Annotated in this window: 35 protein-coding genes, 2 tRNA genes and 1 riboswitch (1 of these 38 cut by a window edge); of the genes, 8 read left to right on the forward strand and 29 right to left on the reverse strand. The window is 65.1% G+C overall.

All coding sequences use genetic code 11. The features are described 5' to 3' along the window. The 10 genes from ACNFCI_RS15545 to ACNFCI_RS15590 form a co-directional block, all read right to left on the reverse strand. On the reverse strand, nucleotides 1–882 hold the 5' portion of the coding sequence (locus tag ACNFCI_RS15545; protein ID WP_368829866.1) for an OmpA family protein. 615 nt of this gene lie to the left of the window's left edge; 882 of the gene's 1,497 nt are visible here — the first part of the coding sequence; the start codon lies at nucleotides 880–882; the stop codon falls past the left edge of the window. A gap of 288 nt (nucleotides 883–1,170) precedes the next feature. Further along, on the reverse strand, nucleotides 1,171–1,539 hold the full coding sequence (locus tag ACNFCI_RS15550; RefSeq protein ID WP_368829867.1) for a hypothetical protein: 369 nt from the start codon (nucleotides 1,537–1,539) through the stop codon (nucleotides 1,171–1,173). Further along, nucleotides 1,536–1,874: a helix-turn-helix domain-containing protein gene (locus ACNFCI_RS15555; RefSeq protein ID WP_084854861.1), complete on the reverse strand. Its 339-nt coding sequence runs from the start codon at nucleotides 1,872–1,874 to the stop codon at nucleotides 1,536–1,538. The genes ACNFCI_RS15550 and ACNFCI_RS15555 overlap by 4 nt, the downstream gene beginning before the upstream one ends. A 98-nt stretch (nucleotides 1,875–1,972) precedes the next feature. Further along, complete coding sequence (locus tag ACNFCI_RS15560) at nucleotides 1,973–2,413, reverse strand: YkvA family protein (RefSeq protein ID WP_084854860.1); 441 nt, start codon at nucleotides 2,411–2,413, stop codon at nucleotides 1,973–1,975. A 346-nt stretch (nucleotides 2,414–2,759) separates the two neighbouring features. Next, a complete protein-coding gene (locus ACNFCI_RS15565) occupies nucleotides 2,760–3,515 on the reverse strand; it encodes an FKBP-type peptidyl-prolyl cis-trans isomerase (protein ID WP_084858656.1) in 756 nt (251 codons plus the stop codon). 177 nt (nucleotides 3,516–3,692) lie between these two features. Next, nucleotides 3,693–4,058 carry a nitrite reductase small subunit NirD gene (gene nirD / locus ACNFCI_RS15570; protein WP_368829868.1) on the reverse strand — a complete coding sequence of 122 codons (366 nt, stop codon included), beginning with the start codon at nucleotides 4,056–4,058 and terminating at the stop codon, nucleotides 3,693–3,695. Continuing rightward, nucleotides 4,058–6,610, reverse strand: coding sequence for a nitrite reductase large subunit NirB (gene nirB, locus ACNFCI_RS15575; protein WP_368829869.1), 2,553 nt, complete (start codon nucleotides 6,608–6,610; stop codon nucleotides 4,058–4,060). Before nirB ends, nirD begins: the two co-directional genes overlap by 1 nt. A gap of 331 nt (nucleotides 6,611–6,941) precedes the next feature. Further along, nucleotides 6,942–10,706: a molybdopterin-dependent oxidoreductase gene (locus tag ACNFCI_RS15580; protein WP_368829870.1), complete on the reverse strand. Its 3,765-nt coding sequence runs from the start codon at nucleotides 10,704–10,706 to the stop codon at nucleotides 6,942–6,944. A gap of 375 nt (nucleotides 10,707–11,081) precedes the next feature. Then, nucleotides 11,082–11,155 (reverse strand) — tRNA-Asp (locus ACNFCI_RS15585). 16 nt (nucleotides 11,156–11,171) lie between these two features. Further along, nucleotides 11,172–11,247 (reverse strand) — tRNA-Val (locus ACNFCI_RS15590). Between the two features lie 206 nt (nucleotides 11,248–11,453). Between ACNFCI_RS15590 and rdgC the strand changes: the two genes are divergently transcribed. After that, nucleotides 11,454–12,374, forward strand: coding sequence for a recombination-associated protein RdgC (gene rdgC / locus ACNFCI_RS15595; RefSeq protein WP_084858652.1), 921 nt, complete (start codon nucleotides 11,454–11,456; stop codon nucleotides 12,372–12,374). Nucleotides 12,375–12,653: 279 nt separating this feature from the next. Continuing rightward, nucleotides 12,654–12,971: a quaternary ammonium compound efflux SMR transporter SugE gene (sugE, locus tag ACNFCI_RS15600; RefSeq protein WP_084858651.1), complete on the forward strand. Its 318-nt coding sequence runs from the start codon at nucleotides 12,654–12,656 to the stop codon at nucleotides 12,969–12,971. An 18-nt stretch (nucleotides 12,972–12,989) separates the two neighbouring features. Here the strand turns inward: sugE and ACNFCI_RS15605 are convergent, their stop codons facing one another. Then, complete coding sequence (locus ACNFCI_RS15605) at nucleotides 12,990–14,864, reverse strand: MFS transporter (protein WP_416768047.1); 1,875 nt, start codon at nucleotides 14,862–14,864, stop codon at nucleotides 12,990–12,992. A gap of 210 nt (nucleotides 14,865–15,074) precedes the next feature. On the opposite strand from ACNFCI_RS15605, the gene ACNFCI_RS15610 reads away from it, so the two are divergent. Next, complete coding sequence (locus tag ACNFCI_RS15610; RefSeq protein ID WP_368829872.1) at nucleotides 15,075–16,253, forward strand: MFS transporter; 1,179 nt, start codon at nucleotides 15,075–15,077, stop codon at nucleotides 16,251–16,253. A 162-nt stretch (nucleotides 16,254–16,415) separates the two neighbouring features. Continuing rightward, nucleotides 16,416–19,892: a PAS domain-containing hybrid sensor histidine kinase/response regulator gene (locus ACNFCI_RS15615; RefSeq protein ID WP_084858648.1), complete on the forward strand. Its 3,477-nt coding sequence runs from the start codon at nucleotides 16,416–16,418 to the stop codon at nucleotides 19,890–19,892. Here the strand turns inward: ACNFCI_RS15615 and rmuC are convergent. Together rmuC and ACNFCI_RS15625 are read right to left on the reverse strand one after the other, a co-directional pair. Next, nucleotides 19,864–21,249 carry a DNA recombination protein RmuC gene (gene rmuC, locus ACNFCI_RS15620; RefSeq protein ID WP_172403061.1) on the reverse strand — a complete coding sequence of 462 codons (1,386 nt, stop codon included), beginning with the start codon at nucleotides 21,247–21,249 and terminating at the stop codon, nucleotides 19,864–19,866. The genes ACNFCI_RS15615 and rmuC overlap by 29 nt on opposite strands. A gap of 249 nt (nucleotides 21,250–21,498) precedes the next feature. Beyond that, a complete protein-coding gene (locus tag ACNFCI_RS15625; protein ID WP_368829873.1) occupies nucleotides 21,499–21,912 on the reverse strand; it encodes a tetratricopeptide repeat protein in 414 nt (137 codons plus the stop codon). A gap of 946 nt (nucleotides 21,913–22,858) precedes the next feature. Here ACNFCI_RS15625 and ACNFCI_RS15630 point away from each other — a divergent pair. The 3 genes from ACNFCI_RS15630 to ACNFCI_RS15640 all read left to right on the forward strand — a co-directional run bounded on the left by ACNFCI_RS15630 (nucleotide 22,859) and on the right by ACNFCI_RS15640 (nucleotide 25,236). Then, nucleotides 22,859–23,083, forward strand: a complete 225-nt coding sequence (locus ACNFCI_RS15630; protein WP_084858645.1) for a hypothetical protein — start codon at nucleotides 22,859–22,861, stop codon at nucleotides 23,081–23,083. Between the two features lie 249 nt (nucleotides 23,084–23,332). Continuing rightward, nucleotides 23,333–23,815, forward strand: coding sequence for a hypothetical protein (locus ACNFCI_RS15635; RefSeq protein ID WP_084858644.1), 483 nt, complete (start codon nucleotides 23,333–23,335; stop codon nucleotides 23,813–23,815). A gap of 146 nt (nucleotides 23,816–23,961) precedes the next feature. Further along, nucleotides 23,962–25,236, forward strand: a complete 1,275-nt coding sequence (locus ACNFCI_RS15640) for an OmpP1/FadL family transporter (protein WP_368829874.1) — start codon at nucleotides 23,962–23,964, stop codon at nucleotides 25,234–25,236. A 64-nt stretch (nucleotides 25,237–25,300) separates the two neighbouring features. Here the strand turns inward: ACNFCI_RS15640 and ACNFCI_RS15645 are convergent, their stop codons facing one another. The 16 genes from ACNFCI_RS15645 to ACNFCI_RS15720 all read right to left on the reverse strand — a co-directional run bounded on the left by ACNFCI_RS15645 (nucleotide 25,301) and on the right by ACNFCI_RS15720 (nucleotide 41,025). Then, nucleotides 25,301–25,852, reverse strand: coding sequence for a glutathione peroxidase (locus ACNFCI_RS15645; protein ID WP_224458244.1), 552 nt, complete (start codon nucleotides 25,850–25,852; stop codon nucleotides 25,301–25,303). 47 nt (nucleotides 25,853–25,899) lie between these two features. Then, nucleotides 25,900–26,022, reverse strand: a complete 123-nt coding sequence (locus tag ACNFCI_RS15650; RefSeq protein WP_263498522.1) for a hypothetical protein — start codon at nucleotides 26,020–26,022, stop codon at nucleotides 25,900–25,902. Then, nucleotides 26,019–27,221 (reverse strand): MFS transporter, encoded by a 1,203-nt coding sequence (locus ACNFCI_RS15655; RefSeq protein ID WP_324814987.1) that lies wholly within the window; start codon nucleotides 27,219–27,221, stop codon nucleotides 26,019–26,021. Before ACNFCI_RS15655 ends, ACNFCI_RS15650 begins: the two co-directional genes overlap by 4 nt. Before the next feature lie 63 nt (nucleotides 27,222–27,284). Then, on the reverse strand, nucleotides 27,285–27,689 hold the full coding sequence (locus ACNFCI_RS15660) for a MarR family winged helix-turn-helix transcriptional regulator (protein ID WP_084858640.1): 405 nt from the start codon (nucleotides 27,687–27,689) through the stop codon (nucleotides 27,285–27,287). Between the two features lie 54 nt (nucleotides 27,690–27,743). After that, complete coding sequence (locus ACNFCI_RS15665) at nucleotides 27,744–28,922, reverse strand: glycoside hydrolase family 5 protein (protein ID WP_084858639.1); 1,179 nt, start codon at nucleotides 28,920–28,922, stop codon at nucleotides 27,744–27,746. Nucleotides 28,923–29,312: 390 nt separating this feature from the next. Continuing rightward, nucleotides 29,313–30,050, reverse strand: coding sequence for an adenosylcobinamide-GDP ribazoletransferase (locus ACNFCI_RS15670; protein ID WP_368829875.1), 738 nt, complete (start codon nucleotides 30,048–30,050; stop codon nucleotides 29,313–29,315). A 1-nt stretch (nucleotide 30,051) separates the two neighbouring features. Further along, a complete protein-coding gene (gene cobC / locus ACNFCI_RS15675) occupies nucleotides 30,052–30,621 on the reverse strand; it encodes an alpha-ribazole phosphatase family protein (protein ID WP_368829876.1) in 570 nt (189 codons plus the stop codon). After that, nucleotides 30,618–31,673, reverse strand: a complete 1,056-nt coding sequence (cobT, locus tag ACNFCI_RS15680) for a nicotinate-nucleotide--dimethylbenzimidazole phosphoribosyltransferase (protein ID WP_324814977.1) — start codon at nucleotides 31,671–31,673, stop codon at nucleotides 30,618–30,620. Before cobT ends, cobC begins: the two co-directional genes overlap by 4 nt. After that, nucleotides 31,670–32,191 carry a bifunctional adenosylcobinamide kinase/adenosylcobinamide-phosphate guanylyltransferase gene (cobU, locus tag ACNFCI_RS15685; protein WP_368829877.1) on the reverse strand — a complete coding sequence of 174 codons (522 nt, stop codon included), beginning with the start codon at nucleotides 32,189–32,191 and terminating at the stop codon, nucleotides 31,670–31,672. Before cobU ends, cobT begins: the two co-directional genes overlap by 4 nt. A 1-nt stretch (nucleotide 32,192) precedes the next feature. Further along, nucleotides 32,193–33,647 (reverse strand): cobyric acid synthase, encoded by a 1,455-nt coding sequence (locus tag ACNFCI_RS15690; RefSeq protein WP_368829878.1) that lies wholly within the window; start codon nucleotides 33,645–33,647, stop codon nucleotides 32,193–32,195. Further along, the gene (gene cobD, locus ACNFCI_RS15695; protein ID WP_084858800.1) at nucleotides 33,644–34,636 is read right to left on the reverse strand and encodes a threonine-phosphate decarboxylase CobD; all 993 of its coding nucleotides are present in this window, start codon (nucleotides 34,634–34,636) and stop codon (nucleotides 33,644–33,646) included. The genes ACNFCI_RS15690 and cobD overlap by 4 nt, the downstream gene beginning before the upstream one ends. Further along, nucleotides 34,629–35,537 (reverse strand): adenosylcobinamide-phosphate synthase CbiB, encoded by a 909-nt coding sequence (gene cbiB, locus ACNFCI_RS15700; RefSeq protein ID WP_084858799.1) that lies wholly within the window; start codon nucleotides 35,535–35,537, stop codon nucleotides 34,629–34,631. Before cbiB ends, cobD begins: the two co-directional genes overlap by 8 nt. Beyond that, entirely contained in the window at nucleotides 35,534–36,184 is a 651-nt protein-coding gene (bluB, locus tag ACNFCI_RS15705; protein WP_368829879.1) for a 5,6-dimethylbenzimidazole synthase, read from the reverse strand. Before bluB ends, cbiB begins: the two co-directional genes overlap by 4 nt. Beyond that, on the reverse strand, nucleotides 36,181–37,476 hold the full coding sequence (locus ACNFCI_RS15710) for a cobyrinate a,c-diamide synthase (RefSeq protein ID WP_368829880.1): 1,296 nt from the start codon (nucleotides 37,474–37,476) through the stop codon (nucleotides 36,181–36,183). The genes bluB and ACNFCI_RS15710 overlap by 4 nt, the downstream gene beginning before the upstream one ends. After that, nucleotides 37,473–38,084: a cob(I)yrinic acid a,c-diamide adenosyltransferase gene (gene cobO, locus ACNFCI_RS15715; protein ID WP_084858796.1), complete on the reverse strand. Its 612-nt coding sequence runs from the start codon at nucleotides 38,082–38,084 to the stop codon at nucleotides 37,473–37,475. Before cobO ends, ACNFCI_RS15710 begins: the two co-directional genes overlap by 4 nt. Nucleotides 38,085–38,204: 120 nt before the next feature. Then, nucleotides 38,205–38,429: riboswitch (cobalamin riboswitch) on the reverse strand. Nucleotides 38,430–38,481: 52 nt separating this feature from the next. Then, complete coding sequence (locus ACNFCI_RS15720; RefSeq protein WP_368829881.1) at nucleotides 38,482–41,025, reverse strand: dermonecrotic toxin domain-containing protein; 2,544 nt, start codon at nucleotides 41,023–41,025, stop codon at nucleotides 38,482–38,484. 156 nt (nucleotides 41,026–41,181) lie between these two features. On the opposite strand from ACNFCI_RS15720, the gene ACNFCI_RS15725 reads away from it, so the two are divergent. Beyond that, on the forward strand, nucleotides 41,182–42,489 hold the full coding sequence (locus tag ACNFCI_RS15725) for a PQQ-dependent sugar dehydrogenase (RefSeq protein WP_416768048.1): 1,308 nt from the start codon (nucleotides 41,182–41,184) through the stop codon (nucleotides 42,487–42,489). The last annotated feature ends 187 nt before the right edge of the window (nucleotides 42,490–42,676 follow it).

Consider the following 42,676-nt stretch of genomic DNA (forward strand, 5'->3'; position numbering starts at 1 on the left):
CTTCGAGGTGGTGCTGGCAATGGTCGGCTTGGCCGTGGTCTGTTTAACAGGCTTGCCAACAACTTGCGGGGTATGCACGGCAGGTGCCTTAGCGACAATCGCCGTGCCATGAGCAAGGTATTTGGGGTTGTTCTGTTCAGCGTTGACCCGCTTGACCAGCGTGGCAGTGTCGTTGACTTCGACGATTTCGACACGACGGTTCTTTCCACGCTGCAGGGGGTCGGCGTTGTCCGCTACGGGCCGGGAGGCACCAGCACCCTGGAAGTACATGCGCTGGGGAGCGATGCCCTGCTCGGCGAGGATGCTGGCCACCGCGCGGGCACGACGCTCGGAAAGCTGCTGGTTGCCGCGGGCACTGCCTGTGGCGTCGGTATGGCCAACCACCAGGATCGCCGTATCACGCTGTCCGACGAAGGCGCTGGCTAGCTTGCGTACCTGCCGCTCGCCGTCGACACTGAGGTGTGCACTGCCGACCGCGAACATGCCCTGGTCCTGTACCTGGGCAACGAAGCCTGCATCCTGAGGGGCGGCGTTCTGAGTATTGCCAGGCGTACTCAGGGGCTCTACCTGAAGCTTGAGGTTCTCTTCCTGAGCCAACTTTTGCAGGCGATCGATACGCTCCTTGTAGGCCAGTGCCGCGCCACAACCTGCGGCAGCCCCTATGATCGCACCACCGATGATCGCCCCATCGCCCTGGTTGCTCAGGGCGCCGGCAGCCGCCCCCGCCAAGGCCCCCACCGTACCGCCAATCAGGCAGTTGGCTGTGCGACTGTGATTACGCGAAAACTCTTCGATACTGGCGCAACCGGTAACCGTCATGGCAATGGCGATAGCCAAGGCGCTGCTGCGCATCTCACGCGGGGAAAGCGATAAAGGCGACAAATCTGGCTCCTGAGAAATTCGCACTCAGGTCGACCACCAGGGAGCATGCGCTGGCTAACGTTCGTCCCTGAACGAGAAGTGTTTAAAAAGCATGGGATAGTGAGAGGATTTCATCACAGCCAGTGATGGCAATTCAACATTATTTATACAAGCGGTTCTATGCGACAGCACACGCCAGCGCACGAGCCTTGCACACCGGTGGCCGGCCAGAGGGGGAGCAGCTCTACAACCTGCCTTGGGCCAGAGGCCAAGGTGACTGGAGAAGCCTGCAACTTGCAAAGAGCGCGCTCAGCGCTCTTCCGAATAGCTGTACTCGAACACCCGCACCACTTCCGAGGCATGCCAGGATGCCGCCTCGAGCCCATCGACCGGCCCCGAGAAGCGCCCCAGGCGCTCGACGCACTCGAAGAAGCCGGTACGCGGCAAGCGGCTGGCACCTTGGCTGATCACCAGCGAGCTGCGCAGCGGCTGCTCGGCCCGGGCGTCGAGCACGGCCAGGTATTCCAGGGCAGCGGTAAGGGTCTGCATCGCCGGGCTGGGCAACTGCAGGCGTTCGATCAACGCGCGGTAGGTCAGCAGGTGGCGTTGGCGACGGGCCAGATCGAGCTCGTTCAACAGGTTGTCCCAATGCTGGCGGCTGATCCTGACCTGGCTCATGACGGCTCGCTCCAGCCAGCGATGCCCAGGTGCCAGGCCAGGCTGCGCAGGATTGCCGCATCCGGCTGGCGCTCCCCGGCCTCGATCATCGCCAGGTAGGCCGGGCTGATGCCGACATTGCGCGCCAATTGCTCGGGCGCCAGGCCCTTGGCCTGGCGCAGTCGTGTCAATTCACTCAATGCCACCAAGGCCGGGGCCTCGGCGGCGACTGCAGGTTCGTTCGTTGGTGCCTCGGCAGGTGCCTGCCCCGCGGCCTTGAGCAGTGCCTGGTACTGTTCCCACGGAACCACGGCATACTCGGGCTGACCGTCCCGGCTGATGACCTGAATACCCATACAACCCCCTTACGTAGGATTACTGCATGTAATCCGTAGGCATAATCCTTATGCCAATTATATGTCCAAGCGCGGGCGTATGCGCGGCCGGGGCGATTTCAGGGCGCTCCGCGCTCCAGGCGCAGGGCTTCGGGGGTGTCCGGCAGGCGTTCGACCACCTGCAGGCGCTCGGGTGCCTGGCTGTCGCGCCAGGCCTTGAAGCGGTTCAATTCATCGCCCACGGCCTTGAGTACCCAGCCCAATACGGCGATGTCATCGAGGAAGCCAACCCCCAGCAGCCAGTCGGGAATGGCATCCAGGGGGCTGACGAAATACAGCAGGCCCGCCACCACCGTGACCAGCGCCTTGGGGCTGATGGCGCGGTATTCGCCCCGCCACCACGCCAGGCACAGGCCTTGGAGCAAACGGACGTCCTCCCGCAGCTGGCCAAGCTTGGGGCCTTTGCGGGCCACGGCGAACAGCAAGGCCGGCAGCCGACCACGGCTGAGCAGGCGCTCGGCCAGGGGCAGGAAGCGGGCGAAATTCCAGGGTGCGCTCATGGGGCCTCCATATCGGCAGGGAAGGTTATCCACATTTATTGTGGATAACCTTGTGAACAGGGAGCAGTTTCCGACGCGAGGTGCCCACAGGGCAAGGGTCTGGCTCAGATCGGGCGTTTTTTACACAGCTGTTTCAGAACCGCAAACGTTTTGCGTCGATGGGCTGCCCTTTCTTCGACACTCCGGGGTTTATGGGGTTCGTTCAGAACTAAAGGGGCCGCTTCGCGCCCCATCGCGGCACAAGGCCGCTCCTACAGGGGACGTGCGGATGGCACGGCTGATGTAGGAGCGGCCTTGTGCCGCGATGGGGCGCGAAGCGGCCCCTTTGTTTGGATCTGACGCGGTATTACTTGGCAGGCTCTTCAGCCGCTGGCGCTTCGGCTTCCGGCGCCTCGCCCTGGGCGTTGGCCGGGTCCTTGATGCCCAGCAGCTCCAGGTCGAAGACCAGTACCGAGTTCGCCGGAATCAGCGGGCTCGGGCTCTGGGCACCGTAGGCCAGGTCAGCCGGGATGTACAGCTTGTACTTCTCGCCGACGTGCATCAGTTGCAGGCCTTCGACCCAACCCGGGATCACGCCGCTGACCGGCAGGTCGATCGGGCTGCCACGTTCGACGGAACTGTCGAACACCTTGCCATCGATCAGCTTGCCTTCGTAGTGGACAGTGACCACGTCGGTCGGCTTGGGCTGCGGGCCGTCGGCCTTCTTGACCACTTCGTACTGCAGGCCCGAGGCGGTGGTGACGACGCCTGGCTTCTTGCCGTTCTCTTCGAGGAATTTCTTGCCGGCGCTGGCCGCTTCCTCGCTGGCCTTGGCCAGACGCTCTTCGGCGCGCTTCTGCAGATCGGTGAAGGCCGCTACCAGGTCTTCGTCCTTGATGCGCTGCTCTTTCTTGGCAACCGCATCCTCGATGCCGAGGGCCACCGCTTTGGAATCTAGGTCTTCCATGCCTTCCTGAGCCAGGCTCTTGCCCATGTTCAGGCCGATACCGTAGGAGGCTTTCTGTGCCGGAGTCTTCAGCTCGACGCTGCTGGTCTGAGCGTCGCAGCCCGCGAGGACCAAACCAACCAGGGCAACCGCAGCCGCCAAACGATGCTGTTTCATGCTAGTTCCTTGTTCATGCGCCATAAGGGCAATCAGGTAAAGCCGCGAGCTTATCAGGCGGCCATGACCAATGGCTACCGGCATGAGAGCCAGGAAAGTCCGATAAGTTCACGGATATTTCCCCGTAGCTGAAGCGAACCGTCCTGCCCGGCCGCTTGCAACTTCACCGCGCACGCTTCAAGCGCACGCCGCAAGCTCCACCGCATCGCCGCAAACGCGCACCGGCCACACGCGCAAGGCCTGCGCCGTATCCTCCAGGCAGTGCCCGTCGTGCAGGCTGAAATGCTGCTTGTACAGTGGTGCCGCGACCACCAGCTGCCCTTTCAGACTGCAGACCAGGCCTCGACCGATGATATTGGCACCGGAGCGCGGGTCACGGTTGTCGAGGGCGTACACGGGCTGGGCCTGGTCGGGCAGGTAGAACAGCGCCACCTGTTCGCCCTCATGCCAGACCACCACGCCGGAGTCGGCGACCAGGTCCTGGAGCCGGCAGACCGTTTGCCAACCGGGTTGCGTTGCCACAGCAGCGTTGGACGTTTTCATCAGATAGCCTCCTGGGTGGTGGGAATCAAATGCAAGGGTGCACCGGGCCGGCGCTGCTCGCGCTCGCGAACGAAGTGCACGTCCGGGTCGGGGCGCTGGTCATTGACGAAGGTGCGAAAACGCTTGAGCTTTTCCGGGTCCTTGAGGGCGTTGGCCCATTCGCATTCGTAGCGCTCGACCACATGCTGCATCTGCGCCTCCAGCTCGCTGGCCAGGCCCAGGCTGTCGTCGATGATCACCTGCTTGAGGTAGTCCAGCCCGCCTTCCAGGCTCTCGCGCCAGACCGAGGTGCGCTGCAGCTTGTCGGCGGTGCGGATGTAGAACATCAGCACCCGGTCGATCAGGCGCACCAGGGTTTCGTCGTCGAGGTCGGTGGCGAACAGCTCGGCATGGCGCGGGCGCATGCCACCGTTGCCGCAGATGTACAGGTTCCAGCCCTTGTCGGTGGCGATCACGCCGATGTCCTTGCTCTGCGCCTCGGCGCATTCACGGGTACAGCCGGAGACCGCGAACTTGAGCTTGTGCGGCGAGCGCAGGCCCTTGTAGCGGTCTTCCAGGCGCAGGGCCATGGCGACGCTGTCCTGCACGCCGTAGCGGCACCAGGTGCTGCCCACACAGGACTTCACCGTGCGGGTCGACTTGCCGTAGGCGTGCCCGGTCTCGAACCCGGCCTCGATCAGCTCGCCCCAGATCAAGGGCAGCTCGTGCAGCTGAGCGCCGAACAGGTCGATGCGCTGGCCGCCGGTGATCTTGGTGTAGAGGTCGTACTTCTTCGCCACCTGGCCGATCACGATCAGCTTGTCGGGGGTGATCTCGCCGCCGGGAATGCGCGGCACCACTGAGTAGGTGCCGTTCTTCTGCATGTTGGCCATGAACGTGTCGTTGGTGTCCTGCAGCGGCACCAGGGAAGGGTCCATGATCGGCTGGTTCCAGCAGGATGCGAGGATCGAGCCCACGGTGGGCTTGCAGATGTCGCAACCGACCTGGCCCTTGCCGTGGCGCGCGAGCAGGTCGGCGAAAGTACGGATGCCTTCGACCCGGACCAATGCGTAGAGCTCCTGGCGGGTATAGGCGAAGTGTTCGCAGAGGCTCTTGTCCACGGCCACGCCACGGGCGCTCAGCGCATGCTCGAAGACCTGCTTGAGCAGCGCCGTGCAGCCACCGCAACCGCTGGCGGCCTTGGTGCAGTCCTTGACTGCGGCGAGGTCGGCGCAGCCGCTGTCGATCGCCGCGCAGACCGCGCCCTTGCTGACGTTGTGGCAGGAGCAGATGGTCGCGCTGTCGGGCAGTGCATCGGCGCCCAGGGCCGGAGCCCCGCTACCTTGCGGCAGGATCAGCGCCGCCGGGTCGGCCGGCAGGGCGATGCCGTTCTGCACGTACTGCAGCAGGGTGTCGTAATAGCTGTTGTCGCCCACCAGAACCGCGCCGAGCACACGCTTGCCGCTGGCATCCACCACCAGCCGGCGATAGGCCGCGTTGGCCTCGTCGATGAAGCGATAGCTGCGCGCGCCGGGGGTGGCACCGTGGGCATCGCCGATGGAGCCGACATCCACACCCAGCAGCTTGAGCTTGGTGGACATGTCGGCACCGGTGAAGGCCTGGGCAGGCTCGCCTGCCAACAGCGCCGCCAGGTTGCGGGCCATGCCGTAGCCTGGCGCCACCAGGCCGAACACGCTGCCGTTCCACGACGCGCATTCGCCGATGGCGAAGATGCGTGGGTCGCTGCTGCGGCAATCGCCGTCGATCACCACGCCACCCCGGGCGGCGACATCCAGGCCGCAGGCGCGGGCCAGGGCATCCTGGGGGCGGATTCCGGCGGAGAATACGATCAGGTCGGTTTCCAGGTGCTCGCCACCGTCGAAGTTCATGCGGTAGCGGTAGGCCTCGCCAGCACTGATCGACTGGGTGGCCCGGGACAGGTGCACGCCCACGCCCAGCGCCTCGATCTGCGCGCACAGGGCAGCACCACCCTCGCCATCGAGCTGCACCGGCATCAGCCGTGGCGCGAACTCCACCACATGGGCTTCCAGGCCCAGGGCCTTCAGGGCATTGGCCGCCTCCAGGCCGAGCAGGCCACCACCGACCACCACGCCACGGCGGGCGTTGCCGGCTGCCGCGCGGATGGCGTCGAGGTCGTCCAGGGTGCGATAGACCAGGCGCGCGGTGCCGCTGGAGCCTTCGATCGGCGGCACGAAGGGGTAGGAACCGGTGGCGAGGATCAACTGGTCGTAGCCGTAGCGCCCTTCGGCCGTGAGTACCTCGCAGCGTTCACGGTCGATGCCCAGCACGGCCTCGCCCAGGTGCAAGTGCACGCCGTGGCGGTCGTAGAAGTCCCGCTCGCACATCGCCAGAGCCTCGGCATCGCTACCACCGAAATAGTCGGAGAGGTGCACGCGGTCGTAGGCGCGCTGGCGTTCCTCGCCGAACACGCGCAGCTCGAAACGCGCCAGGGCGCCGCGTTCGATCAGTTGTTCGACGCAGTGGTGGCCGACCATGCCATTGCCGACGATGACCAGTCGCTCTCGTTGCCCGCTGTTCGCTGTTGCCTTCATAGCCGATCCTCGCGAAAAAAAAGGCGCCTGGAGCCGAAGCTCCAGGCGCCTTTGCCTGTTCTCATCAGTAGTGGGCCCGGGCTGGTCGCCGTTGATCAGCAGGGCAGGTTGTAAGGGTTCAGAAGCAGGGAGTGTGCCAACTCACCATTAGGCGTTGCCCCCTTTCTGTAGGAGCGGGCTTGTCCCGCGATCAAGGGCGAAGCCCTTGCCAGACGACGGTGATATCGGGGCCGGCCTAATCGCGGGACAAGCCCGCTCCTACAAGGATCACGCCAGTTCTCAGGGGTACGCAAAGCTCCAATCCAGTGCACGCCTGCTCATCCTGGGGCACTCAGTACACATCGCGTCGGTAGCGGCCGGCTTTGTTCAAGGCGTCCATGTAGGCCTGGGCAGCCTCGCTATCGAGGCCGCCATGCTCGGCGATGACCTGGTGCAAGGCGGCCTCGACATCCTTGGCCATGCGCAGGGCGTCGCCGCACACGTAGAAGTAGGCGCCCTCCTCCAACCAGCGCCACAGCTGCGCCCCCTGCTCCAGCATGCGCTGCTGGACATAGACCTTGCGCGCCTGGTCGCGGGAGAACGCCGTGCTCAGTTGCAGGTGGCCGCTGGCCTGCCAGGCCAGCAACTGGTCGCGGTAATAGAAATCGCAGGCTTCGTGCTGTTCGCCGAAGAACAGCCAGTTGCGCCCACTCGCCCCCCGCGCCTGGCGCTCTTCGAGAAATGCCCGGAACGGCGCGATGCCCGTGCCGGGGCCGACCATGATCAACGGCGTACAGTCGTCGTCGGGCAAGCGGAAATGGGTCGTCACCTGGGGAAAGATCGCCACCTCGTACCCCTCGGCGCGGTCGGCGAGGAAGGTCGAGCACACGCCCTTGCGCGTGCCGTAGCGCACCGTGGAGACGGTCAGGTGAACCTGGCCGGGATGCACGGTGGGGCTCGAGCTGATCGAGTACAACCGAGGCTGCAAGGGCCTGAGCAGGTCCAGCCACTGTGCCAGTGACAATGCCTGCGGGAACTCGCGCAACACATCGGCCAGTTGCCGCCCCCACAGCCAGCTTCTCAGATCGGCCTTGCGTTCGGGCAGCAGCATGCCACGTAGGTCGCTGCTCGCCTGGCTGAAGACCTCCAGCTGGCGGGACGTGACCCGGGTGATGTCCAGGTGCCGCTCCAGGGCCACGGCCAAGGGCATGGAGGCGTTGCCCTTGAGCTCGACCGAGGCCTGGCCGTCCAGCTTCATCAAGCCGAGCAACTCCTTAACCAGCGTCGGGCAGTTGCGAGGCCAGACACCCAGGGCATCGCCGGCTTGGTAGGCGAAGCCACTGTCGCCCAGTTCGAATACCAGCTGGCGGGTTTCCTTGCTGGCGCCCGGGCCATTGAGCAGGCGATTTTCCACCAGCTTGGCCGGCAATGGACGCTGTTTGTCGAACACGTCGCTGGAAACACTGCCGCGCAATACCGCCGCCGGGGCCGCGCCCAACGCCGGCAGCAGCGCCTCGAGCCAGGCGGTGAAGGCGTCGTCGAAGTCAGGTTCGCAATCGACCCGGGGCAATAACCGATGGGCACCCAACGCGGCCAGACGCGCATCGAGCTTGCGGCCAAAGCCGCAGAACTGGTCGTAGCTCGAATCACCCAAGGCCAGCACCGCATAGGGCAGCTCGGCGCAGTGGCTGCCCTCCTCCCCTAGCAACGCCTGCCAGAAGCCAGCCCCGCTGGCGGGGGCTTCGCCGTCGCCGAAGGTGCTGGCGATCAGCATCACGCTGGCAGCACCTTGCAACTGGCGCGGGCTGACCGCTTCCATGCAGCTTACCTCCACGGCCAACCCCGCCTCGCGCAGGCATTGGCCACAGCGCTCGGCCAGGGCCTGGCCGTTGCCGGTCTGCGAGGCCCAGAGCACGCGGTGGAGAGGAGCACCGGACGGTGTTCCGACAGCGGTCGCCGGGTTCAGCTCGAACACATCGATACGCGCCCCACCGACCCGCTCCACGGCCACGGCGCACTGTTTATAAGCCGGTTGCAACGAAGTCGGGTCGACAGCGTCGCAGGTCAGCGCGTTGATCGCCAACTGCTCACCATACACATCGTTCCAGTGGAACGGGGCGAAGCAGCTGCCTACCTGCACCCGGTCGCTGACCCGCGCCGGCAGCACGGCCTGGCCGCGACGGGAACGGATGGCCACCTGGTCGCGCTCGACGATCCCCAGGCGTGCCGCGTCTGCGGGGTGCAGCTCGACGAAGGGGCCCGGGTCGAGCTTGTTCAGGCTGGGAACCTTGCCGGTCTTGGTCAGGGTATGCCACTGGTGCTGCACACGCCCGGTATTGAGCACCAGCGGAAAGTCGCTATCGGGCTGCTCGGCGGGCGGCAGCCAGGGGCGTGCCAAAAAGCGAGCCTTGCCGCTAGGGGTGGGGAAGACCACTACAGGCCGTGCGGCGGCGGCGCTGGCGTCGACGTAGCGTAACGGGCTGCGGTCATCGGCGCGGCCCGGGGCACAGGGCCATTGGCGCGGGCGCTGGCGCAGCTCGCAGTAGCCAATGCCGCGCAGGTCGTAGCCGGTTCGGGGATTCCAGAAGCGGCGGATCTCATCGAATACGGCTTCGGCGTCGGGGTAGTCGAAGCCTTGCGCATATCCCATGGCACAGGCGATGCGCGCAATGATTTGCCAGTCCGGCAGGCTCTGGCCGGGCGGCTCGACCGCCTTGGGCATCAGCGTCAGGTTGCGCTCACTGTTGACCATCACCCCCTCGCCTTCGGCCCAAAGGGCGGCAGGTAACAGGATGTCGGCGTAGCGGTTGGTCTCGGTATCGAGGAACGCATCCTGGGTGATCACCAACTCCGCCCGGCCCAGGCCGTCGATGACCTGCTGGCGGTTGGCGACGCTGGCCACCGGGTTGCTGCAGATGATCCAGCAGGCCTTTATCCGGCCGGCTTTCATCTGTTCGAACAAGGCCACGGTGCCTGCCTCGCTCTCGTTGCGCAGGCTGCCCGGGGCGAGCCCCCAGTGCTGTTCGACGAAGGCCCGGTCAGCGGCGACCTGAACCGAACGCTGGCCGGGCAACCCGGACCCCATGTAACCCATTTCGCGCCCGCCCATGGCATTGGGTTGGCCGGTCAACGAGAACGGGCCGCTGCCCAGGCGGCAAATGGCGCCGGTGGCCAGGTGCAGGTTGCACAGGGCATTGCTGTGCCAGGTGCCGTGGATGCTCTGGTTCAGGCCCATGGTCCAGCAGCTCATCCAGTTGCCGGCTCGGCCGATCCAGTCCGCGGCCTGGTGAATGTCGGCCTCGGCGAGGCCGGTAATGGCAGCGACCCGCTGCGGGGTGTAAGCCTCGAGGAAAGCGGGCATCGCCTCCCAGCCTTCGGTGTGACGGGCGATGAAGTCGGCGTCGGTATGGCCATTGCGGTGCAACAGGTGCAGCAGGCCGTTGAGCAGGGCCAGGTCGGTACCCGGGCGCACCTGCAGGAACAGGTCGGCCTTATCGGCGGTGGCACTGCGCCGGGGGTCGACGACGATCAGCCTGGCGCCGGCCTTGAGCCGGTCGAGCAGGCGCAGGAAGAGGATCGGATGGCAATCGGCCATGTTCGCGCCGATCACCAGGAACACCTCGGCGTGCTCGAAATCCTGGTAGCTGCCCGGTGGCCCGTCGGCGCCCAGGGACTGCTTGTAGCCGCTGCTGGCGCTGGCCATGCACAGGCGCGAATTGGACTCGATGTGCCGGGTGCGGATGAAGCCCTTGGCCAGCTTGTTGGCCAGGTACTGCGCCTCCAGCGACATCTGCCCGGACACATAGAGCGCCACCGCGTCCGGGCCGTGGGTGTCGATGATCCCACGCAGACGGTCGGCGGCCTGTTCGATGGCGCTGTCCAGAGTGCCCTGCACGGGCTCATGACCGCGCTGCCGGCGCATGAACGCGTGGGTCATGCGCCCGGCGGCGGTCAGTGGCAGATGAGCGGTCAGGCCCTTGGTGCAGAGGCGACCGAAGTTGCTCGGGTGCTGCTTGTCACCGCTGACCTTGGTGACCTTGCCGTCCGTCACGGTCATGACGATGCCGCACCCTACCCCGCAATACGGGCACACACTGCGCACTTCGCTGCTGCTCATCGGTCGATCTCCTGGCCGCATGAACGAAAAAAGGCGCCGGCCGCCCCGCCCTGCAGAAGCAGGAGGAGCAGCACGGCGCCTTTGTCGTGGGGGCCATCGGCATTGATGGCCTGGATGCAGGAGCATCAGCAAGTACTGGGCCAACTGCAGACATCGGCCCCCCACAGGGACTTCAGTGTCCTTGAGGAACAGAAACAGTGTGGGAGCGAACTTGCCCCGAGATTGGGCCGGCACAGAAATGGCACTGAACCATTGGGTTCGCACCAATCGGTGGCACTGACGACCTCAACAAGCAGCAGAAACAAAAAAAGCGACCCTAGGGTCGCGGTTTTTTTTGGTGCGGGGGGGGCGGGGGGGCGGGGTGCGGGGCGTTTGCGCAGCGGACGGGACTCGAACCCGCGACCCCCGGCGTGACAGGCCGGTATTCTAACCGACTGAACTACCGCTGCGCTAAACATCGAGAAGTGGTGGGTGATGACGGGATCGAACCGCCGACCCTCTGCTTGTAAGGCAGATGCTCTCCCGGCTGAGCTAATCACCCAACGTCTCGGTGTGGCGCGCATTCTACGGAGGACCTGCCACCCTGGCAAGCACTTTTTAAAAAAAATTTTTCAGGCCTTTCAAAGACCTAGCGCAACAGCGCTTTTCTCCTGAATTAAGTCACTGGTGGCGCTCTGACAGGGTTGGCCTGCGACCACCCCTCGGAGAATAATGCCCGCCTTATGCATTAAGGAGAGATTCCCCCTCATGTGGTTCAAGAACCTGCTGACCTACCGCCTGACCCAGGACGTCCCGTTCGAGCCCGAGGCACTGGAAGCCGCCCTGGCCAGCAAGCCAGCCCGCCCCTGCGCCAGCCAGGAGCTGACCACCTATGGTTTCGTCGCCCCGTTCGGCAAGGGCGAGGATGCTCCCTTGGTGCACGTCAGCGGTGACTTCCTGCTGATCGCCGCGCGCAAGGAGGAACGCATCCTGCCCAGCAGCGTGGTAAACGACGCCGTCAAGGAAAAGGTCGAGGAAATCGAGACCGAGCAGATGCGCAAGGTCTATAAAAAGGAACGCGACCAGATCAAGGACGAGATCATCCAGGCATTCCTGCCCCGCGCCTTCATCCGCCGTTCGATGATCTTCGCCGCCATCGCCCCGCGCCTGGGCTTGATCCTGGTCAACTCGGCCAGCGCCAAGCGTGCCGAGGACCTGCTGTCGACCCTGCGTGAAGTGATGGGCTCGCTGCCGGTGCGCCCGGTCACGGTCAAGACCGCCCCGAGTGCGACCATGACCGACTGGGTCAAGACCCAGGAGCCGGCTGCCGACTTCTTCGTCCTGGATGAGTGCGAACTGCGCGACACCCATGAAGACGGCGGCATCGTGCGCTGCAAGCGCCAGGACCTGGCCAGCGAAGAGATCCAGCTGCACCTGGGCACCGGCAAGGTGGTCACCCAGCTGGCCCTGGCCTGGCAGGACAAGCTGTCGTTCGTGCTGGATGACAAGACGGTGATCAAGCGCCTGAAGTTCGAAGAGCTGCTGCAGGAGCAGGCCGAGCAGGACGGCGGCGAGGAAGCCCAGCAGCAGTTCGACGCCAGCTTCACCCTGATGATGATGACCTTCACAGAGTTCCTGCCGGCGCTGTTCGAGGCGCTGGGGGGCGAGGAGATTCCGCAGGGGGTCTGAGATACCGGTCGCCTCACCGGCCCTATCGCGGGACAAGTCGGACCGCCGCACCGCCGCTCCCACAGGTATTCCGCTCTACCGAAATGGAAAGAGGCCCTGTGGGAGCGGCGGTGCGGCGGTCCGACTTGCCCCGCGATTGTGTTGGCCCATATAACGACTACACGCTTGCCGACTCACAGCAAAATGTGCAGTATAGTGCGCACTGTGAGGACGGCCTCACGACGCAACGCGTGACCATTCCGGGGACGGCCCCATCCTTAGCAACGATGGAGACTCATCATGTCCTGGATCATCCTGTTCTTCGCCGGCCTGTTCGAAGTGGGCTGGGCCGTAGGCCTCAAGTACACCGACGGTTTCACCCGCCCCCTGCCCACTGCCTTGACTGTCGCCGCCATGGCCGTGAGCCTGGGCCTGCTGGGCCTGGCCATGAAGGAACTGCCACTGGGTACCGCCTACGCGGTCTGGACTGGCGTCGGCGCCGTGGGCACAGTGATCGCCGGGATCATCCTGTTCGGCGAATCGATGGCGTTCATGCGCCTGGCCAGCGTCGCACTGATCGTGGCCGGCCTGGTCGGCCTGAAGGTCAGCACCAGCTGACCTTTCTTCCTTCCCTTCTCAACGCACGTCGCCGCGCAGGGCACAGACTTTCTCGCGCAGCGCCTCGGGCTGCGCCGCGTCCACCGGAACGGCGGCGCCAGCCACCAGGGTCACCCGTGACCACAGACGCTTGAAGAACCCCTTGTTCGGGTCGCGACTGAAGAAACTGCCCCAAAGCCCCTGCAACGCCAGCGGAATCACCGGTACCGGGGTTTCCTGCAGGATGCGGCTCACCCCACCCTTGAACACATCGATTTCTCCATCGGCACTGAGCTTGCCCTCGGGGAAGATGCACACCAGCTCGCCATCGGCCAGGTACTGGGCGATACGGGCGAAAGCGCGTTCGTAGGTGGCTTCGTCCTCGCCACGCCCGGCGATGGGGATGGCCCCGGCGGTGCGGAAGACGAAGTTGAGCACCGGCAGGTTGTAGATCTTGTAGTACATGACGAAGCGTATCGGCCGGCGAATGGCACCACCGATCAGCAGCGCATCGACGAACGACACGTGGTTGCACACCAGCAACGCCGCGCCTTGGTCAGGGATGCGCTCGAGGTCCCGGTGCTCTACGCGGTACATGGAGTGGCTGAGCAGCCAGATCATGAAGCGCATGGTGAACTCGGGCACGATGCGGAAGATGTAGGCGTTGAGCGCGATGTTGAGCAGCGACACCACCAGGAACAGCTGCGGGATGCTCAGTTCGGCCAGGCTCAACAGGACGATGGTGGCGATGGCCGAAACCACCATGAACAAGGCATTGAGGATGTTGTTGGCCGCGATCACCCGGGCCCGCTGGTCTTCAGGGGTGCGCGCCTGGATCAAGGCATACAGCGGCACGATGTAGAAGCCGCCGAACACGCCCAGGCCGACGATCGACAGCAGGATCCACCAGGCCTGGCCCATGCCCAGCAGCGCCAGCCAGCCATGGGGCACGGCGCCCACCGGCACATCGCCGGAGTGCCACCACCAGAGCAGGCCGAACAGCGTCAGGCCGAAGGAGCCGAACGGCACCAGGCCGATTTCCACCTTGCGCCCGCTCAGGCGTTCGCACAACAGCGACCCCAGGGCGATGCCCACCGAGAACAGGGTCAGCACCAGGGTCACCACGGTTTCGTCGCCGTGCAGCCAGTCTTTGGCATAGGCTGGGATCTGGGTCAGGTAGATGGCGCCGACGAACCAGAACCAGGAGTTGCCGACGATCGAGCGGGACACCGCCGGGGTCTGCCCAAGGCCCAGGCGCAGGGTGGCCCAGGATTGCTTGAGGATGTTCCAGTCCAGTTTCATCTGCGGCGCGGCCGCGGCAGCCCGAGGAATCCAGCGGCTGGCCAGGTAGCCGAGCACCGCGGTCGCCACCACACCGGTAGCGACCACCGTGGCGTAGTGCGTGGAGGACATCATCACCCCGGCGCCGATGGTCCCGGCCAGGATCGCCAGGAAGGTGCCCATCTCCACCAGGCCATTGCCGCCGACCAGTTCCTCCTCGTGCAACGCCTGGGGCAGGATCGAGTACTTCACCGGGCCGAACAACGCCGAGTGGGTACCCATGGCGAACAAAGCCAGCAGCATCAGCGGCAGGTGGCCGGTGACGAAGCCCGTGGCGCCGATGGCCATGATGACGATCTCGGCCAGCTTGATCACCCGGATCAACGCATCCTTGGCGAACTTTTCGCCGAACTGCCCGGCCAGCGCCGAGAACAGGAAGAACGGCAGGATGAACAACAGCGCACAGAGGTTGACCCAGATCGAGCGGTCGCCTTCCAGGCTCAGCTTGTAGAGGATCGCCAGGATCAGCGACTGCTTGAACAGGTTATCGTTGAAGGCGCCTAGCGACTGGGTGATGAAGAACGGCAAGAAGCGCCGCTTGCCGAGCAGGGTGAATTGCGAGGGGTGGCTCATCGTCCGTGTACCTGGTTGGGCGTTTTCAATTGGAGGCACGCACAGCGCGGGAAGCCACAAATCTGCATGGGAATGGGCCTGGCTGGCAACCCGTAACTGTTTCGCCATGAGGCAGCCCCGCGCCCATGGGTGCTCAAGGGATACCACGACATTGTTCACGCACGCTCCTATGCTTGGACTCCGGCACCACCCCGACCACAAGGATGTCCGATGCTCGCCGCCCTCAAACGCTACCCCCGCTCCGTGCGCCTGCTGCTGGCGACCGCGGCCGTCCTGACCTTCGCCCGGGCAATCACCCTGCCCTATCTGGTGGTGTACCTGGCAGATACCTTCCAATTGGCGGTCGGCCCCATCGGCCTGCTGGTCGGCAGCGCGGTGATCCTCGCCTCTCTGCTGAGCCTGTACGGCGGCCACCTGGTCGATACCGTGCGCAACCATACCCTGTTGCTAGGCGCCATCTCGGTATTCGCCCTGGCCTTCGTCGGGGCGATCGCCAGCCGCTCGGCCGCGCTGTTCTTCTTCTGCCTGGTGATGATCAACCTGGCCCTGGCGGTGGTCGACATCGCCGTGAAGTCGGGCTTCTGCGCCTTGCTGCCGGTGGCCGAGCGTGCCGAGGTGTTCGCCATCAAGTACACCTTGAACAATATCGCCTACGCGGTCGGCCCCCTGCTTGGGGTGGCCCTGTTCGAACAAGGTGCCTACCTGCCCTTCCTGGTTTCCGCACTGATCGGCCTGGGCATGGGCGGGCTCTATCACGGCTTGGGCGACCGGCGCCTGCAGGTCGGTGAGAACGCCCAGCACAACGCCGGGTTCACCGAGGTCGCCCTGCGTCTGGTAAGTGATCGCCGGTTGATCTGCTTCACCGTGGGCGGGATGCTGAGCGCCGTGGTGTTCGGCCAGTTCGGCGCCTACCTGTCCCAGTACCTGGTGGTGACCACCAACGCCAAGGAGGCGGCGCGGCTGGTGGGCTACCTGATCACCACCAACGCCGTCACGGTGATCGGGCTCCAGTACCTGATCGGCCGACGCATCGACCGCCAACGCCTGATGCCTTGGCTGCTGGCCGGCATGGCGCTGTTCATCCTCGGCTTGCTGGGGTTTTCCATGGCCGGCTCCGCCCTGGCCTGGTGCCTGGCGATGGTGGTGTTCACCCTCGGCGAGATCATCGTGATCCCAGCCGAATACATGTTCATCGACCTGATCGCGCCGGAGCATCTGCGGGGTGTCTATTATGGCGCGCAGAACCTGTCCAACCTGGGGGCGGGATTGGGGCCGGCGATCGTCGGCTTTGCCTTGGGGCAGTGGGTGCCGGCGGCGACCTTCTACCTGCTGGTGATGTCGGTGATACTGGCGGGGGTGTTCTATTGGCTGGGCACACGCAGGCCTTGAGATTGCCGGTGCGGGCCTGCCGCGGCGGGCTTGACCCGCGATCGGGCCGATACGGGCGTGCGACGTCCTGCCACTGCGACCATTGTCGGCGCTGACGAACCTCAGTGGCCGTGCCAGACTGATTGATCGGGACCGCGTTTTCTTTTTTGCTCCGGAGTTTGCATGTCGTTGTCCAGCGGGCTGATCGCCGTGGTCGCCCTGGTCTATATGGCCATCATGTTCGCCATCGCCTTCTACGGCGACCGCCGCAGCACGCCGCTGCCGCCGCGCCTGCGCGCGTGGGTCTACAGCCTGTCGCTGGCCGTGTACTGCACCAGCTGGACCTTCTTCGGCGCGGTCGGCCAGGCCGCCGAACAGCTGTGGGCGTTCCTGCCGATCTACCTGGGGCCGGTGCTGTTGCTGGTCTTCGCACCCTGGGTGGTGCAGAAGATGGTGCTGATCAGCAAGCAGGAGAACATCACCTCGATCGCTGACTTCATCGCCGCCCGCTACGGCAAGTCGCAATCCCTGGCAGTGGTGGTGGCGCTGATCTGCCTGGTCGGGGTTTTGCCGTACATCGCCTTGCAGCTCAAGGGCATCGTACTGGGCGTCAACCTGCTGATCGGCGCCAACGCCGACGCCACAGGCACCCGGGTGCAGGACACCGCGCTGGTCGTCTCGCTGGTGCTGGCCCTGTTCGCCATCGTCTTCGGCACCCGCAGCCTGGACGTCACCGAGCACCACCGTGGCATGGTCCTGGCAATCGCCTTCGAATCATTGGTCAAGCTACTGGCTTTTCTCGCCGTGGGCGCCTTCGTGGTGTTCAACCTGTACGATGGCTTCGACGACCTGTTCAACCAGGCGCGCCACTCGGTGCACCTGGAAAGCTACTGGCAGGAGACGGTCAACTGGCCGTCGATGGTGGTGCAGACCGCCGTGGCGATGATGGCGATCATCTGCCTGCCGCGCCAGTTCCACGTGACTGTGGTAGAGAACATCGAACCCCAGGACATGCGCCTGGCACGCTGGGTATTCCCGCTGTACCTGGCGCTGGCCGCCCTGTTCGTGGTACCGATCGCCCTGGCCGGGCAGATGCTGTTGCCCGGCACGGTGATCTCCGACTCCTTCGTGATCAGCCTGCCCCTGGCCGAGGCCCACCCGAGCCTGGCGTTGCTTGCCTTCATCGGCGGCGCCTCAGCAGCCACCGGCATGGTCATCGTCGAGGCGGTGGCGCTGTCGACCATGGTCTCCAACGACATGCTGCTGCCCTGGCTGCTGCGGCGCAACAACGCCGAGCGCCCGTTCGAGGCGTTCCGTCACTGGATGCTTTCGGTACGACGGGTGACCATCGTGGTCATCCTGCTGCTCGCCTATGTCAGCTATCGCCTGCTTGGCTCCACCGCGAGCCTGGCGACCATCGGCCAGATCGCCTTCGCCGCCGTCACCCAGCTGACCCCGGCGATGCTCGGCGCGCTCTACTGGAAGCAGGCCAACCGCCGCGGCGTGTTCGCGGGCCTGGCAGCGGGGATCTTCCTGTGGTTCTACACCCTGGTGCTGCCCATTGCTGCCCGTAGCCTTGGCTGGTCGTTGCAACTGTTCCCGGGGCTGGCCTGGCTGCATGGCAACCCGCTGGACCTGCCCATCACGCCGCTGACCCAAGGGGTGGTGCTGTCGCTGGCGGGCAACTTCATCCTCTTCGCCTGGGTCTCGATCCTTTCTCGCACGCGGGTATCGGAGCACTGGCAGGCCGGCCGCTTCATCGGCCAGCAGAGCAGCGCCCGGCCCAGCAGCCGCTCGCTGCTGGCCGTGCAGATCGACGACCTGCTCAAGCTGGCCGCGCGCTTCGTCGGTGAAGAGCGCGCTCGGCAGAGCTTCATCCGCTTCGCCTATCGCCAGGGCAAGGGCTTCAACCCCAACCAGAACGCCGACGGCGACTGGATCGAACACACCGAGCGCCTGCTCGCCGGCGTGCTCGGCACCTCCTCGACCCGCGCGGTGGTCAAGGCAGCCATCGAAGGCCGCGAAATGCAGCTCGAAGACGTGGTGCGCATCGCCGACGAAGCCAGCGAGGTGCTGCAGTTCAACCGTGCCTTGCTGCAGGGGGCCATCGAGAACATCAACCAGGGTATCAGCGTGGTGGACCAGAACCTGCACCTGGTGGCCTGGAACCGTCGTTACCTGGAGCTGTTCAACTACCCCGACGGGCTGATCAGCGTCGGCCGACCGATCGCCGACATCATCCGCTACAACGCCGAACGTGGCCTGTGCGGCCCCGGTGAAGCCCAAGTCCATGTGGCCCGGCGCCTGCACTGGATGCGCCAAGGCCGCGCGCACACCTCCGAACGCCTGTTCCCCAATGGCCGGGTCATCGAGCTGATCGGCAACCCCATGCCCGGTGGAGGGTTCGTCATGAGCTTCACCGACATCACCCCGTTCCGCGAGGCCGAACAGGCACTCAAGGATGCCAATGAGGGGCTGGAACAGCGGGTCGCCGAGCGCACCCACGAGTTGTCCCAGCTCAACCAGGCGCTGTCGGAGGCCAAGAGCCAGGCCGAGGCCGTCAGCCAATCCAAGACCCGCTTCCTGGCTGCGGTCAGCCATGATCTGATGCAGCCGCTCAATGCCGCGCGGCTGTTCTCCGCCGCGCTGGCGCAGCAGGACGAGGGCATGACCGACGAGGCCCGACAACTGGTGCAGCATATGGACAGTTCGCTGCGCTCCGCCGAGGAGCTGATCAGCGATCTGCTGGATATCTCGCGCCTGGAGAACGGCAAGGTCACTCCCGACCCGAAGCCGTTCGCCCTCAACGAGCTGTTCGATACCCTGGGCACCGAGTTCAGGGTGCTGGCCGCGGAAAAGGGACTGGAATTCCGCCTGCGCGGCAGCCGGTTGCGGGTCGACAGCGACATGAAGCTGCTACGCCGGGTGCTGCAGAACTTCCTGACCAACGCCCTGCGCTATGGCAAGAGCCCGATCCTGCTGGGCGCACGTCGCCAGGGCGAGCGCCTGTGGCTGGAGGTGTGGGACCGCGGCCCGGGCATCGCCGACGACAAGCTGCAGGTGATCTTCCAGGAGTTCAAGCGCCTGGACAGCCACCAAACCCGTGCCGAGAAAGGCCTGGGCCTGGGCCTGGCCATCGCCGACGGCCTGTGCCGGGTGCTCGGCCACCCGCTGGAGGTGCGGTCCTGGCCCGGCAAGGGCAGCGTGTTTCGCGTCAGCGTGCCGATCGCCCGCAGCGCCGTCGCCCCGGCCAAGGCGCCGGTGGAACAGGCCAGCCAACCACTGGCCGGGCTGCAGGTGCTGTGCGTCGACAACGAAGACAGCATTCTTGTGGGCATGAACAGCCTGCTCGGCCGCTGGGGCTGCCGGGTCTGGACCGCGCGCAACCGCGAGGAATGCGAGGCGCTGCTGGGCAAGGGCATGCGCCCGCACCTGGCGCTGGTGGACTACCACCTGGACGACGGCGAGACCGGTACCGGCCTGATGGCCTGGCTACGTACCCGCCTGGGCGAGCCGGTGCCTGGCGTGGTGATCAGCGCCGACGGGCGCAACGAGACCATCGCGCTGGTCCATGCCGCCGGCCTCGACTACCTGGCAAAACCCGTCAAGCCGGCGGCCCTGCGGGCTCTGCTCAATCGCCATCTGAGCCTGGTTCAGTAAGCGCTTCGTCGGCCATCACCCCATCGGCAAGGGCCCGCTCGAGCAAGTCGCCCGGCAGGCTCTTGCTGGCCCGGGCACCCAGCAGCTTGAGCTGCTCGCTGCGGCTGACCAGGTTGCCGCGCCCTTCGCAGAGCTTGTTGCGCGCTGCGGCATAGGCCTTGTCCACCTGCTGCAGGCGGCTACCCAGTTCGTCCAGGTCCTGGATGAACAGCACGAACTTGTCGTACAGCCACCCGGCGCGCTCGGCGATTTCCCGGGCGTTCTGGCTTTGGCGCTCCTGTTTCCACAGGCTGTCGATGACCCGCAAGGTGGCCAGCAAGGTGGTGGGGCTGACGATCACGATCTGCCGGTCGAAGGCCTCCTGGAACAGGTTCGGCTCGGCCTGCAGGGCGGCGGAGAACGCCGCTTCGATAGGCACGAAGAGCAGAACGAAATCCAGGCTGTGCAGGCCATCGAGGCGGTTGTAATCCTTGCTGGACAGGCCTTTGACATGGCTGCGCAGCGACTGCACGTGCTGCTTGAGGGCCGCCTGGGCGCTCTCGGTGTTGGGGTCGCCGACAAATTGCTGGTAGGCGGTCAGGCTGACCTTGGCATCGACCACCACCTGCTTGTCGCCTGGCAGCATGATCAGTACGTCGGGCTGGTAGCGCTCGCCGTCGGCGCTCTTGAGGCTGACCTGGGTCTGGTACTCGCGGCCCTTTTCCAAGCCCGCATGCTCCAGCACCCGCTCCAGAATCAGCTCGCCCCAGTTGCCCTGGGTCTTCTGGCCCTTGAGTGCCTGGGTCAGGTTGGTGGCCTCGTCGGACAGGCGCAGGTTCAACTGCTGCAGGCGCTCGAGCTCCTTGCCCAGGGAGAAGCGTTCGCGGGCTTCCTGTTGGTAGCTTTCCTCCACGCGCTTTTCGAAGGCCTGAATGCGCTCCTTGAGCGGGTCGAGCAACTGGCCCAGGTGCTGCTGGCTGGTCTGGGCGAAGCGCTGTTCGCGTTCATCGAAGATCTTGGTGGCCATCTCGGCGAACTGGGCACGCAAGGTGTCGCGGGCTTGCTGCAGGTCTTCGAGGCGTTGCTGGTGGCTTTCCTGCTGTTCGCGCAGCTCGGCTTCCAGGCGGGCAGCCTGGGCTTCCAGGCGGCGCAGTTCGGCCTCGCGGTTGGCCCGCTCCAGCTGCCAGGCGTGGGCGGCATCGCGAGCGTTGTCGCGGTCGATCTGCAACAGTTCCAGTTCGCGGGCCTGGGCCGCCAGGGTGGTCTGCTTGACCACATTGGCTTCGCTCAGGTCGCTGATTTCGTCGCGGCTGGCGTCCAGCTGCGCCTGCAGGCCTTCCTGGGCGAGCTGGGCACTGCCAAGGCGCTCTTCGAGCAGCGCCAGTTCCGATTGCCGGGCAGACAGCCGCCGCTGCAGTTGCACGGCCCAGCCCAGGCAAGGGATGGCTGCGGCCACGAGGCCCAGCAGGATACTGGCAAGATCCACTGCCATAGCGACTCCGATCGGTGTTCGATAATGCTGTGCAGCTTATCAGGTGAGGGGCTTGGGTGATGTGTTGTTGGAGATCGAGCGCCGCGCGGGGCGGCGCGCGATCTCACAAGCACCGCAGCTGCTGCGACAACCGCTTCAGCCCAGCTGCTTGAGCAACCGACGCGCTTCCTGCGAGCCCTGTCCCGCCGCCAGCTCCAGCCAGTAACGGGCCTGCTCCGGCTCACTGTGCTGGCACAGCCGCGCAAATTCCAGCTGGGCACGACGGTCGCCCGACCGTGCAGCCTGGCGCAGCAGCTCATGGCCGATGCGCCGGTCACGGGCATTGCCACAATCGCGGCATAGCATCTGCCCCAAGCGACTCTGGGCCACCACCACGCCCTGACGCGCGGGCTGCTTGAGCAGGCGGCCGGCCAGGTGCTTGACGCTGGGCTTGTCGCCCAGGCGCGGGCTGTCGAGCAGCCAAAGGGCCACCTTCAGGGAAAAGCGCTTGGAGGAAGACACGGGCGAATGTGCAGTGGGGCTTGCGAGGGGTTTACCGCGAAACTTCATGAGCAACAGCGAAGGCAATTCGAAAGGCGCGCACTCTACTGCATTTTTTTGCTCATGGCCCGGCCAAATCCTAAAGATGTAAAAAAAAATTTCGATGATCTTTTCTTGACGTTTTCGCTCGATGGACCTCTTGCCGAACCCGGATGACTGATCGTCGGACAATTCAAAAACCGCTGGCACGCCCGTCCTAGAGCAAGCGCTCGGGACAATCCACAGAACCTGTGGATAACTCAGTGGACAACCGCCCCGACACGTCTTCAAACCCCGATGGAATGGGGCTTTCGGTCAAACTGACGATTTTTTCACCAGTAAAAATTAGTGTTTTTTTTCATTGACTTAAGGATTCAGTCAAGGCATTGGCGAGCTCGCTGCCGCACGTTGCCAAACCGTTACAAGTCACACTCGTCGTGTGTACAAGTACGCCAGGGACATCCAGTTGGATAGGAAAAGCGCAAGATCGTCGAACCCGACCGCAGAACCGCCCCACTTCACAGCACGGTGAATAAAGGCCATACTGCTCGGCTCGCCTGACAAAAACCTAAATTGCTTGCCAGGCAGTGTTCTTTCCTGTAGGGTGCGCATCGTTAGTACCCAGCTGAAAGTCAATTCTGGCCACATATGTCCTTGCAGTGCCTCTTTCCCCACACGAGCCATTGCTGAAACCAGGACCGGCCCCTTCGATGATTCACTCGGCAGCAAACCTGCCCCAGCGCGAATCACGCGACAGATTGATCGGGATCTTCACCCAGAGGCATTGAACCTTGGCCCTGGCGTGCCTGCCCGCCTTCTGAAGTACCTACCAGTCAGCCCAGCGCCCACATTTGCTTGCGCCTCATCTGGCTGCCCTGTTCCAGTCAGGTTCTTCGTCCCTTAATAAAGGCGTCACTGGAACGTTTCTAAAATGCACGGATCGAAATCCGTGTTTAAAGCAGGAACATCCAACAATATGAATACTCATCATCAGATCCAAGCCGCTATCGGCACCTTGTCCCAGGCCTTCGCGCCGTTGAAATGCGTTATCGTCGCCCCCCGCAAGGGCAACTTCAGCTTCACCCTGGTCGACGAACATGGCATCGCCTGCCACACCGAACGCCTGTACCCGGAACAATACAGCCGCGTCGCCCCGCTGCAGGCTGTCATCGAACGGACCCGCCAGTCGCTGGCCGCGTGAGCGGCCTATTCCGGCGCATCCAGGCGCACGATAGCCCCTTCCCTTCGCTTCCTGATCGTTCTTGGCGTAATTGCTTCAAGGCATATGCGCCAGGGCGACGGGCAGCAATCGATTTAAAAACAGCCCTTTACACCACGATTATCACACTACACTTCAACTCGAGCGGTGCGAGCCGCTTCCGGCGGGCCTGATCAATTCACCAGCTGCCAAGCTCCAGTGCCCGTCGGCCCTTAACTGATCGAGGGCACCATGGGTATCGCGGCTAAAGAGTTGTGTCAGTATGTGATCCGTCCGACCCTGATCTACCTGGGCCGTCACAGCCAAAGCGCCGAGGCCTTGCTGCTAGGCGTTGCAGCCAGCCAATCGGCGTTGGGTTCAGCGCTGCACGACCGACGGGGTCATGGTCTCTATCTAATAGGCGAAACCCGCCACCAGGCGCTCTGGGACGACTTCCTGGCACGCGACCCGGACCTTGCCAGCCTGGTCCGCGGACTGGCCAGCCAACACGCCTTTCTGCGCGGGCCGCACCTGGAGCTCGCGGTCAACCTGCGTTATTCCACGGCTATCGCCTGGATGCTCATCGAAGAGCAGGCCATGCCATTACCTGCGCCGAACGACCTGTTGGGCCTGGCGCGGGTCTGGCGACAGATCTTCCACCCTCAAGGGCGCCTGCGGGATTTCACCCAAGCCTGGCATTTGTGTGTGGATCCGATTTTATCCCAGGCATCTTAAGACGCGTCTTACAAGTAACCGGAAAAAAGGGAATTTTGGTCGGATTGTCCTACAAAATTGCGTGAAATGCTGCGATTACCGCTATAGCGCCGCGCGTCATTTGTTGGTAGCTTTTCGCCCCGGAGATCCCAAGGAGTTTCACAATAATGAAAAAAGCAATGCTCAAAACCTCCCTCGGTGTAGCCGTCGCCCTCGCATCCAGCCAACTGTTCGCCGCGGGCTTCGCCCTCAACGAACAGAGTGTCAGCGGCATGGGGACCGGTTTCGCGGGGCGCTCGTCTTCTGCCGAGGATGCCAGCACTGTATTCGGCAACCCTGCCGGCATGTCGCGCCTCAAGCGCGAGCAGATCACCGTTGGGGGTGCAGCGGTCATCGCCAAAACCGATATTTCCGGCCCTGGGAGCAACCTGGGTGGGGAAACCGACGGCGACATGGTGCCGACCGTGGGTGTGCCGATGGGTTACTACGTCAAACCAATCGATGATCACTGGAGCGTAGGTTTCGGTGTTTACGTGCCATTCGGCCTGGTCACCGACTATGGCAGCGATGACGCCGCACGCTACTGGGGCAAGAAGAGCCACGTCGAGGTCATCACCTTCCAACCGACCGTCAGCTATGCCTTCAACGACAAGGTGTCGATCGGTTTCGGCCCGACCATCAACCGCATCAAGGGCGAGTTGGGCTCGAACCTCATCAACCCATTCGGTCCTCCTGGTTCGAATGACGGCGAAGTGAAAATCAAAGGCGACGATACTGCAGTCGGCTACAACATCGGTATCCTGGTTCAAGCCACGGACCGCACCCGTGTAGGCCTGACCTATCACTCGATGGTCGACTACAAGCTTGAAGGCAAAACGAAGGTCAGCTTCCCGGCCGTAGGGCTCGATGGCAACAAGTTCGACGCAAGCCTGAAGATCAAGACGCCAGAGTCGGTCGATCTCTCGGTCACCCACGAACTAAACGACCAGTGGACCCTCTACGCCGGTAGCACCTGGACTCGCTGGAGCCGCCTGGAAAATATCACTGTAAACACGGATATTCCTGCTGGCCCAGGCGGCATATGGGATAGCAACTTCGGAACCATCACCGAAGAGCAGAACTGGCATGACACCTGGGCACACGCCATCGGCGCGTCCTACAAGGTGAACAAGGAGTGGACCCTGCGCGCAGGCTTCTCCGTCGACCAGTCGCCGACCAACAACCATAACCGTTCGCCACGCATCCCGACCGGTGATCGCAAGGCGGTCAGCTTCGGCGCTGGCTGGAGCCCGAACGACGACATGACCATCGACCTGGCCTATTCCTATCTGTGGGAAGAGGACACCAAGGTGAACCAGGTCAGTGCGAGCAAAGGCTCCTACCAAGCCAAGTATGAAAACAGCGCTCACGGCCTCGGTGCTTCGCTCACCTACCGCTTCTGAGTTGTTTGTTTGAATGATCGGGGCTGCTACGTGCCGCGATGGCGCGCGTAGCGGCCCTGATCGCTCATGGCTGGGAAGCGATGGCTTTTTCGATCGCCGCCTGGAACGCCGGGTCGTCAGGCTTGGTCAGGCTTGAGAAATTGGCGATCACCTTGCCCCGGCGATCCACCACGTATTTGTAGAAATTCCATTTCGGCGCACTGCTCTGGCGCGCCAGCTCGCTGAACAGCGGCACCGCATCCTTGCCCCGCACCGCCTGGGCCTTGGTCATGGTGAAGGTGACGCCGTAGTTGGCATAGCAGACCTTGGCGGTCTTCTCGCTGTCGGCATCTTCCTGCTTGAAATCGTTCGACGGCACGCCGAGCATCTCCAGGCCTTGGCCGTGGTATTGCTTGTAGGTTGCCTCCAACCCTTCGAACTGCGGGGCGAAGCCGCAATAGCTCGCGGTGTTCACCACCACCAAGGGCTTGCCGGCGAAGCGCTGGCACAAATCGATCTGTTCCTTGCCGCGCAGCTCGGGCAGGCTGCCCTGCAACAACGCCGGGCAGTCCGCCGCCCAGCTCGAGGTGGCAGCGGCCAGGGCCAACAACGGGAAGGCAAGCCAGCGTACATGCATCGTTCGGTACTCCTGCAAAGTGAAATCCTTGCCTTGCAGGGTAGCGCCTAACAGGCGCCTATGCCCAACTGCATCAACGCCAGCCCGCCCTCGTGCCAGCCCCACCAGGCCAATGCCAGCACCAGCAGCGCCCCCGCCGCCAGCAGCCAGCGCCCCCATGAACGGCTCATGCGGCCTGGGCCTGCAGGCGCGCGACCGGGCGCTCGCGCACCGGCCAGCTGAGGGCCGCAGCCATCAGGCTGAGCAGGATCGAGATCTGCCAGACCAGCTCATAGCTGCCGGTCCGGTCATACACCACGCCCCCCAACCAGCCCCCGAGGAAGGCCCCCAGCTGGTGGAACAGGAAGACGATGCCGCCGAGCATGGACAGGTTGCGGACGCCGAACACCGTGGCCACCGTGCCATTGGTCAGGGGTACCGTGGACAGCCACAGCAGGCCCATGGCGATGCCGAACAGGTAGGCACTGGCCTGGGTCACCGGCGCCCACAGGAACAGCACGATCACTACCGCCCGCAACAGGTACAGCCCTGTTAGCAGGCGCGGCTTGGACATGCGCCCGCCCAGCCAGCCGGCAGTGTAGGTGCCGACGATGTTGAACAGCCCGACCAGCGCCAGCACGGTGGTACCGGTGGTGGCCGGCAAGTGCTGGTCCACCAGGTAGGCTGGCAGGTGCACGCCGATGAACACCACCTGAAAGCCGCAGACGAAGAAACCCAGGGCCAGCAGCCAGAAACCCGGATGCGAACAGGCTTCGTGCAAGGCCTGGCCAAGGCTCTGTTCGGTACCGTGGCTGGGCAACGGGCGGTCTTTCAGCATGCCCACGAATGGCACGATCAGCGCCACCAGCAAGCCCAGCACGAGCAAGGCCGCCGACCAGCCCAGCCACTGAATCAGGCCGAGGGTGCCCGGCAGCATGGCGAACTGGCCGAACGAGCCGGCGGCACTGGCGATCCCCATGGCCAGGCTGCGCTTTTCCGGCGGCACCGCACGCCCCACGACCCCGAGCAGGACTGAGAAGGAGGTGCCGGACAGCCCGATGCCGATCAGCAGCCCGGCACTGAGCGACAGCGACCAGGCCGAATCGGCCATCCCCATCAGAATCAGGCCTGCGGTGTAGAGGATGCCGCCGATAATCACCACCCGTGCCGCCCCCAGGCGGTCTGCCAGGGCTCCGGCGAAGGGCTGGGCCAGGCCCCAGATCAGGTTCTGCAAGGCAATGGCGAAGGCGAATACCTCACGCCCCCAGCCGAACTCGGCGCTCATCGGCGCCAGGAACAGGCCGAAGCCGTGCCGCACCCCCAGGGACAGCGCCAAGATCAGCGCCGCGCCCAACAATACCCACCCGCTGGTTCGCCATACCGAAGTCATTGTGGTTATCTCCAGCACATCGCAAGGTTATGCGGGTATATACCCGCTTTTAATCGAAGGGCTTTACGCCAAACGTTCCAATAGCCGCACCAATACATCCCGCTGCCCTTCCCCCAAGCGCTCCACAAGCTCGCGCTGGGCCTGCTCCCAGGCCGGATGCGCGGCCTGCAGCAAGGCTTTGCCTGCCGCGGTCAGCAACACCAGGCGGTTGCGCTGGTCATCGCCATCGGCCAGGGCCACCCACCCTTCGGCCTCCAGCACCCGCAGGTTTCGCCCCAAGGTGCTGCGATCCAGGCCCATGGCCTCGGCCAGGGTAGTGATGCTTGGCCGGTCGAGCCGCTGCAGATGACGAAGCAGGGAAAACTGCGCGACATTGACGCCGAAACCCACAAGGGCCTCGTCGTAGTGCCGGCTCACCCCACGGGCAGCGCGGCGCAGATGGGTACAGATGCATTCGCTGGTCAACATGGTTACGTGTATATACCCGCACCCAATATGTTGCAAGGCATTTCGCGCGTCCGGTCAGCGAGCCAGGCGTTGGCGGATCGGTTCGAATTCAGCCGTGGCCTGCCGCACCAGCGGGTCCGGCTCGCCCTTGTCGATAGCCTGCCAGTAGCGCCAGGGCACCTTGGCCGACCCCAGCTCGTAGTCCATGCCGTCCCAGTTGTCCTCGCGAAAACTGTAGAAGGCCCAATGCAGCTTGTTCTGGTCCAGGACGGTGAGCACATCCTCCAGGTACTGCTTGCACCCCGCGAGCTGGCGCATGCAGCCGAACTCGCCCACCACCAGGCGCGACCGCGGAATCTTCATGGCATCCACCCAGGCCAGGGGTTGCTGCAGGTACTCGGCCACACGTTCAGCCCCCCAGTGCTCACGCTTGCCGCCGAAAGGCGCAGGCCCCGGATAGGGTATCGGCTGCTTGCGGGCCATGTTCGGCGCACTGGTGGCTTGATAGGGCTCGTACATATGCAGGCTGTAGAGCACCCGGGCATCCTGCAGCGGCGCCGGCCAGTAGCCGAAGGCGTCGGCGGCGGCGTACCAACCGGCATCGAGCATGACCGGGGTGACGGTGTCGACCTCACGGATGGCCGCCACCACCTGACGATAGAACGCAGGCAGGTCGCGCGCACTGCCTTGCGCCTGGGCATACCACTGGCGCATGCGCCCGGGCTCGGCGTGCTCGGCAAGGCCGCCTCGCATTTCCGGAGCGGGCTCATTGATCAGGTTATAGGCCGCCACGGCCGGGTGGCCCTTGAGCGCAAGCGCCAGGTCGCGCCAGAAATCGGCGGCCTGGGCCCAGTAGGCCTTGTCTTGCCAGAGGCGGTCGTCGAATGTGCCCTGGTTGTTCTGCGCCCAGCGCATGCCCGGCAGCGAAAGCGGCGCGATCACGACCTTGAGCCCGGCGGCGTGGGCATTGTCCAGGGTGGCCTTGAGACTTGCCAGGTCGGCAGCGACGAGGCCCTTGTAGGCATCGGCATCGCCCATCAGGAAGTCACGCCGCTCGGGCTTCCATTTGTCGTAGGAAAGCCGAACCCAGGTGGCGCCGTAGCCTTTGAGCGCCTCGAAGTACGCCTGGTCAGGCGGGAGTCGGTTGAAGCTGTTGCCGCCGTGACGTGGCGTGTCCCAGAAATCGATGAGGTCGGCTGCCACGCTGGGCAGGCTGGCCAGCGCGAGGGCGCTGGCGAGTATCCAGTGGCGCATGCGAAGGCTCCCTGGTCGGTTGAGAAGCCCGTGAGCATACGCCTGCCTTGGCTGGGAAACCGTTCAGGTACGTTGCGGGAAGTTGCAGGGTGCCTGCGTTTAAGAAGGCAGTGTCTGAAAGATCGAGCGCCGCCCGCGCGGCGCATCGCGAGCTGCGCTCGCTCCTACGTTTGTTTCGGGCCAATTATTCCTGGGGGATTTTCGCGCGGGCGCCTTGGGGCATGACGCAATATCGTGCCGTACGAACCAGGCGGTCGCGCGCGCCTGTCACAGGCGTTACTGGCCGAAAAAAACGTAGGAGCGAGCGCAGCTCGCGATGCGCCGCGCGGGCGGCGCTCGATCTCACCGGCACCGAAACGGCTACGCCGAACACTTTGACGCCCCAACACTTCACCGGCTGAAAAATGCCAACCCAAGCACCACCGCCAGCTCCACCAACTCCAGCAAGGCCCCCGCCGTATCTCCCGTCGTGCCTCCCAGGCGCCGACACATCAGCCGCCGTCCCCACGCGAAGACCAGCACCGCCAGCAGCAACACCCCGAACACCTGCCACCCGCCGAGCAGCACCGCAGCCAGCGAGGTGCCCGCCAGCACCCAGGCCGCGGCCACTTTCGGCAGGTGATCGGCCAATGCCTGCCCCAGCCCACCCGGGCGCACGTAAGGGGTGCCCATGAACAACCCCAGCAGTGCCGCCCGACCTACCACCGGCGCCAGCACCAGCGACGCACCGGCGCCCTGCTCCACCAGCACCCACAGCGCACAGAACTTCAACAACAGGACCAGCACCAGCGTGACCACGGCGATGGGGCCGCTGCGTGGGTCCTTCATGATTCGCAGGGTACGCTCGCGGTCGCCGAAACCGCCCAGCCAGGCATCGGCACTGTCGGCCAGGCCATCCAGGTGCAAGGCACCGCTGAGCATCACCCACAGCGTCAACAGCAAGGCCGCGTGCAGCGGCGCGGCAGTGCCTTGCAACAGGTGGCTGGCCAGCCATAGCACCACACCGAATAGCAGACCGACCAGAGGGTAACAGAGCAGCGAACGGCCTACCTGCCGGGGCTCCGGCATACCCGGCAGGCGCACGGGCAGGCTGCTGAGAAATTGCAGGGCGATCCACAACGGCGACATGTCAGGCCTCCTCGCGCAGCTGGCCATCGGCAGCCAGGGCAAGGCGCACCAGCGCCCCGTGCCCGACCTCCACCTGCAACAAATGCTCGCGCGGCAAGCCTCGGGCCTGTGCCAGCAGCAGGCGCATCACGCCACCATGGGTGATCAGCAGCACGCGCTTGCCGGCATGCTGGCGACCAAGGTTCTCCATGGTCGCCAACACCCGCTCGGCAAACGCGCCCACCGGCTCGCCGTTGGGCGGTGTGAAGGCATAGGGGTCGGCCCAGAAGCGGCCCAGCGCATCGGCCTGGTCCTGCATGAGCTGCGCGGCGCTGCGCCCTTCCCAGTCGCCGAAATGCAGCTCACGGACACCTGCCTCGCACTGCACCGGCAAGGCCAGCCGGGCACCGAGCTGCTCGGCGAACCGGGCACAGCGGCGCAATGGCGAGCTGACCAGGGCATCCCAAGGGCCGGCCTGGGCCACCGCCGCATGCATCTGTGCCCAGCCGCGCTCGGTCAGGTCATCGTCCAGGCTGCCGCGCAGGCCGCCACCCTGTTCGGTCTCGCCGTGGCGCAGCAGGTCGATGATCATGCCGGGCGATCCGCCACCGCGGCCTCGGCAAAGGTCGCCATCTGCCCGTGCAGGGCGCAGGCCAGGCGCATCAACGGGACCGCCAACGCGGCACCGCTGCCTTCGCCCAGGCGCAGGCCCAGGCCCAGCAGCGGGCTCGCCTCCAGGGCTTCGAGCACCGCCCGGTGGCCCGGCTCCGCGCCTTGGTGGGCGAACAGCAGCCAGGGACGGCATTGCGGGTTCAGACGCACAGCCACCAGGGCAGCGACGCTGCAGATGAAACCATCCACGAGCACGGCCACCCCCTGCTGTGCGCATGCCAGGTAGGCCCCTGCCAGGGCGGCGATCTCGAAGCCGCCGACACAGCCCAACGCCTGCAGCGGGTCGTCGGCACGCAGCCCGTGCAACACCAGGGCACGCTCGATCACCTCGGCCTTGTGACGCACGCCGACCGGGTCCAGGCCGGTGCCCGGGCCACTCAGCTCACGGGCCTGGCAGCCAAGCAGGGTACTGGCCACCGCTGCGGCGGCGGTGGTATTGCCGATGCCCATTTCGCCACCGATGAACAACCGGGCACCTTGCCCGGCTGCCCGCAGGGCGCTGTCACGCCCGGCACCGAGAGCAGCCTGCAACTGTGCGTCGGTCATTGCCGGCTGACGGGCAAAGTTGGCTGTACCGGCGCCCAGGCGCAGGTGATGCACACCTGGCAGCGCCAGGCCGAGATCGATGGTGCCCAGGTCGACCACCTCCAGGCTGGCCCCCAGCTCGCGCGCCAGCACGCTGATCGCCGCGCCCCCGCCGACGAAATTGTGCAGCATCTGCCCCGTCACGGCTTGGGGATAGGCCGAGACCCCCTCCTCCACCACACCATGATCACCCGCGAAGATCGCGATGCAGACCTGTTCGAGGGATGGCCGCTCGCAGCCCTGCAAGCCGGCCAAGTGCACGGCCAGGCCTTCCAGCTGGCCAAGCGAGCCCGCAGGCTTGGTCAACTGTCGCTGGCGGGCACGGGCCTGCTCCATGGCGGCGGTATCGAACGGTTGGCAGGGGGCGCTCCACCAGGGTTGGTTCATAGGGCGGGTCCTTTGAGCATGAGGGGAAGGCCGGCGACCGTCAGCACCACACGCTCGCAGCGCTCGGCCACGGCCTGGTGCAGCCAGCCGGCCAGGTCGACATAGCGGCGGGTCAGCTCGCCCATGGGCACTACGCCCAGGCCGGTTTCGTTGCTGACCAGGATGAGGGTGCCGGGCAGCGTTTGCAGGCAGTCGAGCAGAGCGTCGCGCTCATGGGCCAGGCGCTGGTCGTCTTCGAGCATCAACAGGTTGGTCAGCCACAGGGTCAGGCAATCCACCAGCAGGCAACGCCCGGTATCCGCCTGCGCGCGCAGCACCGAGGCCAGGGCCAGGGGTTCCTCAACCAGCCCCCATTCGCTGGGTCGGCGCTGGCGATGCAACTGCACGCGTTCGCTCATCTCGCCATCGAGCGGCTGGCTGGTGGCGATGTAGGTGACCGGCAGGCCGCTGGCCACGGCCAGCTGTTCGGCCAGGCGGCTCTTGCCGGAGCGGGCACCGCCGAGGATCAGGTTGCGCATCTCAGGCGACTCCACACAGTTCACGCAGGCGCGTGGTGTCCAGGTGGCGTTCCACCAAGTCGGCCAGGCGTTCGATATCCCGCTCGCGCAGGGCTTCGTAGTCGATGGCCTGGGCATCTTCCAACCCGGCCCAGCGCAGCAGCGCGGCGCAGGAATGGCGGCCTTCGAACAGGCCATGCAGGTAGGTGGCGAGGATCTGGCCGTCGGCACTGATTGCGCCATCACAGCGGCCATCGACCAGCCGAACCGCCGGGCGTTCCAAGGCCGGGCCTCGGGTGACGCCGGCGTGGATCTCATAGCCACTGACCGTGGCCTGCTCCAGGCCCAGGGTGCCGCAAACGTTACGCAGCTGCTTCTCGGCCTCCAGCACGGTGACGTAGTCCAGCAGCCCCAGCCCGGGGCTGGAGCCGGCGGCGCCTTCCAGGCCGAGCGGGTCATGCACCTGCTGGCCGAGCATCTGCAGGCCACCGCAGATACCGATCAGCTTGCCGCCGTAGCGCAGGTGACGGGCGATGGCAGCGTCCCAACCACGCTCGCGCAGTTGCGCCAGGTCGCCGCGCACGCTCTTGGAACCCGGCAGGATGATCAGGTCAGCCGGTGGAATCGGCTGCCCGGGGCCGATGAACTGCAGATCGACCTGCGGGTGCAGACGCAACGGGTCGAAATCCGTGTGATTGCTGATGCGCGGCAGCACCGGCACGATCACCTTGAGCAGGCGCCCTTGCTGGGTGGACTGGCGCACATCGATGGCGTCCTCGGCTTCCAGGTGCAGGTCGGTGATGTAGGGCAGCACCCCCAGAACGGGTTTGCCGGTGCGTTGCTCCAGCCAGTCAAGGCCCGGTTGCAGCAAGGCGATATCGCCGCGGAAACGGTTGATGACGAAGCCCTTCACCCTGGCCTGCTCGCTCGGCGACAGCAATTCGAGGGTGCCGACCAGGTGAGCGAAGACCCCGCCGCGGTTGATGTCAGCTACCAGGATCACCGGGCAGTCCACAGCCTCGGCGAAGCCCATGTTGGCGATATCGCCGGCGCGCAGGTTGATCTCCGCCGGCGAGCCCGCGCCCTCGACCATCACGACCGGGTAGACGGCGCTCAGGCGCTGGTGGGAGGCCAGCACGGCCTGCATGGCGATGGCTTTGTAGTCGTGGTAGGCCACCGCATTCATGCAGGTCACTGCACGGCCATGGACGATCACCTGGGCCCCGGTGTCGCTGTTGGGCTTGAGCAGCACCGGGTTCATGTCGGTATGCGGCGCCAGCCGGCAGGCCTGGGCCTGTACCGCCTGGGCGCGGCCGATCTCGCCGCCGTCGGCGGTCACCGCGCTGTTGAGCGCCATGTTCTGCGGCTTGAACGGCACCACGCCGATCCCCTGGCGCAACAGCCAGCGGCACAGGGCGGTGACCAGCGTACTTTTGCCTGCATCGGAGGTGGTGCCTTGCACCATGAGCGTGGTCATGCCGATTCCTTCTGGTAGTCGGCCAGGGCCTGGTGCAGGCGCTGCTCATCCGCAGCGTTGGCAGGCAGGCCCAGGCGCACGGCCGCTGGCTGCTCGAACAGGCGCACCAGGATGCCGCGGCGGGCGAGGAAATCCTGCAGGTGCGCGGCCCGCTCGGTGCGCACGTACTGGAACAGGTCGCAGCCGCCCACGGGCACAAGGCCCGCGTCGGCCAGCAGTGCAGCCAGGCGCTGGCTGGCCTGTGCGCAGCGGGCGATCTGCAGCGCATGGGCCGCGCCATCGCTGAAACAGGCCTGCCCCAGCACCCGGGTGGGCCCGCTGATGGTCCAGGGCCCGAGCAGCTCGGCCAGGCGCTGCAACAGTGCCTGCTCGGCCATCACGAAGCCCAGGCGCACGCCGGCCAGGCCGAAAAACTTGCCGAACGAGCGCAGCACGACCAGCCCGGGGCGCGTGGCACATCCGACCACACTGTGGGCAGGCGTGTTGTCCATGAAGGCTTCGTCGACCACCAGCCATCCGCCACGCCGCGCCAGGCGGGAATGCCAGTCGAGCAGGCGCTCGCGCTCGATGCGCCGCCCCGTGGGGTTGTTGGGGTTGACCAACACCAGCACATCCAGGCTGTCGAGCATCTGCTCGACCTGCCCTTCGTCCAGTTCGACCAATGAATGCCCTGCTCGTCGCCAGGCATGGGGATGCTCGGCGTAGCACGGCCAGAGCACACCGACCCGCCCTGCCGGGCGCAGGCAGGGCAAGGCCTGGATCGCGGCCTGGGAGCCAGCGACCGGTAACAGTTCGGCCGCGCCGTAATAGGCGCGCGCGGCCTGCTCCAGGCCGTCCTCGGACTCCGGCAGGCGCGCCCAGGCGTCCAGCGGAATCGGTGGTATCGCATAGGGCCAGGGCGCGATGCCACTGGACAGATCGAGCCAATCTTCACGGGCGATGCCGTATCGGCGCACTGCGCGCAGCAGGCGACCACCGTGTTCAAGCATTCCAGTAGGCTCCCAGGCACATCAACAACAGCCATAGCCACACGCCCCGCTGGACCAGGCTCCAGCCACGCTCGATGGCGTCGGCATCAGCCATGGGCCCCTCGCCCAGGCGCGGGCGCTCGTGCAGCTCGCCGTGGTACACCGCCGGGCCACCCAGCTCTACGCCCAAGGCGCCGGCACCGGCGGCCATCACCGGGCCTGCGTTGGGGCTGTCCCACAGCGGTGCCTGGTTGCGCCAGCAGGCCAAGGCCAGGCGGGTCTTGCCCAGCAGCGCGTAGGTCAGCGCCACCAATCGGGCAGGCAAATAATTGAGCCCATCGTCGATACGCGCCGCGGCCCAGCCGAAGCGCTCGAACCGTTCGTTACGATAGCCCCACATGGCATCGAGGGTATTGCTCAGGCGATACAGCACCACCCCGGGAGCGCCGGCCACGACGAACCAGAACAAGGCGGCGAACACCGCGTCGCTGCCGTTTTCCAGCACTGATTCGGTGGCCGCGCGAGCCACGGCGGGCTCGTCCAGCTCGCGGGTTTCGCGGCTGACCAGGTAACCCACGCGCCGGCGTGCCTCGCCCAGGTCACCACGGCGCAAGGCCTCGGCTACAGGCAGCACATGCTCGCCCAGGCTGCGCAGGCCCAGGGCACAATACAGCGCCAGTACATCCACCAGCCAGCCGATACCCGGCAGCCAGGAGAGGATCAGCACCAGCAACGTCAGCGGCACCACGGCCAGGAACCAGGCGCTGACGCCATGGCTGCGCCAGCCCCGCCCGCCCGCATTGAGGCGCTGTTCCAGGCGCGAAGCGAAGTTGCCGAAGGCCACCAACGGGTGACGCCGCCTCGGTTCGCCCAGCAAGGCATCCAGGGCCACGCCGGCCACGGTCAGCAAGGCCACGCTCATCGGCGTTCTCCCCATTGGTTCTCGTAGAGCATTTCGCTCAAGGGCCGCTCCTGCGCCCATTGCTCCAGCACCAGCATCGGTGCCGGGTAGAACTCCACCACCGGGCCCAGGCATAGCACCGCTACCGCCTTGGCCCCGGCCGGCATACCCAGCAGCTCGCCCAGGGCCTGGGGGTCGAACAACGACACCCAGCCCATGCCCAGGCCTTCCGCGCGGGCCGCCAGCCACAGGTTCTGGATGGCACAGGCCAGAGACGCCAGGTCCATTTCCGGCAAGGTCCGCCGGCCGAAGACGTGGGCTTCGCGGTGGTCCATCAGCGCCGCCACCAGCACTTCGGCACAGTCCTGGATGCCTTCGACCTTGAGCTTCATGAATTCATCGGAGCGCTGCCCCAGGGCCTGAGCGGTACGCTCACGCTCCTGCTCCACCAGCGCCTGGATACGCGCACGCAGCGCGCGTTCGCTGATACGAATGAAGCGCCACGGCTGCATCAGGCCAACGCTGGGGGCCTGGTGGGCCGCGGCCAGCAGGCGGGCGAGCAGTTCCGGCGCCACCTCGCCGCCGGCGAAATGGCGCATGTCGCGGCGCTCGCTGATGGCGCGATAGACCGCAGCGCGCTCGACATCGGAGAAGGCATGCTCGCTCATGGTCGCAGCAGCGCCGCCGCCGCGTCGGGGTTGGAGGGGAAATAGAAGTGCACGTAGGACGCCGTCAGGCGGCCGATGCGATACACCGCCTCGTTGCCACGCCCGCCGTTGGGGCTTTGCCCACGCGCGATCGGCTCGAGCGCGGTGGTGGTCAGGGAATGATGGTAGGTATGGCCACGCAAGGTGCCTTCGGGCAGCTCCACCGCTTGCAGGGCCAGGGCTGCCAGGCGCTTTTGCATCACCGCCTCGCCCGGCAGCAGGCCGAGCAGCTCAGCCCGCTCGCCGGCCACGTCGGTCAGGGCGTCGAGCAGGTAGAGCATGCCGCCGCATTCGGCCAACAAAGATTTGCCCTGGGCGTGGTGGGCGCGGATCGCCTCCAGCATCGGTGCGTTGCCGGCCAGGGTGCGGTGGTGCAGCTCCGGGTAGCCGCCGGGCAGGTAGAGGCTGTCGACCGGCGGCAGCTCAAGGTCATGTACCGGTGAGAAGAACAGCAGTTGCGCCCCCAATCGGCGCAGCAGGTCGAGGTTGGCCCCATAGGTGAAGGCGAAGGCTTCGTCCCGGGCGACGCCAATACGCACGCCGGCCAAGGTCGCGGCGCTGGCCGCAGGCACAGGCGCGTCGAACGCCACCGGTGGCGGCAAGGCGGCGTCACAACTGGCACCCAGGGCATCGGCGGCAGCATCCAGGCGCATGTCCAGGTCGTTGAGTTCGCTGGCCTGGACCAGCCCCAGGTGGCGGCTGGGCAGCTCGATGCCGCGCTCGCGGGATAAACCGCCGTACCAACGCAGGCCCTCGGTCAGGCTGCCTTCGAGCAATTGTGCGTGGCGCAGGCTGCCGACCCGGTTGGCCAGCACCCCGGCAAAGGGCAGGTCGGGCTGGTAGCGCGCCAGGCCCAGGGCCAGGGCGCCGAAGGTCTGGGCCATGGCGGTGCCATCGATCACCGCCAGCACCGGCACGCCGAAATGACGTGCCAGGTCAGCGCTCGACGGGGTGCCATCGAACAACCCCATGACCCCTTCGATCAGGATCAGGTCGGCCTCACCCGCCGCCTCCCAGAGCAGGCGCCGGCTTTCCTCGGCGCCGATCATCCACAGGTCGAGCTGGTACACAGGTGCGCCGCTGGCGCGTTCGAGGATCATCGGGTCGAGAAAGTCCGGCCCGCACTTGAAGACCCGGACCTTGCGGCCCAGGTTGCGGTGCAGGCGCGCCAGGGCGGCGGTGACCGTGGTCTTGCCTTGGCCGGACGCCGGTGCCGCGATCAGCACCGCCGGGCAGTGCCGGACCTGGTTCATAGCTCCACGCCCTTCTGGGCGCGGATTCCGGCCTGGAAGGCATGCTTGACCACACCCATCTCGGTGACGGTGTCGGCCAGCTCGATCATCTCCGGCTTGGCGGCACGGCCGGTGACGATCACATGCTGCATCGGCGGGCGCGCCTGGATGTCGGCCAGTACCTGGTCGAGGTCAAGATAACCGTGCTTGAGGGCGATGTTCAGTTCATCGAGCACCACGAACTGCACCGAAGGGTCCTGCAACATCTGGCGCGAAACCGCCCAGGCGGCTTCGGCGGCGGCGATGTCGCGCTGGCGATCCTGGGTTTCCCAGGTAAAGCCCTCGCCCATCACGTGGTAGCGCACCTGTTCGGGGAAGCGGCGGAAGAACAGCTCTTCGCCGGTGCTGTTGCGGCCCTTGATGAACTGCACCACGCCACACTGCATGCCGTGGCCCAGGGCACGGGCGAGCATGCCGAAGGCCGAGCTGCTCTTGCCCTTGCCGTTGCCGGTGAGCACCAGCAGCAGGCCACATTCGTTGGGGGCATTGGCGATACGTTCGTCGATGATCGCCTTCTTGCGCTGCATGCGCGCCAGGTGACGTTCGTCGCGCTCGGTGGAATCGCTCATCAGGGTTCTCCGCAGGCTGTCGCCGCGCATGGGGCGACGACAGGTCGATAGGCAGGCAGCCGGAGAACGCGCAGGAGCCGTGGCAGACGCGCCACGGTGCACCGCGCATCACCCTCCGTGATGCCGTTGGCAGTGACAGGCCGGTCTCCGGGCTCGTGAGCGGGGCCTTGGACCCCTGTACCGCGCGCCTTCCCGGGGCATGTCCCCAGTGGCCCTGCGCGGCTTTTGACTCACCTACCGTTGCGGGGGCAGCGCCGGAATCGCGCCTTTGCTGGCGCCCACCGGCTTCCCAGTTTCACCCTGCCCAGCGTTGGCTGGCAGGGCACCTGAAACACGTCGCGAAGGTTAGAGGGTTGGATCGGGAGCGTCAAATGAAGCGAGGCTCCCGACACTTTACTCAAGGCGCAAAGAACCGATCTACCAGATGAGGCGCCCCCAGACGCTCTACATAGGCACCTCTGTCGAACGGCTCACCGCTGCGCAGATCGTACACCGGACCGCTTCGAGGCTTGCCTACCTGTTTGATCCTGACATTGACGAAGCGGAAGTCCACGCCGGTGATTTCACTGATTTCATCGATCTGGAAATACGCTCCCGGCAGGAAAAGGGTCTCGGCTTCATCATAATGCGACGAGAACGGCGCGATCGGCCTGCCGCTGTGGTAGCGTCCGGCCGGTAGCTCGAACACCACGGAGGTATCATCGAAGACACCCTCCAGGCCTTGAGGCGAAACCTTGTTCGTATCGGCTGAGAATTTACGGATGATGTAGGGATTTTCGGTGAAAGACGTCAGGTCGGTATTGACCAGGATGTCACCTTTGTTGAAACGCCCGCTGCGAAAGTGAATGCCGCTGGTACCGCGCTCACCGCATCCCCCCCGATACAGGGGGACTTCGGCATCGGCCGGCAATCTTTCCAGGGCGTCGGCGAGCTTGTCCAGATAGCTGACTTCATCCGCATAGTTGAAATTCCGTACCCCCTGGCGCAGATAGTCATTGATACCGTCATCCATGGTGTAGAGATCGATCAGGTGATTCCTGAAACGTCCATCGTGCTTGTAGGTATAGGTGCATGCGCCATGCTCGTCGACATAGTCGAACCCCTCCTCATCGACCAATGGTTCGGCGTCGCTTGCAAGTTCAGGGATGTCGCTCTGCTCGAGCAGGCTGGTCTGACGTGCCAGCGCGGCATCGGACAAGACCTCGCTGCGCTGCTCATCGGTGAGCATGTATTCATCCCAAAAGGCGGAGGGTTGTGGGGCGAGCCCATCTCCCGGTGCCCCACCTGCCAGACGCGGCGGGCCCAGCAGTTCCCATTCGCCTACATCGTTCAGCCGCACGGGGCGTATCGGCCCGAAGGCGAATGGGTTGTCAGGCGGCACGATAAGCCAGGTTTTCAGTTCAGTGCTGTAGCGCACGCGATAGGGCCGACCCTGCAGATCGATCCAGCATTCACCTTTGCTATCCAGGCGGATACCGCGTAACGCCTGGCGGCCTTGCTGCAGGCCATCCAGGATTTCTTTCGCTTCCCGGGCCTCGAGCAAGCCTTGGGGATGGGCAACCGGCTGCCAGTCGGCCAGCGATGCCTGCGTTTCATGGAATGGTGCGCGGTAGTTCAAGGTGGCATGGCTGGCACCGAAGCCGAGTTCGATCATGTTCAACGCGGCGAAGATCGAATCGATGATCGCCCCGCGCAGCGCATCCTGCCGGGCCTGGCGGCTGCGCGCATGGGCAGCCGCATCCACCTCCAACCAGACCTTGGTCACCGATGCCGCCAGCAGTGCCAGGCTGATGCCGGTCGACAACGGCACCAGCAAGGCGCCAACCTTGATAAAGGCTGCGAGATAACCGGTGAGCATGGCCTTGCGTAATCGCTGGTTGTCGACCATCAGCTTGGCGTTGTGGCACATGTCGCTCCTGGCATCCTCCACCAGCTGACTGAACAGGTTGCCGCTGCCCGGCGTGCTGTATCGCTGGAGCAACTTCAGGGCTGCGGCATCGCTGGAGCTATCGGCGAGCTGTCGCAGGGCGTCCTCGGCCGCGTCATGGCCGTCGCCCAAATGCTCATCGGCAACCACCGCTGCCCTGAGTCGCTGCATGCCCTCGGTAGTGGTGGCCCAACCACGCAACCAGTGCGCCATGGCCTGCTCCGAGGCAAACGCTCGCAAGGCCTGATCGTCGTAAGGCATGTACAGCCATACGCGCCCGCTGGTCGGGCGCAGGATGTACAGGCAGGCCCTCCCTACACTCGGGCGATAGACATTGATGTGCATCTCCCCTTCCCCTGCCGCCTTGCGCAGCAGCTCGAGCGTCGGGGCTCGCTCGGCAGATGCAAGAACGCTCGAAACGAGTGCACGAACCTGCCTGGCATCCTGTGCCGTGAGTCTTCCGGCCCGCTCGGCCTCCTTGCATTGGGCCAACAGGGTGACCTTGGCCAATACCCGGAAATCGTCGGTGCGCACTTTCCAGAACGTCTCTACTTCGTCACGCACGACCTGGGCGAAGTCCAGATTCCAAAAGTCCTTCTGGACATCCCGTGCCAGCATGGGCACCTCGTTGCGCTCGTCGAACCGCTGCGCATGCGGTCCCTGGGAGTAGAAACCGCCGTACAAGTCCAGCTCGTCCGTGGCGTCCTGAAAGCCGACATCGAAGCGCTCGATCATCAGTTCAGTGAAACGCCTGGTCTTGATAGGGCGTTGGTAGTGCGCCCAGCCCGTGTAGCTCCGGCTGCTTGAGGCTGCATCGGTGAATTGGTGCCACCAGACTTGGTCCGGGTTCCATACCTTGCCGGTATGGCGCCGCAGGATCTTGTCGGCGTGGCGCCGGGCGAGTCGACAGGGGTCGGGAAAGTGGTCCAGGAAATCGTCAGCCAGCTGTGCCAGCGCACGTCCGGTGCCGAGCACTTCGAGGTTGTGCAGTAACGCCTGTTGGATGTCATGCATGGGGTAAGGTCCGTGGTGGTCTGGAGCCCACCAGGGTTGTCAATGCCCCGTTCAGCCGGTGGTAGATAGGTCTCGGCATGCTGCGAATGAACCTACTCGGACGCATCCGACTCTCAATTTTCACAAGCTCCGTTGAGGATTCCGAGCATGGACAGGATGCGAACTTCGATACTGCTGGCCCTGTTCTTCAGCCTGGGCGCCTGCGGCGAGTCCGCTCGCCTGGATATCAGCGCCGGCAGTGGCCCTTCACCACAATTGCCGGAGCCACGAAAGACGCTGCTCCCTACCGTGAACATCGCGCCCGCCATCGGCTGGCCAGAGGGTGCCAAACCCAAAACGGCTACCGGTACGCAGGTGGTCGCCTTCGCCAGAAACCTGGACCACCCGCGCTGGCTCTATGTGCTGCCCAACGGCGATGTACTGGTGGCAGAGACCAACGCCCCGCCCAAGCCCGAGGATGGCAAGGGGATTCGCGGCTGGGTGATGCGCAAGGTCATGGAGCGCGCTGGCGCTGGTGTGCCCAGCGCCAATCGCATCACTCTGCTGCGCGATGCCGATCATGATGGCGTTGCGGAGATCCGTACGACCTTCATCGAAGGGCTCAACTCACCGTTCGGTATGGCGTTGGTGGGCAAGGACCTGTATGTCGCCGATACCGACCGGCTGCTGCGCTTTCACTATGAGCCGGGCGCCATGCAACTGCGCCAGGAAGGCCGCAAGGTGGTGGACCTGCCTGGCGGCCCGTTGAATCACCATTGGACCAAGAACGTGATCGCCAGCCGCGACGGCAAGAAGCTGTATGTCACGGTCGGCTCCAACAGCAACGTGGGCGAGAACGGGCTGGACAAGGAACAGGGTCGGGCAGCGATCTGGGAGGTTGACCCGGCCAATGGCGAGCATCGGATCTTCGCCTCAGGCCTGCGCAACCCCAACGGGTTGGCCTGGGAGCCGCGCACAGGGGTGTTGTGGACAGCCGTCAACGAGCGTGACGAGATCGGTAGCGACCTGGTGCCGGACTACATCACCTCGGTGAAGGATGGCGGGTTCTATGGCTGGCCGTACAGCTACTACGGCCAACATGTGGACTTGCGGGTCGAGCCGCAGGACCCGGCGAAAGTCGCGCAGGCGATCGTGCCGGATTATGCGGTGGGGCCACACACGGCGTCGCTTGGGCTTGAGTTCGCCCAGCCGGGGGTGTTACCGGCGCCGTTCGAACAGGGGGCGTTCGTAGGGCAGCATGGCTCTTGGAATCGCAAGCCGCACAGTGGGTACAAGGTGATTTTCGTGCCGTTCAGTGATGAGGGGAGGCCTGCCGGAAAGCCGGTGGATGTGTTGACGGGGTTCGTCGACAGCAAGGGCAAGGCGATGGGGCGGCCTGTGGGCGTGATCAATGATGGGCGTGGCGGGGTTTTGGTGGCGGATGATGTGGGGGATGTGGTTTGGCGGGTCAGTCGAGGGTCTTGAGGGCTTGGGCTTGGGCTTTTAGACCGTGTGGGGATTCGTTTTTGGTGGGGACGCCACTGGCGCTTTTCGCCTTCACGGGAGGGTGTCAGAAATTTTGTGTTCGGGCATAACATGAGTAAGAGGTGCATGTATGCCAACCAAAAAGAAACCCCTGCGTGACCTGCCTAAAATCCCCAAAGAGCTGCTG

The sequence above is a fragment of the Pseudomonas sp. NY15356 genome (assembly GCF_048068175.1).
GTDB lineage: Bacteria > Pseudomonadota > Gammaproteobacteria > Pseudomonadales > Pseudomonadaceae > Aquipseudomonas > Aquipseudomonas putida_K.

Bases quoted from the DNA above. Each gene is read 5' to 3' on its own strand.
- ACNFCI_RS15555 (WP_084854861.1), bottom strand. From the start codon at position 1,874: ATGGGTATTCAGGTCATCAGCCGGGACGGTCAGCCCGAGTATGCCGTG.
- ACNFCI_RS15650 (WP_263498522.1), bottom strand. From the start codon at position 26,022: ATGAGCCGTTCATGGGGGCGCTGGCTGCTGGCGGCGGGGGCGCTGCTG.
- cobT (WP_324814977.1), bottom strand. From the start codon at position 31,673: ATGAACCAACCCTGGTGGAGCGCCCCCTGCCAACCGTTCGATACCGCC.
- ACNFCI_RS15615 (WP_084858648.1), top strand. From the start codon at position 16,416: ATGTCGTTGTCCAGCGGGCTGATCGCCGTGGTCGCCCTGGTCTATATG.
- ACNFCI_RS15665 (WP_084858639.1), bottom strand. From the start codon at position 28,922: ATGCGCCACTGGATACTCGCCAGCGCCCTCGCGCTGGCCAGCCTGCCC.
- ACNFCI_RS15690 (WP_368829878.1), bottom strand. From the start codon at position 33,647: ATGACCACGCTCATGGTGCAAGGCACCACCTCCGATGCAGGCAAAAGT.
- cobO (WP_084858796.1), bottom strand. From the start codon at position 38,084: ATGAGCGATTCCACCGAGCGCGACGAACGTCACCTGGCGCGCATGCAG.
- nirB (WP_368829869.1), bottom strand. From the start codon at position 6,610: ATGAAGGCAACAGCGAACAGCGGGCAACGAGAGCGACTGGTCATCGTC.
- ACNFCI_RS15550 (WP_368829867.1), bottom strand. From the start codon at position 1,539: ATGAGCCAGGTCAGGATCAGCCGCCAGCATTGGGACAACCTGTTGAAC.
- ACNFCI_RS15625 (WP_368829873.1), bottom strand. From the start codon at position 21,912: ATGAAGTTTCGCGGTAAACCCCTCGCAAGCCCCACTGCACATTCGCCC.
- ACNFCI_RS15610 (WP_368829872.1), top strand. From the start codon at position 15,075: ATGCTCGCCGCCCTCAAACGCTACCCCCGCTCCGTGCGCCTGCTGCTG.
- ACNFCI_RS15720 (WP_368829881.1), bottom strand. From the start codon at position 41,025: ATGCATGACATCCAACAGGCGTTACTGCACAACCTCGAAGTGCTCGGC.
- ACNFCI_RS15640 (WP_368829874.1), top strand. From the start codon at position 23,962: ATGAAAAAAGCAATGCTCAAAACCTCCCTCGGTGTAGCCGTCGCCCTC.
- ACNFCI_RS15560 (WP_084854860.1), bottom strand. From the start codon at position 2,413: ATGAGCGCACCCTGGAATTTCGCCCGCTTCCTGCCCCTGGCCGAGCGC.
- ACNFCI_RS15725 (WP_416768048.1), top strand. From the start codon at position 41,182: ATGCGAACTTCGATACTGCTGGCCCTGTTCTTCAGCCTGGGCGCCTGC.
- cobU (WP_368829877.1), bottom strand. From the start codon at position 32,191: ATGCGCAACCTGATCCTCGGCGGTGCCCGCTCCGGCAAGAGCCGCCTG.
- bluB (WP_368829879.1), bottom strand. From the start codon at position 36,184: ATGAGCGAGCATGCCTTCTCCGATGTCGAGCGCGCTGCGGTCTATCGC.
- sugE (WP_084858651.1), top strand. From the start codon at position 12,654: ATGTCCTGGATCATCCTGTTCTTCGCCGGCCTGTTCGAAGTGGGCTGG.
- ACNFCI_RS15635 (WP_084858644.1), top strand. From the start codon at position 23,333: ATGGGTATCGCGGCTAAAGAGTTGTGTCAGTATGTGATCCGTCCGACC.
- cobC (WP_368829876.1), bottom strand. From the start codon at position 30,621: ATGATCATCGACCTGCTGCGCCACGGCGAGACCGAACAGGGTGGCGGC.
- rdgC (WP_084858652.1), top strand. From the start codon at position 11,454: ATGTGGTTCAAGAACCTGCTGACCTACCGCCTGACCCAGGACGTCCCG.
- ACNFCI_RS15655 (WP_324814987.1), bottom strand. From the start codon at position 27,221: ATGACTTCGGTATGGCGAACCAGCGGGTGGGTATTGTTGGGCGCGGCG.
- ACNFCI_RS15670 (WP_368829875.1), bottom strand. From the start codon at position 30,050: ATGTCGCCGTTGTGGATCGCCCTGCAATTTCTCAGCAGCCTGCCCGTG.
- nirD (WP_368829868.1), bottom strand. From the start codon at position 4,058: ATGAAAACGTCCAACGCTGCTGTGGCAACGCAACCCGGTTGGCAAACG.
- ACNFCI_RS15565 (WP_084858656.1), bottom strand. From the start codon at position 3,515: ATGAAACAGCATCGTTTGGCGGCTGCGGTTGCCCTGGTTGGTTTGGTC.
- cbiB (WP_084858799.1), bottom strand. From the start codon at position 35,537: ATGAGCGTGGCCTTGCTGACCGTGGCCGGCGTGGCCCTGGATGCCTTG.
- ACNFCI_RS15710 (WP_368829880.1), bottom strand. From the start codon at position 37,476: ATGAACCAGGTCCGGCACTGCCCGGCGGTGCTGATCGCGGCACCGGCG.
- ACNFCI_RS15580 (WP_368829870.1), bottom strand. From the start codon at position 10,706: ATGAGCAGCAGCGAAGTGCGCAGTGTGTGCCCGTATTGCGGGGTAGGG.
- cobD (WP_084858800.1), bottom strand. From the start codon at position 34,636: ATGCTTGAACACGGTGGTCGCCTGCTGCGCGCAGTGCGCCGATACGGC.
- ACNFCI_RS15605 (WP_416768047.1), bottom strand. From the start codon at position 14,864: ATGAGCCACCCCTCGCAATTCACCCTGCTCGGCAAGCGGCGCTTCTTG.
- ACNFCI_RS15645 (WP_224458244.1), bottom strand. From the start codon at position 25,852: ATGCATGTACGCTGGCTTGCCTTCCCGTTGTTGGCCCTGGCCGCTGCC.
- ACNFCI_RS15660 (WP_084858640.1), bottom strand. From the start codon at position 27,689: ATGTTGACCAGCGAATGCATCTGTACCCATCTGCGCCGCGCTGCCCGT.
- ACNFCI_RS15630 (WP_084858645.1), top strand. From the start codon at position 22,859: ATGAATACTCATCATCAGATCCAAGCCGCTATCGGCACCTTGTCCCAG.